General features: G+C 60.2%; 56 protein-coding genes, 1 pseudogene and 1 riboswitch (2 of these 58 running past the window's edge). Of the genes and pseudogenes, 29 read left to right on the top strand and 28 right to left on the bottom strand.

The features are described from left to right. Positions 1-759, bottom strand: partial view of a tetratricopeptide repeat protein gene (locus AC1Z24_RS26525; protein ID WP_483743358.1) — the start only. 966 nt of this gene lie to the left of the window's left edge; only the first 759 of its 1725 coding nucleotides appear in the window; it begins with the start codon at positions 757-759; its stop codon lies off the left edge, out of view. A 225-nt stretch (positions 760-984) separates the two neighbouring features. Between AC1Z24_RS26525 and hemA the strand changes: the two genes are divergently transcribed. The 6 genes from hemA (at position 985) to AC1Z24_RS26495 (ending at position 6374) form a co-directional block, all read left to right on the top strand. After that, on the top strand, positions 985-2262 hold the full coding sequence (hemA, locus tag AC1Z24_RS26520; protein ID WP_483743357.1) for a glutamyl-tRNA reductase: 1278 nt from the start codon (positions 985-987) through the stop codon (positions 2260-2262). Further along, complete coding sequence (prfA, locus tag AC1Z24_RS26515) at positions 2259-3341, top strand: peptide chain release factor 1 (RefSeq protein ID WP_259107103.1); 1083 nt, start codon at positions 2259-2261, stop codon at positions 3339-3341. The genes hemA and prfA overlap by 4 nt, the downstream gene beginning before the upstream one ends. Then, positions 3342-4175 (top strand): peptide chain release factor N(5)-glutamine methyltransferase, encoded by an 834-nt coding sequence (gene prmC, locus AC1Z24_RS26510; RefSeq protein WP_483743356.1) that lies wholly within the window; start codon positions 3342-3344, stop codon positions 4173-4175. Then, positions 4169-4948 (top strand): molybdopterin-synthase adenylyltransferase MoeB, encoded by a 780-nt coding sequence (locus tag AC1Z24_RS26505; protein ID WP_483743355.1) that lies wholly within the window; start codon positions 4169-4171, stop codon positions 4946-4948. Before prmC ends, AC1Z24_RS26505 begins: the two co-directional genes overlap by 7 nt. Further along, complete coding sequence (gene murI, locus AC1Z24_RS26500) at positions 4932-5732, top strand: glutamate racemase (protein WP_483743354.1); 801 nt, start codon at positions 4932-4934, stop codon at positions 5730-5732. Before AC1Z24_RS26505 ends, murI begins: the two co-directional genes overlap by 17 nt. 123 nt (positions 5733-5855) lie before the next feature. Then, the gene (locus AC1Z24_RS26495; protein WP_259107111.1) at positions 5856-6374 is read left to right on the top strand and encodes an acyloxyacyl hydrolase; all 519 of its coding nucleotides are present in this window, start codon (positions 5856-5858) and stop codon (positions 6372-6374) included. A gap of 113 nt (positions 6375-6487) precedes the next feature. On the opposite strand, the gene AC1Z24_RS26490 is transcribed toward AC1Z24_RS26495, so the two are convergent. The 12 genes from AC1Z24_RS26490 to AC1Z24_RS26435 form a co-directional block, all read right to left on the bottom strand. After that, positions 6488-6802 carry a YkgJ family cysteine cluster protein gene (locus AC1Z24_RS26490; protein ID WP_483743353.1) on the bottom strand — a complete coding sequence of 105 codons (315 nt, stop codon included), beginning with the start codon at positions 6800-6802 and terminating at the stop codon, positions 6488-6490. Positions 6803-6828: 26 nt separating this feature from the next. Further along, entirely contained in the window at positions 6829-7362 is a 534-nt protein-coding gene (locus AC1Z24_RS26485; RefSeq protein WP_483743352.1) for a DUF2878 domain-containing protein, read from the bottom strand. Further along, positions 7355-8623, bottom strand: coding sequence for a class I SAM-dependent methyltransferase (locus tag AC1Z24_RS26480; RefSeq protein ID WP_483743351.1), 1269 nt, complete (start codon positions 8621-8623; stop codon positions 7355-7357). Before AC1Z24_RS26480 ends, AC1Z24_RS26485 begins: the two co-directional genes overlap by 8 nt. Continuing rightward, positions 8610-9410, bottom strand: a complete 801-nt coding sequence (locus AC1Z24_RS26475; RefSeq protein ID WP_483743350.1) for a DUF1365 domain-containing protein — start codon at positions 9408-9410, stop codon at positions 8610-8612. The genes AC1Z24_RS26480 and AC1Z24_RS26475 overlap by 14 nt, the downstream gene beginning before the upstream one ends. Next, positions 9407-10654 carry an NAD(P)/FAD-dependent oxidoreductase gene (locus tag AC1Z24_RS26470; protein ID WP_483743349.1) on the bottom strand — a complete coding sequence of 416 codons (1248 nt, stop codon included), beginning with the start codon at positions 10652-10654 and terminating at the stop codon, positions 9407-9409. The genes AC1Z24_RS26475 and AC1Z24_RS26470 overlap by 4 nt, the downstream gene beginning before the upstream one ends. Beyond that, positions 10651-11439, bottom strand: coding sequence for an SDR family NAD(P)-dependent oxidoreductase (locus AC1Z24_RS26465; protein WP_483743348.1), 789 nt, complete (start codon positions 11437-11439; stop codon positions 10651-10653). Before AC1Z24_RS26465 ends, AC1Z24_RS26470 begins: the two co-directional genes overlap by 4 nt. After that, a complete protein-coding gene (locus AC1Z24_RS26460; protein ID WP_483743347.1) occupies positions 11436-11858 on the bottom strand; it encodes a nuclear transport factor 2 family protein in 423 nt (140 codons plus the stop codon). The genes AC1Z24_RS26465 and AC1Z24_RS26460 overlap by 4 nt, the downstream gene beginning before the upstream one ends. Continuing rightward, a complete protein-coding gene (phrB, locus tag AC1Z24_RS26455) occupies positions 11851-13299 on the bottom strand; it encodes a deoxyribodipyrimidine photo-lyase (protein ID WP_483743346.1) in 1449 nt (482 codons plus the stop codon). The genes AC1Z24_RS26460 and phrB overlap by 8 nt, the downstream gene beginning before the upstream one ends. Positions 13300-13315: 16 nt before the next feature. Beyond that, entirely contained in the window at positions 13316-14230 is a 915-nt protein-coding gene (locus AC1Z24_RS26450) for a MerR family transcriptional regulator (protein WP_483743345.1), read from the bottom strand. Positions 14231-14233: 3 nt separating this feature from the next. Beyond that, positions 14234-15193 (bottom strand): YbgA family protein, encoded by a 960-nt coding sequence (locus AC1Z24_RS26445; protein WP_483746721.1) that lies wholly within the window; start codon positions 15191-15193, stop codon positions 14234-14236. A 167-nt stretch (positions 15194-15360) separates the two neighbouring features. Continuing rightward, complete coding sequence (locus AC1Z24_RS26440; RefSeq protein ID WP_483743344.1) at positions 15361-15576, bottom strand: TIGR02450 family Trp-rich protein; 216 nt, start codon at positions 15574-15576, stop codon at positions 15361-15363. Next, the gene (locus AC1Z24_RS26435; RefSeq protein WP_483743343.1) at positions 15573-16559 is read right to left on the bottom strand and encodes an NAD(P)/FAD-dependent oxidoreductase; all 987 of its coding nucleotides are present in this window, start codon (positions 16557-16559) and stop codon (positions 15573-15575) included. The genes AC1Z24_RS26440 and AC1Z24_RS26435 overlap by 4 nt, the downstream gene beginning before the upstream one ends. A gap of 301 nt (positions 16560-16860) precedes the next feature. Between AC1Z24_RS26435 and AC1Z24_RS26430 the strand changes: the two genes are divergently transcribed. Then, entirely contained in the window at positions 16861-17763 is a 903-nt protein-coding gene (locus AC1Z24_RS26430) for a TIGR01777 family oxidoreductase (RefSeq protein ID WP_483743342.1), read from the top strand. Positions 17764-17776: 13 nt separating this feature from the next. Continuing rightward, positions 17777-18802, top strand: a complete 1026-nt coding sequence (hemH, locus tag AC1Z24_RS26425) for a ferrochelatase (protein ID WP_483743341.1) — start codon at positions 17777-17779, stop codon at positions 18800-18802. A gap of 131 nt (positions 18803-18933) precedes the next feature. On the opposite strand, the gene upp is transcribed toward hemH, so the two are convergent. Next, positions 18934-19569, bottom strand: coding sequence for a uracil phosphoribosyltransferase (gene upp, locus AC1Z24_RS26420; RefSeq protein WP_259107155.1), 636 nt, complete (start codon positions 19567-19569; stop codon positions 18934-18936). A gap of 204 nt (positions 19570-19773) precedes the next feature. Between upp and AC1Z24_RS26415 the strand changes: the two genes are divergently transcribed. The 3 genes from AC1Z24_RS26415 to AC1Z24_RS26405 all read left to right on the top strand — a co-directional run bounded on the left by AC1Z24_RS26415 (position 19774) and on the right by AC1Z24_RS26405 (position 21232). Next, complete coding sequence (locus AC1Z24_RS26415) at positions 19774-20331, top strand: hypoxanthine-guanine phosphoribosyltransferase (RefSeq protein WP_259107157.1); 558 nt, start codon at positions 19774-19776, stop codon at positions 20329-20331. Between the two features lie 52 nt (positions 20332-20383). Beyond that, complete coding sequence (locus AC1Z24_RS26410) at positions 20384-20878, top strand: hypothetical protein (RefSeq protein ID WP_483743340.1); 495 nt, start codon at positions 20384-20386, stop codon at positions 20876-20878. 66 nt (positions 20879-20944) lie between these two features. Beyond that, on the top strand, positions 20945-21232 hold the full coding sequence (locus AC1Z24_RS26405) for a PA4642 family protein (RefSeq protein WP_483743339.1): 288 nt from the start codon (positions 20945-20947) through the stop codon (positions 21230-21232). Between the two features lie 162 nt (positions 21233-21394). On the opposite strand, the gene mqo is transcribed toward AC1Z24_RS26405, so the two are convergent. Next, positions 21395-22903: a malate dehydrogenase (quinone) gene (gene mqo / locus AC1Z24_RS26400; RefSeq protein ID WP_483743338.1), complete on the bottom strand. Its 1509-nt coding sequence runs from the start codon at positions 22901-22903 to the stop codon at positions 21395-21397. A gap of 116 nt (positions 22904-23019) precedes the next feature. On the opposite strand from mqo, the gene AC1Z24_RS26395 reads away from it, so the two are divergent. Next, positions 23020-23232 (top strand): hypothetical protein, encoded by a 213-nt coding sequence (locus AC1Z24_RS26395; RefSeq protein ID WP_483743337.1) that lies wholly within the window; start codon positions 23020-23022, stop codon positions 23230-23232. A 400-nt stretch (positions 23233-23632) separates the two neighbouring features. Here the strand turns inward: AC1Z24_RS26395 and AC1Z24_RS26390 are convergent, their stop codons facing one another. Next, positions 23633-23863 (bottom strand): hypothetical protein, encoded by a 231-nt coding sequence (locus AC1Z24_RS26390; RefSeq protein ID WP_483743336.1) that lies wholly within the window; start codon positions 23861-23863, stop codon positions 23633-23635. 188 nt (positions 23864-24051) lie between these two features. Here AC1Z24_RS26390 and AC1Z24_RS26385 point away from each other — a divergent pair, with 188 nt between their 5' ends. Further along, positions 24052-24636 (top strand): YajG family lipoprotein, encoded by a 585-nt coding sequence (locus AC1Z24_RS26385; RefSeq protein WP_259107172.1) that lies wholly within the window; start codon positions 24052-24054, stop codon positions 24634-24636. Positions 24637-24789: 153 nt separating this feature from the next. Here AC1Z24_RS26385 and AC1Z24_RS26380 read toward each other — a convergent pair whose 3' ends face one another. Continuing rightward, positions 24790-24996: a hypothetical protein gene (locus AC1Z24_RS26380; RefSeq protein ID WP_259107175.1), complete on the bottom strand. Its 207-nt coding sequence runs from the start codon at positions 24994-24996 to the stop codon at positions 24790-24792. A 143-nt stretch (positions 24997-25139) separates the two neighbouring features. Between AC1Z24_RS26380 and AC1Z24_RS26375 the strand changes: the two genes are divergently transcribed. Continuing rightward, the gene (locus tag AC1Z24_RS26375) at positions 25140-25415 is read left to right on the top strand and encodes a hypothetical protein (RefSeq protein WP_483743335.1); all 276 of its coding nucleotides are present in this window, start codon (positions 25140-25142) and stop codon (positions 25413-25415) included. 82 nt (positions 25416-25497) lie between these two features. Here AC1Z24_RS26375 and AC1Z24_RS26370 read toward each other — a convergent pair whose 3' ends face one another. Continuing rightward, positions 25498-26664, bottom strand: coding sequence for a 1-acyl-sn-glycerol-3-phosphate acyltransferase (locus AC1Z24_RS26370; protein WP_483743334.1), 1167 nt, complete (start codon positions 26662-26664; stop codon positions 25498-25500). Positions 26665-26786: 122 nt separating this feature from the next. Here AC1Z24_RS26370 and AC1Z24_RS26365 point away from each other — a divergent pair, with 122 nt between their 5' ends. From AC1Z24_RS26365 to AC1Z24_RS26350, 4 genes are all read left to right on the top strand, one after another. Then, positions 26787-26969, top strand: a complete 183-nt coding sequence (locus tag AC1Z24_RS26365; protein WP_259107184.1) for a CPXCG motif-containing cysteine-rich protein — start codon at positions 26787-26789, stop codon at positions 26967-26969. Further along, positions 26969-27229 (top strand): putative signal transducing protein, encoded by a 261-nt coding sequence (locus AC1Z24_RS26360; RefSeq protein WP_483743333.1) that lies wholly within the window; start codon positions 26969-26971, stop codon positions 27227-27229. The genes AC1Z24_RS26365 and AC1Z24_RS26360 overlap by 1 nt, the downstream gene beginning before the upstream one ends. A 30-nt stretch (positions 27230-27259) precedes the next feature. Further along, positions 27260-27895: an SOS response-associated peptidase gene (locus AC1Z24_RS26355; RefSeq protein WP_483743332.1), complete on the top strand. Its 636-nt coding sequence runs from the start codon at positions 27260-27262 to the stop codon at positions 27893-27895. A gap of 67 nt (positions 27896-27962) precedes the next feature. Next, complete coding sequence (locus AC1Z24_RS26350; protein WP_483743331.1) at positions 27963-28781, top strand: M48 family metallopeptidase; 819 nt, start codon at positions 27963-27965, stop codon at positions 28779-28781. A 45-nt stretch (positions 28782-28826) separates the two neighbouring features. Here AC1Z24_RS26350 and AC1Z24_RS26345 read toward each other — a convergent pair whose 3' ends face one another. From AC1Z24_RS26345 to AC1Z24_RS26335, 3 genes are all read right to left on the bottom strand, one after another. Next, positions 28827-29414, bottom strand: coding sequence for a TMEM165/GDT1 family protein (locus AC1Z24_RS26345; RefSeq protein ID WP_259107194.1), 588 nt, complete (start codon positions 29412-29414; stop codon positions 28827-28829). Between the two features lie 87 nt (positions 29415-29501). Beyond that, positions 29502-29622: riboswitch (yybP-ykoY riboswitch) on the bottom strand. Positions 29623-29660: 38 nt separating this feature from the next. Continuing rightward, the gene (locus AC1Z24_RS26340) at positions 29661-30659 is read right to left on the bottom strand and encodes a methyltransferase (RefSeq protein ID WP_483743330.1); all 999 of its coding nucleotides are present in this window, start codon (positions 30657-30659) and stop codon (positions 29661-29663) included. Positions 30660-30848: 189 nt separating this feature from the next. Continuing rightward, complete coding sequence (locus AC1Z24_RS26335) at positions 30849-31814, bottom strand: 2-hydroxyacid dehydrogenase (protein WP_483743329.1); 966 nt, start codon at positions 31812-31814, stop codon at positions 30849-30851. A 77-nt stretch (positions 31815-31891) separates the two neighbouring features. On the opposite strand from AC1Z24_RS26335, the gene AC1Z24_RS26330 reads away from it, so the two are divergent. From AC1Z24_RS26330 to AC1Z24_RS26305, 6 genes are all read left to right on the top strand, one after another. Then, the gene (locus tag AC1Z24_RS26330; protein WP_483743328.1) at positions 31892-32521 is read left to right on the top strand and encodes a LysE family translocator; all 630 of its coding nucleotides are present in this window, start codon (positions 31892-31894) and stop codon (positions 32519-32521) included. Between the two features lie 241 nt (positions 32522-32762). Then, positions 32763-34445, top strand: coding sequence for a fatty acid--CoA ligase (locus AC1Z24_RS26325; RefSeq protein WP_483743327.1), 1683 nt, complete (start codon positions 32763-32765; stop codon positions 34443-34445). A 345-nt stretch (positions 34446-34790) separates the two neighbouring features. After that, on the top strand, positions 34791-36728 hold the full coding sequence (locus AC1Z24_RS26320) for a DUF1302 domain-containing protein (RefSeq protein WP_483743326.1): 1938 nt from the start codon (positions 34791-34793) through the stop codon (positions 36726-36728). 31 nt (positions 36729-36759) lie between these two features. Continuing rightward, the gene (locus AC1Z24_RS26315; RefSeq protein WP_483743325.1) at positions 36760-38124 is read left to right on the top strand and encodes a DUF1329 domain-containing protein; all 1365 of its coding nucleotides are present in this window, start codon (positions 36760-36762) and stop codon (positions 38122-38124) included. A gap of 245 nt (positions 38125-38369) precedes the next feature. After that, positions 38370-41102 (top strand): winged helix-turn-helix domain-containing protein, encoded by a 2733-nt coding sequence (locus tag AC1Z24_RS26310; protein ID WP_483743324.1) that lies wholly within the window; start codon positions 38370-38372, stop codon positions 41100-41102. Between the two features lie 166 nt (positions 41103-41268). Next, entirely contained in the window at positions 41269-42408 is a 1140-nt protein-coding gene (locus AC1Z24_RS26305) for a transporter substrate-binding protein (RefSeq protein ID WP_483743323.1), read from the top strand. A 71-nt stretch (positions 42409-42479) separates the two neighbouring features. Here the strand turns inward: AC1Z24_RS26305 and AC1Z24_RS26300 are convergent, their stop codons facing one another. Continuing rightward, the gene (locus AC1Z24_RS26300; protein WP_483743322.1) at positions 42480-43676 is read right to left on the bottom strand and encodes a cyclic di-GMP phosphodiesterase; all 1197 of its coding nucleotides are present in this window, start codon (positions 43674-43676) and stop codon (positions 42480-42482) included. 411 nt (positions 43677-44087) lie between these two features. Further along, positions 44088-44681, bottom strand: a complete 594-nt coding sequence (locus tag AC1Z24_RS26295) for a GDP-mannose pyrophosphatase (protein WP_483743321.1) — start codon at positions 44679-44681, stop codon at positions 44088-44090. Between the two features lie 118 nt (positions 44682-44799). On the opposite strand from AC1Z24_RS26295, the gene AC1Z24_RS26290 reads away from it, so the two are divergent. Continuing rightward, positions 44800-45444: an MBL fold metallo-hydrolase gene (locus AC1Z24_RS26290; protein ID WP_483743320.1), complete on the top strand. Its 645-nt coding sequence runs from the start codon at positions 44800-44802 to the stop codon at positions 45442-45444. A 98-nt stretch (positions 45445-45542) separates the two neighbouring features. After that, positions 45543-46244, top strand: coding sequence for a YiaD family glycine zipper/OmpA-like lipoprotein (locus AC1Z24_RS26285; protein WP_483743319.1), 702 nt, complete (start codon positions 45543-45545; stop codon positions 46242-46244). A gap of 126 nt (positions 46245-46370) precedes the next feature. On the opposite strand, the gene AC1Z24_RS26280 is transcribed toward AC1Z24_RS26285, so the two are convergent. From AC1Z24_RS26280 to AC1Z24_RS26270, 3 genes and pseudogenes are all read right to left on the bottom strand, one after another. Then, complete coding sequence (locus tag AC1Z24_RS26280) at positions 46371-47276, bottom strand: acyltransferase (protein ID WP_483743318.1); 906 nt, start codon at positions 47274-47276, stop codon at positions 46371-46373. A gap of 78 nt (positions 47277-47354) precedes the next feature. Next, the gene (gene pta / locus AC1Z24_RS26275; RefSeq protein WP_483743317.1) at positions 47355-49445 is read right to left on the bottom strand and encodes a phosphate acetyltransferase; all 2091 of its coding nucleotides are present in this window, start codon (positions 49443-49445) and stop codon (positions 47355-47357) included. A 96-nt stretch (positions 49446-49541) separates the two neighbouring features. After that, positions 49542-49900, bottom strand: a pseudogene (locus tag AC1Z24_RS26270) (DUF3565 domain-containing protein). Between AC1Z24_RS26270 and AC1Z24_RS26265 the strand changes: the two are divergent. From AC1Z24_RS26265 to AC1Z24_RS26255, 3 genes are all read left to right on the top strand, one after another. Beyond that, a complete protein-coding gene (locus tag AC1Z24_RS26265) occupies positions 49869-50354 on the top strand; it encodes an FKBP-type peptidyl-prolyl cis-trans isomerase (RefSeq protein WP_413299764.1) in 486 nt (161 codons plus the stop codon). The pseudogene AC1Z24_RS26270 and the gene AC1Z24_RS26265 sit on opposite strands and share 32 nt — an antisense overlap. Positions 50355-50475: 121 nt before the next feature. Beyond that, the gene (locus tag AC1Z24_RS26260) at positions 50476-50958 is read left to right on the top strand and encodes a glutathione peroxidase (RefSeq protein WP_483743316.1); all 483 of its coding nucleotides are present in this window, start codon (positions 50476-50478) and stop codon (positions 50956-50958) included. Positions 50959-51212: 254 nt separating this feature from the next. Next, a complete protein-coding gene (locus tag AC1Z24_RS26255; protein ID WP_483743315.1) occupies positions 51213-52316 on the top strand; it encodes an NADH:flavin oxidoreductase in 1104 nt (367 codons plus the stop codon). A gap of 15 nt (positions 52317-52331) precedes the next feature. Here AC1Z24_RS26255 and AC1Z24_RS26250 read toward each other — a convergent pair whose 3' ends face one another. Further along, positions 52332-53537, bottom strand: a complete 1206-nt coding sequence (locus tag AC1Z24_RS26250) for a glycosyltransferase family 4 protein (RefSeq protein WP_483746720.1) — start codon at positions 53535-53537, stop codon at positions 52332-52334. 418 nt (positions 53538-53955) lie between these two features. Continuing rightward, on the bottom strand, positions 53956-54080 hold the 3' end of the coding sequence (cysZ, locus tag AC1Z24_RS26245; protein ID WP_483743314.1) for a sulfate transporter CysZ. Its footprint extends 625 nt past the window's final position; the window shows 125 of its 750 coding nt (coding positions 626-750); the start codon falls outside the window, past its right edge; the stop codon is at positions 53956-53958.

Below are 54080 nucleotides of genomic sequence, written 5' to 3'. Positions count from 1 at the left end.
CTTGTCGTCCGGGTATTTCTTGATGCTTTTTTCCAGCAGCGGCAGCGCTTCCTTGCCGCGGTCCAGGCCTTGCAGCAGGCGGGCGTGGAGCAGGATCGGCGCAACTTCACCCGGCTTGGGCGGGTTGTCTTCGAGCAGCTTGAGGGCTTTGTCGGCATCGCCGTTCTGTTGCAGCAACAGCGCCTTGCCGAAGATCAACTGGCCGTTTTTCGGGTATTTGCCCAACAGGCGATCGAAACTGGTGAGCAGGCCGTTGCGGGTATTGGAATCGGTTTCCGCCGCCGACAGGGCGAGGAAGTCGAAATGGGTGTCGCCCTGACCTTGCAGGACCCTTTCCATATACAGCATCGAGTCGTCGTAGCGACCGGCGCGGGCCAGTTGAATGGCGGCCACGCGCTGGGCTTCGAGGTTGTCCGGGTCATTGCGCGACCAGATCAGCGCGGTATCCAGGGCGGCCTGATCGGCTCCCAGGTATTCGGCGATACGGTAGGCGCGCTCGGAAACACCAGGGTCCTGAGTCTTGATTGCCTGGGTGACGTAGTTGTCCAGGGCCAGGTCGAAGCGATTGCGCTGGCCTGCCAGCTCCGCGCTCAACAGGCTGACCAGAGTCTCCTGGGTGAACGAGCCATACACCTGCGGCTTGGCGGCGGGCGCAGGCGGCGCGTCTTGCTGCGCCGGAACGGATGGCGAATCGGCGGCCATGTTCTGGCAGCCGCCAAGAAGGGCAAGGGCGAGGAATAACGCGGAGGATCTATTCATATATAAGAAGGGACGACTTACCTGCGGTTTGAGCATCATGACACAAGGCTGGGAGCAAACCCACAGCCGCTTGGAAAACTACGGGATAGCCATTTGTAGCCCATCTGCAGGGCAAAATGATGGCATTTCCCGGTCCGTTCTATAGGGACAATAGTCAGCGGTAGTTGTTCTGAACCTTTTGAAGTAGGACAATTGTCGGCTTCACGTCACCATCAGCGACCTTGAATGGCCTTCCTTGCACTTGGTATCAACCATAAGACTGCCTCGGTAGACGTCCGCGAGCGCGTGGCATTTACGCCAGAGCAGCTGGTTGAAGCGTTGCAGCAGCTCTGCCGGATCACCGACAGCCGCGAAGCCGCGATCCTTTCGACCTGCAATCGCAGCGAGCTGTACATCGAACATGATCAGCTCGAAGCCGACGCTATCCTCGCGTGGCTGGCCCATTATCACCATTTGAACCTTGAAGAACTGCGCGCCAGTGCTTATGTGCACGAGAACGATGCGGCAGTTCGTCACATGATGCGCGTGGCCTCGGGGCTCGATTCTCTGGTGCTGGGCGAGCCGCAGATTCTCGGCCAGATGAAATCGGCCTACGCTGTGGCGCGGGAGGCCGGCACGGTCGGCCCGCTGCTGGGGCGGCTGTTTCAGGCGACATTCAATGCGGCCAAGCAGGTGCGCACCGATACGGCCATCGGTGAAAACCCGGTGTCCGTGGCGTTTGCCGCCGTCAGTCTGGCCAAGCAGATTTTCAGCGACCTGCAACGCAGCCAGGCGCTGTTGATTGGCGCCGGCGAGACCATCACCCTGGTCGCGCGCCACTTGCATGACCTGGGGGTCAAGCGCATCGTGGTGGCCAACCGGACCCTGGAGCGTGCCAGTCTGCTGGCTGCCGAGTTTGGTGCCCACGCCGTGTTGCTCTCGGATATCCCGGCCGAACTGGTCAACAGCGACATCGTGATCAGCTCCACCGCCAGTCAGTTGCCGATCCTGGGCAAGGGTGCGGTGGAAAGTGCGCTCAAACTGCGCAAACACAAACCGATCTTCATGGTCGATATTGCCGTGCCCCGGGACATTGAACCGGAAGTCGGCGAGCTCGATGACGTCTACCTTTACAGCGTCGATGACCTGCATGAGGTGGTCGCCGAAAACCTCAAGAGCCGCCAGGGCGCGGCTCAGGCCGCCGAAGAGATGGTCAGCATCGGCGCCGACGAGTTCATGTCGCGCTTGCGTGAACTGGCCGCCGTCGACGTACTGCGCGCCTATCGCCAGCAAAGCGAACGCCTGCGCGACGAGGAGCTGGCCAAGGCCCAACGCTCCCTGGCCAACGGCGGCAATGCTGAAGAAGTACTGGCGCAACTGGCCCGTGGCCTGACCAATAAACTGCTGCATGCCCCCAGCGTACAGTTGAAGAAACTGTCTGCCGAAGGTCGCTTCGACGCGCTGGCCATGGCCCAGGAATTATTTGCCCTCAATGAGGGCTCGACGGATAAAACCCCGCAATGAAAGCTTCACTGCTCAATAAGCTGGATGTGCTCAGCGACCGTTTCGAGGAACTGACCGCGTTGCTCGGCGACGGCGAAGTCATTTCCGACCAGACCAGGTTCCGCGCCTATTCCCGTGAATACGCCGAAGTCGAGCCGGTTATCGAGGCTTACCGTCAGCTGCTCAAGGTGCAGTCGGACCTCGAAGGCGCCCAGGCGCTGCTCAAGGACAACGACCCCGACATGCGCGAAATGGCGGTCGAGGAAGTGCGCGAGGCCAAGGAACAACTGGTCGAACTGGAAAGCAATCTGCAACGCATGCTGCTGCCCAAGGACCCTAACGACGGACGCAACGTGTTCCTCGAAATCCGTGCCGGTACCGGCGGTGACGAGGCGGCGATTTTCTCCGGCGACCTGTTCCGCATGTACTCGCGTTATGCCGAGCGGCGTGGCTGGCGGGTGGAAGTGCTGTCGGAAAACGAAGGCGAGCATGGCGGCTTCAAGGAAGTCATTGCCCGGGTCGAAGGCGAGAATGTCTACGGCAAGCTCAAGTTCGAATCCGGCGCCCACCGTGTGCAGCGCGTGCCGGAAACCGAATCCCAGGGCCGTATCCATACCTCGGCCTGTACCGTGGCCGTGTTGCCCGAGCCCGATGAACAGCAGGCCATCGAGATCAACCCGGCGGATTTGCGCGTCGATACCTATCGTTCGTCCGGTGCCGGCGGTCAGCACGTCAACAAAACCGACTCGGCGATCCGCATTACCCACTTGCCGTCGGGTATTGTCGTCGAGTGCCAGGAAGAGCGTTCCCAGCACAAGAACCGTGCGCGGGCCATGTCCTGGCTGTCGGCCAAGCTCAACGATCAGCAGACCAGCGCCGCTGCCAACGCCATTGCCAGCGAGCGCAAGCTGCTGGTCGGCTCGGGGGATCGCTCCGAGCGCATTCGTACCTATAACTTCCCTCAAGGGCGAGTCACGGATCACCGCGTCAACCTCACTTTGTATTCGCTGGATGAAGTTCTGGCCGGTGGGGTCGATGCAGTGATAGAACCGTTGCTCGCTGAATATCAGGCTGACCAACTTGCGGCTCTGGGTGAGTAAATGACCATCATTGCCAGTTTGTTAAGAAATGCCGAACTCCCCGATTCGCCGACCGCGCGTCTGGATGCCGAACTGTTGCTGGCCGCTGCCCTGGGCAAGCCGCGCAGCTTCCTGCACACATGGCCTGAGCGCATCGTCAGCACCGAGGCGGCGCAGACCTTCGCCGATTACCTCAAGCGCCGCCTGACCGGCGAGCCGGTGGCTTATATCCTCGGCCAGCAGGGCTTCTGGAAGCTGGATCTGGATGTGGCACCCCACACCCTGATCCCGCGTCCCGAGACCGAAATGCTGGTCGAAGCCGCGCTGGAACTGGTGCCGGGTTTCGCTACGGTGTCCTTGCTCGACCTGGGCACCGGCAGCGGCGCCATTGCCCTGGCCCTGGCCAACGAGCGGCCGGTGTGGAACGTCACGGCGGTGGACCGCGTGCCCGAAGCTGTGGCCTTGGCCGAACGCAACCGCAAGCGCCTGCATCTGGATAACGTCGCGGTGCTGGAAAGCCAGTGGTTCAGTGCCCTGGAAGGCCAGCGCTTCGACCTGATCATCAGCAACCCGCCGTATATCGCCAGCAGCGATCCGCATCTGGCCGAAGGCGATGTGCGTTTCGAGCCGAGCAGCGCTTTGGTTGCGGGCACTGATGGCCTTGACGACCTGCGGCAAATCATCGCCCAGGCGCCGCAGCACCTGAACAGCGATGGCTGGCTGTTGCTCGAGCATGGTTACGATCAGGGCGCCGCCGTGCGCGAGCTGTTGGTCCAGCATGGTTTCGAGCGGGTCAAAACCCGACGTGACCTGGGCGATCACGAGCGTATTACCTTCGGGCACCTGCCGTGCTGACAGACGCCGAACTGCTGCGCTACAGCCGCCAGATTCTGCTGCAACACATCGATATCGACGGTCAGTTGCGTCTCAAGCAGGGGCGCGCGCTGATCATCGGCATGGGCGGCCTGGGTTCGCCCGTGGCGCTGTACCTGGCCGCAGCCGGAGTGGGTGAGCTGCACCTGGCCGACTTCGATACGGTGGACCTGACCAATCTGCAACGACAGATCCTCCACGACAGCCATAGCGTCGGCCAGGCCAAGGTCGATTCGGCCATGGTCCGGCTCAGTGCGATCAATCCAGACATCACCCTGGTGCCCCATCGCACGGCGCTGGATGCCGACTCCCTGGCCGCTGCAGTGGCTGCGGTAGATGTGGTGCTCGATTGCTCGGACAACTTCGGCACTCGCGAAGCGGTGAATGCCGCCTGCGTCGCAGCGTGCAAACCACTGGTCAGTGGCGCGGCGATTCGCCTGGAAGGGCAATTGTCGGTATTCGACCCGCGCCGCGAAGACAGCCCCTGCTATCACTGCCTGTATGGGCATGGCAGCGAAGCCGAGCTGACCTGCAGCGAGGCTGGCGTGGTCGGCCCGCTGGTGGGGCTGGTCGGCAGCCTGCAAGCGCTCGAAGCCCTGAAACTGTTGGCGGGCTTCGGTGAAACCCTGGTCGGGCGGCTGCTGCTGATTGATGCCCTGACCACCCGTTTCCGTGAACTGAAAGTGCGCCGCGACCCGCAATGCAGCGTCTGCCAGGCCATTCATCATCAGGGCAGCCATGACCAAAACCAGTGATGCCCCGGTCGCCGTGTTCGATTCCGGTGTCGGCGGCCTGTCGGTACTGGGTGAGATCAACCGCCTGCTGCCCAATGAATCACTGCTGTACGTTGCCGATTGCGGACACATTCCCTACGGCGAAAAAAGCCCCGAGTTCATTCGCCAGCGTTGCGCGCTCATCGCCGAATTCTTCCATCAGCAACGCGCCAAGGCGTTGGTCATCGCCTGCAATACCGCGACCGTGGCCGCTGCCGCCGAATTGCGCCTGCGTTATCCCGATTGGCCGTTGGTGGCGATGGAGCCTGCGGTCAAGCCGGCCGCAGCGGCGACCCGCAGTGGCGTGGTCGGCGTGCTGGCCACTACCGGCACTCTGAAAAGTGCCAGGTTCGCCGCCTTGCTCGACCGTTTCGCCACCGATGTAAAGGTAGTGACCCAGCCCTGCCCCGGTCTGGTCGAACTGATCGAGACGGGCGATGTACAGAGCCCGCCCATTCGCCAGTTGTTGCAAAGCTACGTAGAACCATTACTGGCCGAGGGTTGCGACACCATCATTCTCGGTTGTACCCATTACCCCTTCCTCAAACCACTTTTGCGACAAATGGTGCCGGACTCGATCAGCCTGATCGACACTGGCGGCGCCGTCGCCCGACAACTTCAGCGCCTGCTGCAACAGCAGGATTTACTTGCCCAGGGCCCGGCACGTGAAACACTATTCTGGAGCAGCGGCGATACCGACGCATTCAGAAAAATTCTTCCGGCGCTATGGAAAAGCACCGACTCTGTGCGAAGCTTTGATCTGTAAGTAATCTGTTACAAATCCGTTTACCGATTGAACTATTCGGTGACAGCGGATTTCTACAGTCGTCTGCAAGACTGTTTCAAAAAAATAATCGTGATAGTGCGTTCAGAACATAGGATGTTTCCGATGAAGCGACTGTTTTGTTTGGCTGCGATTGCGGCTGCGTGTGTGGGACAAAGTGCACTGGCATTGGCCGATGGGGTGGAGTTTTCCGTAGGCGCCACCGGCCAGTCGGACATGACTTATCGGCTGGGTGTGCAGCTCGATTGGGACAAGAGCTGGATGCAGAGCGACGTAGGGCGCCTGACCGGCTACTGGAGTGGCGCCTATACCTATTGGGATGGCGACAAACGCTCCAGTGTCAGCAGTCTGTCGTTCTCTCCGGTACTGGTCTACGAGTTCGCCGGTGACCGGATCAAACCGTATATCGAGGCAGGCATCGGGGTCGCTGTATTCTCCAATGACCGTATCGAAGACAAGGAACTGGGCACGGCTTTCAACTTCGAAGACCGCATTGGTTTCGGCCTGCGTTTCGCCGGGGGTCATGAAGTCGGCATTCGCGCCACGCATTATTCCAACGCCGGTATCAAAGAGCCTAATGACGGTATCGAAAGCTATGCCGTGCACTACACCATGCCGTTCTGATGTTTACTGTAAGGAACAGAGAGTGGCTGTCTGTTAGCTGTCTGTAATCAATGCTTCATGAATATGTGTGTCCGGACTGTTGGGTGAGTCCGGGCAAGCATGTTCATGAGCAACTAAACATATGCCGAGGCGATGCCCTGGCGTTCATTCATACACTCATCTGACCCCGTCTCGAACTCGCGGCAGATCAATGGCCGCCGGTCATAGATCGTGCACAGCATGCTGTCGCGATCCAGCGCCGCACACCAGCCGTCGTCCAGACGCAGCATCACTTCGCCGCCCCAGTCATCGACATCGATAAAGCGTTCGGGCACGCCGGTGTCGGTGATCAGCATCACTTCAAGCTGGCAGCAGCAGGCCGCACAGGTCGAGCAGGTGACGGCAGGCTCTGTGGCAACGGGCAAAAGGGGGATGAGGGTCGTGGTCATAGCGGCGCAGTGTAGGGCATGACGGCTCAGCCGTGGTGACGATCGAATGACTGCGCCGACGGGGTGTTGCGCAAGTACCGGGCCAGCCAGTGCAACGCTGGAAATACGCAGGCCCAGATCAGCCCCAGCAGGATCAGGCTCGGCCACAGCCCCAGCGGCAACTGCACCCCTGCCAGGCGGGCGCCGGCAAAATAAGACAGCGGGCCGCCGATGGCGCCGCACAGACTCGCCCGCCACCAGGGCATGGCACTCCAGGCCAGGCAATGATTTAGGGTGATCGCCAGCAAAGCCCACATCAGCATCAGCCAGAGCGGGATCAGTGGTCCGCCGGGCGGAAATTGAAAGACGTCGAGCATGGTCAGGCTGCTGTCGAGCAGGGTACCGAGAGCGGTGACCCAAATCAGCAGCTTGCCTTCCCTTGCCCACGAGCCGACCCACACCAGGTGCAGCAACACGATGGCCCCGGCCAGCAACAGCCAGTAGCTGTCGCCGCCCAAGGCACAGGTGAACCAACCCGCCTGGAACAAGGCAGCGTTGACCAGCACCGGCTGTCTACGCATCAAAGCGCCCCAGCAGCGGTTGCGGCACGGCAGCCGGTTTGGCCAGCAAGAGTTGCGCGGTGCCGATGGTGCGTTCCAGAAACCCGCCTTCGCAGTAGCACAGGTAGAACTCCCACAGACGCAGGAAGTAGTCGTCGTAGCCCAACTCGGTCAGCGAGCCGTGGGCGCGGCGGAAGTTGTCGTGCCACAGGCGCAGGGTGCGGGCGTAGTGCAGGCCGAAATCTTCCATGTGCAGCAGGTTCATGTCGGTGTCGCGGCCAACGATTTCCAGCATCTTCTGCACCGAAGGCAAGGCGCCGCCGGGGAAGATATAACGCTGGATGAAATCGACACTGCGCCGCGCCTGTTCATAGCGCTGCTCGCGAATGGTGATGGCCTGTAACAGCATCAGGCCGTCGCTCTTGAGCAGGCGGGCGCATTGCTGGAAGTAGGTGGGCAGGAACTGATGGCCCACGGCTTCGATCATTTCGATGGACACCAGCTTGTCGTACTGGCCCTGCAGGTCGCGGTAATCCTCCAGCAACAGGGTGACCCGGTCGGTCAGGCCCAGGGTTTCCAGGCGCTGGGCGGTGTAGGCGAATTGTTCCTTGGACAGGGTGGTGGTGGTCACCCGACAGCCATAGTGCTGCGCCGCATAGATCGCCATGCTGCCCCAACCGGTGCCGATTTCCAGCAAGTGGTCGCTGTGGGTCAGGGCCAGCTTCTGGCAGATACGCTCCAGCTTGTTCAACTGGGCCTGTTCCAGGGTGTCGTCCTTGCCCTGGAACTGAGCGGCGGAGTACATCATGGTCGGGTCGAGGAACTGCTCGAACAGGTCGTTGCCCAGGTCGTAGTGCGCCGAAATGTTCTTCTGCGAACCCTTGCGGGTATTGCGATTGAGCCAGTGCAGGGCCTGGATGAAGGGGCGACCCAGGCGGGCCAGGCCACCTTCCAGAGCATCCAGCACATCCAGATTGCTGACGAACACACGAACCACCGCCGTCAGGTCCGGCGAGGTCCAGTAGCCATGAATAAAGGCTTCCCCCGCGCCAATCGAACCGTTGCCCGCGACCATGCCCCACAGCGCCGGGTCAACAATGGTGATTTCACCCTGCACCGTCGCACCGGCCTGGCCGAAGACGTAACGCTCTTCGCCTTCGTTGATCACCAATAATCCACTGCGCAGGTTGGCCAGTTGGCGCAGGACCCCACGGCGCAGGAGGTTGGCAGTGAGGCCGTTGGCGCTCAGGCTGCTCGAAAAACTGCTGCTAGGGTTTTTCATGGCGTCGATCCTTGGGTTGCACGTGCGCAATACGAAAGGCGCCGTCGGCGGCCTGATGGGAAAAAATCGGTATGCGCTTGAGCAGCAGGCGCAGGGCCTGCCAGTAGATGGCCAGTGCGGTCTTGGCGGTCATCCACGGGTAGGCGAACAGATAGCGGTGCAGCGTGGTTCGAGTCAGCGGCTGGCGTTCGAGATTGAGCGTGGCATCGAACATCTTCAGCTCGCCCTGCCAGTCAGCCATATGCACGCCCAGACGCGCGGCGGGCTGGCTGAAGCTCATGCGGTATTCCAGGTCCCGGGGCAGGAACGGCGAGACATGAAAAGCCTTGGCCACCGCGAAGTGTTGATGACCGTCGCCGTTGGCGGGCAATACGTAGTGATAGCGCTCGCGCCACGGCGTATTGGTGACTTCGCAAAGCACTGCAGCCAGTTCGCCATCGGCGTCAAAGCAGTAGAAGAAACTCACCGGATTGAACGACAGACCCCAGCTGCGCACCTGGGTCAGCAGACAGACCTTGCCCTGTGGCGTATGGCCCAAGGCCGTGGCGACACGGGCACGCACGGCATCGAGCAGGCTCGCGCCGCTCTTGGTCAGCTCGGGCAGATAGTCGCTTTCGCGAAAGGAAAAGGGCGCAAAGCGGCGGCTGCCAGCCAGGGGCGACAGGCCGAGCACGCTGTCCTGTTCGCTCAGATCCAGGTACAGCATGCCGATGCGGTAGGTGAATTGATGGGCCTTGGGCGAGAAGCGCCGATGGCTGATCCAGCCATGGTACAGGGCGCTGTTCACAGGTGTTCCCCGAAGGCACTGGCAACGCGCAAGGCACTGACGACGCCATCTTCATGAAAGCCGTTGGCCCAGTAGGCACCGCAAAAATAGCTGTGCTGCATACCATGCAGCTCTTCCCAGCGTGCCTGTGCGGCAACGGCGGCCAGGCTGTATTGCGGATGGGCGTAGCGGTAGCGGGCGAGAATCTTCTGCGGGTCAATGGCGGCGGTCTGGTTCAGGCTGACGCAGAACGTGGTGTCGCTGGCGATGCCCTGCAGGATGTTCATGTCATAGGTCACGGCGGCCAGTTGTTGGCCGCTGCCGCCCAGGCGATAGTTCCAGCTCGCCCAGGCCAACGGGCGTTTGGGCAGCAGGCGGGTGTCGGTGTGCAGGACGACGTCGTTGTCGGCGTAGGGCAGGGCACCGAGAATCTCGCGCTCGGTCGTCGACGGCTCGGTGAGCATCGCCAGGGCCTGGTCGCTGTGACAGGCAAATACCACTTTGTCGAAGCGCTCACTGCCATGGGCGCTATGGATCAGCACGCCAGCGGCATCGCGCTCGACCCGTTGAACCGGGCAGTTCAGACGGATGTGCTCGGCGAACTCGCGGGTCAGTGGCTCGATATAACGGCTTGAACCACCGCTGATGACCTGCCACTGCGGCCGATGATTGACCGACAGCAGGCCGTGATTTTTGAAGAAACGCACGAAGAACTGCAATGGGAAACCGAGCATGTCGGCCAGGGACATGGACCAGATCGCCGCTCCCATGGGCACGATGTAGTGCTCGATGAAACGCCTGCCGTAGCCGCCGTTGTCCAGGTATTGGCCCAAGGTTGTGTCGTCGGCGATACGCTGGTTTTGCAGGTCGTCGATGGCTTCACGGTTGAAGCGCATGATGTCGCGCAGCATGCCCCAGAAACGCGGCGACAGCAGGTTGCTGCGCTGAGCGAACAGGCTGTTGAGGTTATTGCCGTTGTACTCGGTGCCGGTCGCCGGGTCGCTCACCGAAAAACTCATCTCGGTGGCTTTGAAATCGACCTTCAATTGTTTCAGCAGGCGGATGAAGTTGGGGTAGGTCCAGTCGTTGAACACGATGAAACCCGTGTCGATCGAGTAAGTCCGATCAGCCACCGTCACGTCGACGGTATGGGTATGGCCGCCCACCCAGTCGGCCGCCTCGAACACCGTGATGTCGTGTTTGCGCGCCAGCAGGTAGGCAGTGGTCAGGCCGGCGATACCACTGCCGATGATGGCGACCTTCATTGCGCGTCCTTGTGGCTGTGTTCGTTACGCGCCATGCGTTTGCCCAAGGCCAGTTGCAGGCGCAGCGGTAGCAGGGCCAACAGACGCATGGCCATGATAAACGGGCCGGGGAAGGCGATTTCCAGCGGACGACGCGGGCGTTGAATACGCGAGGCGATATAGCGCGCAGCCCTGAGCGCCGGCCAGCGCATGGGCATGGCGAAATCGTTCTGTTCGGTCAGGGGCGTGTCGACGAAGCCGGGCGTGACCACGGTGACGTCGATGCCTTCTTCGGCGATATCGATGCGCAGCGAATCGAACAGGTAACGCAAGCCCGCTTTCGAGGCACCATAGGCTTCGGAGCGGGGCAGGGGCAGGAGAGTGACGGCACTGACCACGCCGACCAGATGCGGACGATGGCCCAGGCGCAGCAGGGGCAAGGCTTCCTGGATGCAGTAGCTGGTGGCGATCAGGTTGGTGCGTACCACACGCTCGACCATGGCGGCATCGAACTGCCGGGCGTCGATGTATTCACAGGTGCCGGCATTGAGGATCGCCATGTCCAGCGCGCCCCAGACGGCGGCAATACGATCGCAGATTGCACAGATTTGCGTGGCGTCGTTGATATCGCCTGCGGCGACCATGACCTGCTTGGGAAAGCGTTTGTACAAGGCCTCCAGCGGCGCAACCTTGCGCGCGGTGACGGCGACGTGATGACCGGCAAGCAGCAACTCTTCGGCCAGGGCCAGGCCGATGCCACTGCTGGCACCGGTCAGCCAGATACGCAGATGATCGGGATGGCTCATGACAATCTCCTTTTCAACCAGCCGATGGCCTGCCCCATCACTGGCAGGTGTTCGTAGAGCAAGGCCCCGGCATCGAAGTAGTCGCGGTGCCGATAAACCTTGTCGCGCCACGCCAGGTACGAGCAGCCTTCAACGTGCAGGATGCGGCCCTTGTTCAGGCGTGGATGGGCGTAATGCATGGTCCAGCGCAGATAGCCTTCGCCTTCGCGGACCTGATCGAAACCGTGAAAGTCGAAACGCAGCTCGCTGACCTGGCTGTACAGCTCGGCGAAATAGCGGCGCATCGCCGCAAGTCCCTGGACTTCATGGAGCGGATCGGTGAAACGCACGTCGTCGCTGTACAGCTCACCGAGGCGGTCAAGATGGTCCTTGTCCAGGGCGGCGAAGCCTTGGGCGAAACGCTGCAGAAAGTCACTCATAAGCGGGCTCGAGGGCCGATTGGCGACCGGGTAACGCCTTGAATGCAGCCAGGGCGCGGGCGCGGCTGGCACCCAGGTCGACAATGGGCGCCGGGTAGCCGTTGGGGGCGAACAAGCCGCCCGCAGCGTTCGGGTTGTGCACTTCTTTTTTGTTCAAGTCGGCCAGTTCAGGCAGCCAGTACTTGATGAAGCGTCCGTCCGGGTCGAACTTCTGTGACTGCGCCAGCGGATTGAAGATGCGGAAATACGGCGCCGAATCGGTGCCGGTGGATGAACTCCACTGCCAACCGCCGTTATTGGCTGCCAGGTCGCCATCAATCAGGTGACGCATGAAAAAGCGTTCGCCTTCGCGCCAGTCCAGCAGCAGGTTCTTGGTCACGAACATGGCCACGACCATGCGCAGACGGTTATGCATCCACCCGGTGTCGAGCAATTGGCGCATGGCCGCGTCGATGATCGGAAGGCCCGTGCGGGCCTCTTGCCAGGCGGCGAGGTCGTCGGCAGATTTGCGCCACTTCAACGCCTCGGTTTCCGGGCGGAAAGCGCGATGGCGCGAGACGCGTGGGTAGCCGACCAGAATGTGTTTGTAGAACTCGCGCCAGAGCAGCTCGTTGATCCAGGTCACGCTGCCGGTGTTGCCGGTTTCGAACTCGCCGTTGTTGCTGCTCAAGGCCGCATGCAGGCACTGGCGCGGCGACAGCACACCGCTGGCCAGGTAGGGCGATAGCTGGCTGGTGCCGGGTTTGGCCGGGAAGTCGCGTTGCAGTTGATAGTCCTGAATGCGCTCATCGCTGAAACGCTCCAGACGCTGCCGCGCTTCTTCTTCCCCCGCTGGCCAGAGTGCTTGCAGGCTGGCCGACGGAGTGGCAAAGCCTTCGACCCGGGTCGGTGGCACATCGCTCTTGATCGACAGCGGCGCCTGCGCCTTGGGCGTGCGTACCGGCCGGGGCATGCTTTCGTAGAGACGCGAATAGCAGACCTTGCGGAACTGGCTGAAGACCTGGAAGTAACTGTCGTTGCGGGTCAGTACGCTGCCAGGCTGGAACAGCAGTTGGTCCAGATAGTGATGAAAGCCGACGCCAGCGTTTTCCAGTGCGCGGGCCATGGCCTGATCACGTCGGGTTTCGTTGATACCGTACTCGTCGTTGGCATGCACGGCTTCGATGCGGTGCTCACGGCACACTTGCAGCAACATTTCGGGCGCCAGGTCCCAGGTATCGGCATGACGGATCAGCAAGGGAACGTTCAGTGCAGCCAGGTCTTTCTCCAGCGCCAACAGATTGCGCAGCCAGAAATCCACCTTGCTGGCGGCGTCATCGTGTTGCAGCCATTGGCCGGGACTGAGCAGATACAGAGCCACGGTCGGGCCGTGTTCCATGGCCGCCGTCAGGGCTGTGTTGTCGTGAGTGCGCAGGTCGCTGCGTAACCAGAGCAATTGCATATTCAGTCCTTGGCTTTCAAATAAGGCCGAGCCGCTGGAGAGCGGACTGGGCGGTCAAGGGGTCTTCGGCGAGCGTCAAACCCTCGATCTCGTTAGCTGATACGGATAAGTCAGCCGAATGGATGCAGACCGTTGGTCCGGCCAGCAATCGCGGGCAGGAAATCGTGGCCAGTAGCCTGGGGAGCTGAGCCAGATTTACCGGCTTGCGCGAATACAGCAGTACCCCGCGCGCCTTCAGGCGTTCGACGGCCATGGCCAGCTCGCCCACGGCCAGAGGCCAGTCGAAGACTTCCACCGGGCAGTCGGCCGAGCTGACCAGCCAGGCGGTGAGCCACAGATGCGGCTCCATGGCCAGGTCGGAGTGGTTGACCAGCAGCAGGGGCGCGCCGCTGATCTGGCGATTGTTGTGATAGATCCGGGCGCCGAGCTTGCTGCGCAGCCAGGAATAGAAGAACACCTGCTCCAGTTGCGCGCCGAGCTGACCCTGCCAGCGTTGTTCCAGCTCGCTGAGCAGTGGCTGAAGCAATTGCTCGCAGAGGGTACGGGGCGGGTACAGCGACATGGCCTGGTTGAAGATATTGTCCAGATGCCGTTCGGCCAGGTCATGAATGGCGGCCATCAGGTTCTGACGCAAGGCTTGCCAGTCGTTGCCGGGGACCGCACTGACCGGCTGGCGGCTGTCGAGCAGATGCTTGACCTGGCTGACCGGCACGCCGCGATTGAGCCAGGTGAGGATGTTCAGCACGCGCTGCACATGCTCTTGCGAGTACAGGCGATGGCCCTTGGGCGTGCGGTGCGGAACGATCAGGCCATAGCGCCGTTCCCAGGCCCGCAGCGTGACGGCGTTGACGCCGGTCTGTCGGGCGATTTCACGAATCGGCAACCAATCGGGCTGCGCGCCTTCGAGCGCGCTGTCGGGTAATTCATTCATGATTTAGATCGCATTGCGCAGGCTGAGGTTTTCCGGGTGCGGCTGCATGTAAACCTGGAGCGCGACGTACGGATCGGGGTGTTGGCGAAAATGATGCTTGAGCAGGGTCAGGGGCACGATGAGGGGCACGATGCCCAGGTGATACTGGCTGATCAGTTGCTGGAGCTCCTGCTTGTCGGCGCTGCTCAAGGTCTGCTTGAGATAGCCGCTCAGGTGTTGCAGAACATTGGTATGGGTGCCGCGGGTGGCGCATTTTTTCAGTGCGGCCATCAGTTCGCTGAAATAGCGCGGGGCCAGTTCATCGATATCATCGTGCTTGCCCATGCTGCCCAGCAGGGCGCCGAGCACCTTGTATTGCACCGGGTTGCTGGCCATCAACTGGTATTTGTAGCGGGCGTGGAAGTCGGTCAGGCTTCGACGGTTGATGCCTGCCGCGCAAAGCGCTTGCCAGGCGGCGTAGGCAAAAACCCGGGTGATGAAGTTCTCGCGCAGGACCGGGTCATTGAGTCGACCGTCTTCCTCTACCGGTAGGTTGGGGTGGCGGGCGCAGAACGCCTTGGCGTAGATCCCCGTACCGCCGCCATCCACCGGCGCGCCGTTTTCCCGGTAAACCTTGACCCGCTCCAGCCCACACGACGGCGATTTCTGCATGAAGATGTAACCGCAGATGTCGCCGAGCTCGACGGCCATCTGCTCGCCGTAAGCGGCCAGTTCCTTCGTAACATTCAGGTCGGTGCTGACCGTGCCCACCGCCTGCGGCTGCTCGGCATCGCCGACCAGGCGAATGGTTTCGCGGGGGATGCCCAGGCCGATGGCAACTTCCGGGCAGGCGGTAACGAATTCAAAGTATTCGCTCAGGACTTGGGTACACAGCTGGGATTGTTTGTGCCCGCCGTTATAGCGCACCTCGGCGCCCATAAGGCAGGCGCTGATACCGAGCTTTGGCTTGTTGACGACGGGCACGAACATGGCAGCCTCTAGACAATACTTGTACGCAGGACTTCCCGTGTACAACTTCTGCTCATCATAGGGCTGAAGTTATACAAGTCAAATTTTATGTATAGGTATTGGTCAGCGGCGTCGGTTATGAGCACCACATTTCAATGCGGATAATTAATAGGGAGGGAATGTTACTGCCAGCCCATCCGCCAACACCCGGCATCCTGCAAGGACTGCCAGGGCAGGCGTTCGCTGCGGTGGGTGAGCACGGCCTGGAGTTCGATCTCCAGTACCGTGCCTTCTTCGTCGCGGAACAGTTCGGTGACCAGAAAATGTTTTTCCCGGTTGCGCGGTTGTGCTGCCGTCCACTTGGACAGCAGCAATTTGCGCGGATTGATTTGATTCATTGCAAATGCTCGAGCAGGCGTCGCGCCGCTTCCTGGCCGCTGAGCCAGGCGCCTTCGACCCGGCCTGACAGGCACCAGTCGCCACAGACATAAATGCCCAGATCGGCGTCGGACAATGCGCCCCACTCGTGGGCGCCAGCCGGGCGGGCGTACAGCCAGCGGTGGGCCAGGCTGAATGCCGGGGCGGGCATGGCGCAGCCGATCAGCTCGGCGAAGGCGCCATGCAGGTGCTCGATCACCTCTTCCCGGGACATGTCTAGATGCTCGCGGCTCCATTGGCTGGTGGCATGCAGCACCCAGGTGTCGACGCTTTCATTGCGCTCCGGCTTGCTGCGGTTGCGCGCCAGCCAGTCGATCGGGCTGTCCCGAACGAAGCAGCCTTCCAGCGGTGTTTGCAGCGGGGTGTCGAAGGCCAGGGCGACGGCCCAGGTCGGTTCCATCTTCACGCCGGCGACCACGCCGGCCAGCTTGGGGGCTGCGGCCAGCAGCGTGGTGGCCTGAGGTGCGGGCGTGGCAACCACGACATGACTGAAAGGACCATGGCTTTTGCCTTCGCTGTCGGTCAGGTGCCAGTGTTCTTCGCCGCGAAAGACTTCGCTGATACGGCAGGAGAAGGTCACCGGCAGATCGCCAAGCATGGCGCGGGTAATGGCGCTCATGCGCGGTTTGCCGACCCACCGCACCTGCTCGTCGGGCGAAGGGCTGAGCTGGCCGTTATGGGCGTTATAGAGTTGCGGCGCCCACTCGGCGACGAAGCCGTTGGCTCGCCATTGGTTGACGACATTGACGAAACGGCGGTCGCGGGCGGTGAAGTATTGCGCGCCCATGTCCAGCGCACCGGCTTCACTGCGCTTGCTCGACATGCGCCCGCCGCTGCCGCGGCTTTTGTCGAAAAGATGAACGGCATGCCCGGCAGCGTGCAGCGCCTGGGCAGCGGAGAGTCCGGCGATGCCGGTACCGATGATTGCGATAGGTACAGTCATAGGGGCCTCGTTACCTTGTCTGCACAGAGTACGCCGTAGTTAAAACCTGTACAAATCTGTTTTTTGGTATAAGTTGTCGCGTATTCAAAAAGCACAGAATCCTGGCTTTGGGCTCGTACGGCGCGAGCGCTATTCTGATCCCTGGGTGCAAACGGTCAACTCTGCGAACGGATAGTCAACCGTCGATGTCTTTGATTCATGGCTCGGGGTCGTTGATGATCGGCTGCATTTTGCGCTCATCAGCGCTACCTTGAAAAATAGACTACCGAAGTGCCATGAACGCCACGCAAGGACACCTGCCATGCATATATTGCTGACCGGCGGTACGGGATTGATAGGACGCGAACTGTGTCGTCACTGGCACGCCCAAGGGCATCAACTGACCGTGTTGAGCCGTAGCCCCCATGAGGTCGCCGCGTTGTGCGGGCCACAGGTGCTCGGTGTTGCGCGACTGGAAGACATTGGCGAGCAACCGGTGGATGCTGTGATCAACCTGGCGGGCGCGCCGGTGGCTGCCCGGCCCTGGACGAGCAAGCGCAAGACCTTTGTCTGGGACAGCCGCATCGGCCTGACCGAGCGTCTGCTGGCCTGGCTACAGGCGCGCGAGCAAAAGCCCCGGGTGCTGATCTCAGGTTCCGCAGTGGGCTATTACGGCGACTGCGGCGAGCGGGAAATCGATGAGCAATCCCTGCCGGTCATCCCGGACTACGCCAGCCAGTTATGCGGCGCCTGGGAAGAAACCGCCCTGCGTGCCGAAGCCATGGGTATCCGCGTGATTTGTTTGCGCACAGGCCTGGTGATGTCGTCCAAGGGCGGCTTTCTGCAACAGATGCTGCCGCCGTTCAAGGTCGGCCTGGGCGCGCGCCTGGGCAATGGTCGGCAGTGGATGCCATGGATTCATATCGCCGATCAAATCGCGGCGATTGATTTTCTGTTAAACCTGCCGGATGCCCGAGGTCCGTATAATGTCTGCGCGCCATCACCGGTGCGCAATCAGATGTTTACCAAGACCCTGGCCAAGGTGTTGCGCCGTCCGACCTTCATGATCATGCCGGCGGCGGTGCTGAAAGTGCTGCTGGGCGAGATGTCGGTGCTGTTGCTGGGTGGCCAGCGCGCACGACCGGCACGCCTGCAGGCGGCGGGCTTTACCTTTCGTTATCTCGATTTGACTGCGGCCTTGAGTGATGTGACAGGCCGCCACTGAAATAGGACGTTGCATGACCGATCACGCGCTGTTGCTGGTCAACCTGGGTTCGCCGGCTTCCACCAACGTGGCCGATGTGCGCCGCTATCTCAATCAGTTCCTGATGGACCCTTATGTCATCGATCTGCCATGGCCGGTGCGGCGTCTGCTGGTTTCGCTGATCCTGATCAAGCGGCCGGAGCAGTCGGCTCACGCCTATGCCTCGATCTGGTGGGACGAGGGCTCGCCGCTGGTGGTGCTCAGCCAGCGCTTGCAGGAGCAGATGCGCAAGCAGTGGAGCCACGGCCCGGTAGAACTGGCGATGCGCTACGGCGAGCCGTCCATTGCAACCGTGCTGACCCGCCTGGCTGCCCAAGGCATCAAGAAAGTCACTCTGGCGCCGCTCTATCCGCAGTTCGCCGATAGCACCGTGACCACTGTGGTTGAAGAAGCCAGGCGGGTGGTCAAGGCCCAGGGTCTGAACATGCAGTTCTCGCTGTTGCAGCCGTTCTACGATCAACCCGAATACCTCGACGCCCTGGTAGAGAGCGCCCGCGCTCATCTGCAGCAACCCCACGACCATTTGCTGTTGAGTTTTCACGGTCTGCCGGAGCGGCATCTGCATAAGCTCGACCCTACTGGTCAGCACTGTTTCAAGGGCAGTGAATGCTGTCAGAACGCACCTGCCGAAGTGCTCGCGACCTGCTACCGCGCCCAATGCCTGCGCTCGGCGGCGGAATTCGCCAAGCGCCTGGGCCTGGCTGACGGGGCCTGGTCGGTGTCGTTCCAGTCGCGGCTGGGGCGGGCCAAATGGATCGAACCCTACACCGAGGCACGTCTGGAAGAGTTGGCCCGGCAGGGCGTAAAGAAGATTCTGGTGATGTGTCCGGCGTTCGTCGCCGACTGCATCGAGACGCTGGAAGAAATCGGCGACCGTGGCGCGCAAACTTTCCGCGAGGCCGGGGGCGAGGAGTTGGTGCTGATTCCATGCCTCAACGACGACCCGAACTGGGCAGCGGCGTTGAACCGGATGTGTGAGCGGGCGCCGGTGATGCTCTAAGGGCGTCGCAACTCTTCTTGTGGGACCGGCTTTAGCCGGGAAGACGCATGTACAAGCGATACGTTTCTATCGCCTGATCTAACGTCTTCCCGGCTAAAGCCGGTCCCACGCTCGCTCTTGACCGGAACTTATCAATCCTTTTGCTTGGTCCCGAAAATCTTGTCCCCGGCATCGCCCAGGCCCGGCATGATGTAGCCCTGTTCGTTGAGGCGATCATCGATGGAAGCGGTGTAGATCATCACGTCCGGGTGTGCCTTCTCCACGGTGGCGATGCCTTCCGGGGCGGCGACCAGGACCATGGCGCGGATTTCCTTGCAACCGGCTTTCTTCAGCAGGTCGATGGCCGAGACCATGGAGTTGCCGGTGGCCAGCATCGGGTCGATGATCATCGCCAGGCGCTCGTTGATCTCGGGCACCAGTTTTTCCAGGTAGGTATGGGCCTGCAGGGTTTCTTCGTTGCGGGCCAGGCCCACGGCGCTGACCTTGGCGCCCGGAATCAGGCTGAGCACGCCGTCGAGCATGCCGATACCGGCGCGCAGGATCGGCACTACGGTAATCTTCTTGCCGGCGATCTTCTCGACCTGCACGGTCCCGGCCCAGCCCTGGATTTCGTAGCTTTCCAGGGGCAGATCGGCGGTGGCTTCATACGTCAGCAAGGCGCCGACCTCTTGCGCCAATTCACGAAAATTCTTGGTGCTGATATCGGCACGGCGCATGAGGCCGAGCTTGTGGCGGATCAGCGGGTGGCGGATCTCACGGATGGGCATAGGAAAAGCTCCGGCGTCAGGCAAAAAACGGCCTAGATTAATCTATTCGCTTGTTACTGTCTTACTACAGATAGGGCGATGTCTTACTGCAAGGAAGGCTGTGTACTACTTCTGAAGCAACGTTAGTCCATAATCACTTGCCCTGGCCCGAGCGGATGCGTACCTTTGCCCGCTTTTCTTACACTGCCCCCTCTGGAGAGCCTCATGTCTGCCGATCTCGAGCATATCCGTCAAATCATGCGCGAGGCTGACTGCCTGTATAACGAAGCCGAAGTCGAAGCGGCCATTGCCCGTGTCGGCGCTCAGATCAATGCCGAACTGGCCGAACGCAACCCGGTGGTGTTCTGTGTGATGAACGGCGGTCTGATTTTCGCAGGCAAGCTGCTGACTCATCTGAACTTCCCCCTGGAAGCGTCTTACCTGCACGCCACCCGCTATCGCAACGAAACCAGCGGCGGCGAGCTGTTCTGGAAGGCCAAGCCGGAAGTGTCGTTTATCGACCGCGACGTGCTGATCATCGATGACATTCTCGACGAAGGGCACACCCTGGGCGCGATCATCGACTTCTGCCGCCATGCCGGTGCCCGCGCCGTGCACACCGCCGTGCTGATCGACAAGGACCATGACCGCAAGGCGCGTCCGGACCTGAAAGCCGATTTCGTCGGCCTGCCGTGCATCGACCGCTACATCTTCGGTTACGGCATGGACTACAAGGGCTACTGGCGCAACGCGGCGGGTATCTACGCCGTCAAGGGCCTCTAAGTCCCCCGACATCCCGTGCTAAAGTGCCAGCCACTTTTCACGGGATGCCGACATGAAGTCATTGCTTTGTCGCCGTACCGCAGCCCTCTTGCTGTTGTGCAGCCTGCCTCTGGTTACACCTGCCTTTGCCGAACCCATGCACGCGCAATACCTGCCGCCCGATGACCTGGCGGTCCGCGAAGGCGAGCCCGAGCAACAGCAACTGTTGCAGATCACCGAGTATTCGGTGGTAGTGGGCAGTCAGCGGCAATCCAATCAGCAGCCGATTCCGGTCACGTCGCCTCTGGTGCTGCGCCTAAAGGGCAAGCCGATGAACAAGGGCGCGACCATCAGCGAGGTGCTGATCCACTTCGATGGCGAAAGCAAAAGCCTGAAAAAGCCCACCTTTGATCCGGCGACCCGCGTCCTGACCCTCTATTACCCGCCCACGCAATACCGGGTGTTGGTGGACCTGTTGCGCAACGAGAAGGTCTATTGCCAGTTCCTCAGCTACGCCAATGGCCATGTCTGGGCCGATATCCATACCACGGCCTTACGTGCGCGTTGAGCCGCAGGACGGGCCGGGGGTAAACTGCCCGGCCGTGAAAGTGTCTGCGACCAGTTGGAGTCTGCAATGCGTAAAGATAAGAAGCAGTTGATTGGGGACGAGATCGGCGACGCGCAGATCAAATTGTTCCTCGATTTCGAGCCGGCCGATGCCACATCGCCGTCGCTGCACAAGTTGATCAAGGCTTACCGTGGCCTGCGCGTCGGTGACTTCGAGCGTTTCCTGGTGTTCTTCAAGGAAGCTGGTTTCGACCTGGACGGCACCGATGAGCACGGCAATACCTTCGTTGCCTTGATCAAGGATCAGCGTAACGCCGAGGAATACATCGAGTTGATCGATCAGGCACGCGGCTGATAATCCGGTGCTATAAAAAAACGCCCCGCCTGTTACCAGTCGGGGCGTTTTTTATGTTGAGTCAAATGCAACGCAGCTATTTGAATCGGTGCAAGAACCGTGGGACCGGCTTTAGCCGGGAAGGCGCCTTCCCGGCTAAAGCCGGTCCCACAGAGTTACGCGTCAGGCGATGTTTTCCGCCGCAGGGCTTTTCTCGACCAGTTCCAGCAGCTCGTTGTTCTCGGTATTGATGCGGTTGTACAACTGCGCATCGGTTTCCAGGATCTTTTCCCGAGCCGGGAAGATCTCGTTGAGCTTGGCAGCCCATTCACCGCGAGCCTTCTCAGGGAAGCAGCGCTCGATCAGTTCCAGCATGATCGACACGGTCACCGAAGCACCCGGCGAAGCGCCGAGCAGAGCGGCGAGGCTGCCGTCCTTGGCCGAAACCAGCTCGGTGCCGAACTGCAGCACGCCGCCTTTCTTCGCGTCTTTCTTGATGATCTGCACGCGTTGGCCGGCCACTTCCAGGCGCCAGTCTTCGGCCTTGGCTTCAGGGTAGAAGCGGCGCAGGGATTCCAGACGCTGCTCCATGGACTGCATCACTTCGCTGACCAGGTATTTGGTCAGGTCCATGTTGTCCCGGGCCACGGCCAGCATCGGGCCGATGTTCGCGGCGCGTACCGACAGTGGCAGGTCGAGGAACGAGCCGTGCTTGAGGAACTTGGTGGTAAAACCGGCGTATGGCCCGAACAGCAGGGATTTCTTGCCGTCGACCACGCGGGTGTCCAGGTGCGGCACGGACATCGGCGGCGAACCCACGGCAGCCTGGCTGTAAACCTTGGCCTGATGGCGCTTGACCACTTCCGGGTTATCGCAACGCAGCCACTGGCCGCTGACCGGGAAGCCGCCGAAGCCCTTGCTCTCTTCGATACCGGACATCTGCAGCAGCGGCAGGGCCGCGCCACCGGCGCCGAGGAAGACGAATTTGGCGTCGATTTCGCGCGTACCGCCGCTGTTGACGTCCTTGATGCTGACGCTCCAGCCGTCGCCTTTACGGCTCAGGCCGGTCACGCGCTTGCTGTACTTGACCTGGGCATCCGGGGTGCTGACCAAGTGCTTGAGCAACTGATTGGTCAGGTTGCCGAAGTTGACATCGGTGCCGTGCTCCACGCGAGTGGCGGCCAAGGCTTGATTCGGGTCGCGCCCCGGCATCATCAACGGCATCCATTCGGCCATCTTGCTCTTGTCTTCGGTGTATTCCATCGAAGAGAAGGCGTGATGCTTGTGCAGGGCTTCGAAGCGCGCCTTGAGGAAGGCCACGCCTTTGTCGCCCTCGACGTAGCTCAGGTGCGGCACCGGGCTGATGAAGGACTTCGACGAGCCGAAGGTGCTCTTGCGAGTCAGGTACGCCCAGAACTGTTTCGACACTTCGAACTGGGTATTGATGTGGATCGCTTTCTTGATGTCGATGGAACCGTCGGCGGCCTGGGGCGTGTAGTTCAGCTCACACAGCCCGGCATGCCCGGTCCCGGCGTTGTTCCACGGGTTGGAACTCTCCGCCGCACCCGAATCCATCAGCTCAACGACTTCCAGCTTGAGGCTGGGGTCGAGCTCTTTGAGCAGCACCGCGAGGGTAGCACTCATGATGCCGGCCCCGACCAGTACCACGTCGACTGCTTCGTTATGCGCCATTAACGTGTCTCCAAAATCTGCAACCCAATTGACGGCAAGCGATCCCTAGGTCAGTGGCCGGGGAGGGCGGGGCGTTGTTCATAGTGGGCCCCAGGTGCACCCTGGCCAGGATCAGCATGTCCGATTCTTCGCAATTCTTTGCATCGCCACCGCAGGCCGCTACCAGGCTCGAACAGGCATCAAATCAGGTCGGCATGAACGCATTTTTCCGACCCGCAAGCCATTCGACCATGGTCAAGGCATCCGGTTGTGCAATCCATCTCGTTACCGTTTCAGGCCTCGCTGATGGAGACTGCGCAGTGAGCAATCCTCAAGGTGGTTGGTTCTGATGTTAATGGTGCTTTGACACACGCATACCTATTCATTGCTTGCCACACTCTTGTGAAGTTGTGAAAACCCGTTTTTTCACGCTCTTTTGGAAACGTGAACCTCAAACCTCAAAAAGGGCTGCGCGATGGCAGCTCTGGCAGCTCAGTGTTCAGTCTGGTGTGAGGGCGGCAGGTGGGAAAAGGTTCGAAGAAATTCGAGCGATTGCACACCGAACAGCGACTACACCGGCCTGGACATGACCTGTGTGGGCGGCTCTCTGTGGGCGATACGGAGGTGCTAATACCGGGATTAGCGGTGCTGCGAGGCCCGATCAGGAGACGTCCTTATAATCGGGGGGAGATTATAGCGATGAAACGCCTGAAATTGATCGAAATAAAATGACTTTTGTTCGCTGATCGGTCAGGCCGTGAGCAAAGGACGCCGGCGGGACCGCGCGGGTGCTCGAACGACGCGGGCTGTAGCGGGCAGTGGCTGGTTCAGCCAGCACAGGCGCAACTCGTTTATTTCCACCCAGTCATGGCCAGCGGGCGGCTTGATGCAATGCTTGAATGCTCGGCAGATACCGTCCTGATCTACCCGTGCATAGTGGCGATGCTGGCGAAAACTGAACAAAGACCAGAGGAAGTCCATGGTCCGGCTCCTTTTGTGTGAGTACATCAAGCATCTCAGGCGCAAGTGACATGGCAGTGACGTGCCCATGACATCTGTGTGGCTGAACCATTGCGCTCGCATAACGGTCCCATTTTCAACTGGTGAGTCGCGGTTTGACGCCGCTATACTGCGGCACATTCGGAGTTACCCCCATGGAGAAATTGAGCATGCTGCGTCGCTTTTTGTTTGGTTTGCTTGCTGTAGGCACCTTGACCTTGGTCGGTTGCGCCAACAGCCCGCAACAACTCAGCCCGCAACCCAAACTGAACAGCCAGTTGGCCCCTGTCGGCCGCGGCCAGCCGGTTGTGGTGCGCGTGGTCGACGGTCGTCCGAGCCCGACCCTGGGCACGCGTGGCGGCCTCTACCCGGAGACCAGTGCGGTGACCGTCCAGGCCAACGACCTGCTGCCCAAGCTGCAGGCCCAGGCCGAAGCCGCCGTGCGCCTGTTGGGCTTCACCCCGACCGGCAGCGCCGGTAACGCGCCACAGCTGACAGTGACCCTGGCCGACCTGAAATATCAGTCGCCCAAGGAAGGCATGTACGTGACCGAGGCCACCATCAGCTCGACCTTCCGTGCCGATATCCAGAACAACGGTCGCAGCTACAGCGGGCGCTACGCGGCGTCCCTGAACCAGCGCTTCGGCATGGCGCCGAACCAGGACACCAATACCAAGCTGGTCAGCGATGTGTTGAGCGATGCCCTGACCCGCCTGTTCCAGGACCCGAGCGTCGGCCAGAACCTGGCTAACTGACAGCCGTTACAAAGAAGCCCGGTCCTCACTATGAGGGCCGGGCTTTTTTTGTGGGACCGGCTTTAGCCGGGAAGGCGTCATTCCCTGTTAAGGAAATTTGGCGGATGTACCGATCCTTTCCCGGCTAAAGCCGGTCCCACCCTGGATTCACATTCAGGCGGCTTGCTGATAGAAATCGAGAAAACTGAATCCAGTCTCTTGATCCATCTCCGGCAGGTCGTGATGCTGATGGCCGCCGATGGCGCAGTACACCAGCCAATGACGATCCTGAATATTGAAGGAGAGGGCGTCGACCAGCGCCTGCTGTTCATCGCTGGGGGCGATCAGGTAGAGGCGGTCCTGGTTGGTTGCATGCAGCATCGGGAACTCCGGAAAGTCAGGTGCATCCTTGAGGATCGATACCGTGCCCGATTCAGGTTACGTTAAGGTGACGAACGTTAAATTGGCCGGGTAGATCAATCTGAATTCCGGCGTCTGTGCAAAGCGGCGCCACCGAGGCCCGCATGTCGTCCCTTCCTTTCACCCCCGCCATCATTCTCAATCTGCTCGCCCTGGTGGCTGCTGCGCCGGGCATCTGGTTGCTGCTGGTTACCCGAAACAGGGAGCAGCGCGAACTGGACCATCTTGCGGCCCTGACTGAGCAGGCGCCATTCGACGAGCCGATGTATCTGATGGATGTGGCGAGCCTGCGGATGAACCGCTTGTGCTACCGCGTCGGTTTTGCCTGCCTGGGGTTGGCATTGTTGACGTCGTGGCTGAGTACGCAGTTGCATGGTTGATCTGTAGGACCGGCTTTAGTCGGGAGAGCGTCCTCGCGACTAAAGCCTCTCCTGCGAGAGGCGCGGCAGTCTGCAAGGCGTACTAAAGCGCCAACCCCGCCTTGATCCGATACTGATTACGTACAGGCGTCGCGTATTGCAGGATCAGGTAAGGGCGATGTTCCACCGGGCAGCCCTCAAGACGGCGTTGCCATTCTTCCCTGGCCTTGGCCAGTTCATCAGCGGCGAACACCTCATCGGCCTGCGGCACGTTCAGGCTCGCGTCGGCATCCGCCCACTGCGCATAGGCCAGGTAATGCACGGGGAACAAGCGATAGCCGCCGAGAATCTGCCGATCCATTTCAATGGCCAGCTGTTTGGTGTCTTCAAACACTTCGCTGATCGGCGGGGCAAAATTGATATGGACCCGGCCTTTATAGCCGGTAATGCCCAAGGCAATGCTGACGTCATCTTCGCCCGGTGCCTTGGTGTAGCTGCCGGTGGTAGCGCGGATGTATAGCTCCCGGGCCTTGGCCTGGTCGCAGGGATCATATTCGTAGCTGATCGAAACGGGCGTCAGGTTCAGCGAGCGAATCACCTCGCCAAACGGCTCGTCCTTGCGGCTCATATGGAACATCTTGAGGATTGCCGACTCGGTACGGTCGTCGCCGTCCTTGGCCCGGCCTTCGGCCTGGGCGATCCAGATCGAGGCGCAATCGTTGCGGATCGAGTGGTTGATATAAGCCGAGAGCAGCTGATAAGCCGCCATCTTTTCCCGCCGCCCGGCAATCGAACGGTGCACGATAAAGCTCTTGTTCAGGCGCATCAGATCGCTGACGAAGGGCTTTTGCAGCAGGTTGTCGCCGATGGCGATGCGCGGCGTCGGCAGTCCGGCGTGATACACGGCGTAATTGACGAACGCCGGGTCCATGACGATATCGCGGTGGTTGGCCAGAAACAGGTAGGCCACCCCGGACTTGAACTGCTCGACGCCGGTGTAGGTCACACCGTCAGTTGCCCGTTCGATGGTGTGATCGACGTAGGCCTCGACCTTGTCCTGCAGGGCGGCGACCGAGTCGATCCCGGCGAATTCGCGACGCAGGCGATGGGCGATGACCGGTTGCAGCAGCCAGCCCAGACTTCCCGACAGGCGCGGGAAGCGGAAATGCGTGAGGATAGCGAGAAATGCTTTGTCACCGAGCAAGCGCGCCAGGACAGCGGCTACTTCGGTGTCGTCGTACGGTCGGATGGCATCAAATTCGCCCATCATGTTCTCTTGTTGGAAATGGCTGAATGGAAAACCGGGGCTTTAAAGATATTGTCGTCTTAAATTGAAACAAATGACCCCTGAACAGCCCGCGATTATACGCACAACTCACCCCGGAGGCCCCGATGCAGGAAATACAGGCTTATGACTGCCCTTATTGCGGCGAACCGGTAGAAGCGGTGCTGGATCTGTCCGGCGGCGACCAGCAGTACATCGAGGATTGCCCGGTGTGCTGCCGACCTATCGTGTTCGACCTGCAAACCGATGGCGAGGACTGGAATCTGGACGTACGCAGCGAGAACGAGTGATGCAGAAAATCTACGAGCCGGAAAACCTCATGGAAGGCGAGTTGCTACAGGCGATGCTGGCCAGCGAGGGCGTCGAGGCCCATCTGACCGGCCGTCACCTGCTGGGCGGGATCGGCGAGCTGCCGGTGTTCGGCCTGCTGGGTATCAGCGTCGACAACGATCAGGCCGAGCGGGCACGGGCGCTGATCACTGCGTACAATGGTGCGTCGCCATTTAACGGCGACGAGCCGGATGTCTTTCCCGACGTATTGGTCTGTTAACCCACCCGCAAGAACGAGTCCGATTGCCCCATGTGTGGACGTTATGCCCTGTTTCGATGGACGCCCGCCTTTGCGGCCTTGCCCGGCTTTCCTGGCGATCAGCGAGCGCAGTGGAATATCTCCCCCGCCGACAGCGTGCTGATGATGCGCGCCAACCCCGAGGCACCCGGTGATGTCGAGCTGGCGCGGGCGCGTTGGGGGCTGACTCCGGCCTGGCTGACCGACCTGTCCCGCACCCCGGCCCATGCCCGCGCCGAAACCCTGGCCGAGCAGCCGATGTTTCGCGATGCCTTTCGTCAGCGCCGTTGCCTGCTGCCGGCCAATGGCTTTTATGAGTGGCGTGGCAGCGTGCGCAAACGACCGTTCTGGCTGACGCCAGGGGAGGGCTCGGCGCTGTTCTTTGCGGCGATCTGGGAGGCGTATCCGGTGCAGGAACATGTTTATCTGAGTGTTGCGGTGGTGACTCAGGCGGCAGCGACCCAGCGCCGTCCTCTTATTCTCGACAGCGCCGGGCAAAAGACCTGGCTTGATGCAGAGGCCTCGCAACCTGCGTTGCTCAGTCTGCTCGCCAGCCCACAAATAGCCTTGCGTGAGCGGCCGTTGGCCAATCTGGTCAACGATCCTAAATTGAATGCACCAGAATGTTTGACGCCGTTGGGGTCTTGAAGCACGCCGGGCGAGAACGTATTGGTAAAACAGCAGACTAATGAACATGTTTCCAGGGAGCATCACCATGCGTCAGCTATTTATCTTGAGTGCGCTCAGCGCGGGGTTGCTGCTCGGCGGTTGCCAGGCAGTCAATACCACCCAGGGCGATGCCGTGGGTGTCGAGCGCAAGCAATACATGTTCAGCATGCTCTCGACCCAGGAGGTCAACGAGATGTATGCCAAGTCCTACACCGAAACGGTGAGTGAGGCGGGCACCAAAGGTGTGCTGGACAAGAACAGTGCCGAAGCCAAGCGTGTACAGACCATTGCCAATCGCTTGATCGCCCAGGCGCCGAAGCTGAGGCCGGATGCGGCGCAGTGGCAGTGGGAAGTGAACCTGATCAAGAGTGACGAGCTGAACGCCAACTGCGGGCCGGGCGGCAAGATCATTGTCTACAGCGGCCTGATCGATACCTTGCAACTGACCGACGATGAAATCGCTGCGGTGATGGGTCATGAAATCGCCCACGCCCTGCGTGAGCATGGTCGTGAAGCCATGTCCAAGGCCTACGGTGTGGCCATGGCCCGGCAGGGTGCCGGGGCGCTGCTGGGTATGGGCGAGGACAGCCTGAAATTGGCCGATACCGTGGTCAATTACAGCCTGACCCTGCCCAACAGTCGCAGCAATGAAAACGAAGCCGACCTGATCGGCCTTGAACTGTCGGCGCGGGCCGGTTATGACCCTAACGCCGCCATCACCCTGTGGCAGAAAATGACCCAGAAGTCCGGCGGTTCACCGCCTGAGTTCATGAGTACGCACCCGGCTTCACAAAATCGTATTGCTTCGTTGCAGGCAGCCATTCCCAAGGTCATGCCGTTGTATCAACAGGCACCGAAGTCCTGACCCCCGCAAAGGCGGATCGCGTCGCAACGACGCGATCCGTCGTCGTTACACCCAGCCACTGACCTGCATGGCGTTGTACACCGCGACTATGGCCAGGACGAAGAACGAACAGGCAGCCAGGCGGCGAATCAGCGTCAGCGGAAGTTTCTCGGCGGCGAAATTACCGGCCAGCACCACTGGAACGTTGGCCAGTAACATACCCAGGGTCGTGCCCATGATCACCATGAACAGGTGGCCGGTGTACTGAGCTGCGAGCATGACCGTGGCGATCTGCGTCTTGTCGCCGATTTCCGCGATGAAGAAGGTGATCAGGGTGGTCATGAACGGGCCGAACTGACGTTTGGTACTGGCTTCGTCGTCGTCCATTTTGTCCGGCACCAGGGTCCACAGCGCTGTCGCGGTGAAGCTGGCGGCGAGGATCCAGTGCAATGCGGCGTCGGAAACGAATCCACTGAACCAGGCGCCCACGGCGCCGGCGGCAGCGTGATTGGCCAGGGTCGCGGCAATAATGCCGGCGATGATTGGCCAGGGCTTGCGGAAGCGAGCGGCAAGAATGAGAGCAAGCAGTTGGGTTTTGTCACCGATCTCGGCAAGCGCAACAATACCGGTGGGGACCAACAGGGATTCCAGCATCAGGGTTCCTAAGGGGCGGGTCGACACGGCTATGACACGTACAGCCTTCCCGCCCCGGGTAAGGTGTGCGTGTCATAGGTCTTGTCAAACCTCGGATCTATCTAAGTAGATTCCGGGTCGTACGCACCATGGTCTGAGGACCAAGTATGTTGATGCGTACCGGACGAGCGCTGGGCTCGTGGGAGACTACTCCCCTAGGACGGAGCGGATTTTGCCTACCTCAATGCCATTGAGCAAGCACTTATTTCACTTGCGTTTGGCATTGTAAACGCGAAAACCATTGCCTTCAGCCTTGGTCACGCAGGGGCCCAGATGCTCCTCGATCAGCGGTTGGTAGCGCAGGAAACTATTGGCTACTAGCCGAAGAACGCCGCCATTTTTCAGATGTTGGCGGGCTTTTCGCAGCAAGTTTTCCGTCGCCTGATAATCCGTGTGCACCCCGACATGGAACGGCGGATTGGTCAGGATAGTGTCCAGGCCCATCGGCGCGGCGTCGATGCCATCACCGGTAATCACCTCGGCTTCGAGACCATTTGCCGCCAGGGTCAGGCGACTGCTGGCAGTGGCGAAGGCGTCGACATCGAGCATGGTCACGCTGTTATGCGGGTAACGCCGCTTGATTGCCGCGCCCAGGACACCCGCACCACAGCCGAAATCCAGCAGGTGGCCGCTTGGCAGCTTGTCGAGGTTTTGCAGGAGCAACGCCGAACCACGATCCAGGCGGCCATGGCTGAAGACGCCGGGCAGGCTGATCACGGTCAGGGGGCCGTCTTCCATCTCGATGGGGTAGCGCTGTGCCAGGCTTTCCAGTTCCACGGCCTGGGGCGCGTCTTCCACGGTGACTTGCCAGAGCTGGCAATGGCGGGCGCTGTCGAGCTTGCGGGCACGGCCGAAGGGGCTTAACTGGCGGGCTGCGGCTTCGATGCCGGAGCGCTTTTCGCCGACCAGGAACAGCTCGCGACCGGCCAGGCGTGAGGCGAGGGCGTTGAGCAGGTAGTCGGTCAGGTCCCGAGCCTTGGGCAGGAACAGCACTGCGGCGTCGAAGCTGTGCTCAGGCGCGTTGACGCCAAAGTGCGTGCGTTCCGGGAAGCGCGCATCAAGCGCTGCTTGATCGCCAGCATGCCAGCACCAGCCACGGGCATTCGGCAGCTTGCCCAACAGATCGTCGGCGGGCAGCCCGGTCAGCAGCAGCGAGCCCTGAAACAGCTCGGCCTGACGGAGTAACACTTCACTGCGCGGGTCCATGACGGGCTCCTGGAAAAAGGGGCGCAGTTTAGCAGGGTTGTCGGTGTCCGCGGATTTCAGACGGGCGCTGTAGGAGCGAGGCTTGCCCGCGAAGGCTATCTCTCAGGCCCTACAGCTCTATCGGATGTACCGGCCTCTTCGCGGGCAAGCCTCGCTCCCACAGGTTTTGTGTTTGTCGCGATAGCGTTGTCAGCTGACCACTCGCAGCTCCTTGCCAGCAAAAAACGCCTGGGTATTCTCGGTCACCTGGCTGACGATGCGCTGTCTTGCCTCGCGGGCGCCCCAGGCGCTGTGAGGAGTGATGATCAGGCGTGGAATATCGTCGGCCAGTAGTGGATTGCCGGCCACTGGCGGTTCGACTGTCAGCACGTCGGAGGCCGCGCCACCCAGGTGTCCGCTGCGCAGGGCGTCGGCCAGGGCCTGTTCATTGATCAGCCCGCCTCGAGCGGTATTGACGATAAAGGCGCCGGGCTTGAGCAGGCTCAGGGCGTGGGCATCGATCATGTCGCGGGTGTGCTCGTTCAACGGGCAGTGCAGGGTCAGGGCGTCGATCTGTGGCAGCAGCTCGGCCAAAGGCAGGCGATCCGGGCGGGCAGGGCGGCCGGGAATCTGCCCGAGCAGCACGCGCATGCCGAAGGCTTCGGCGAGTTTCGCCACCGCGCCGCCCAGTTCGCCATGACCGAGCAGGCCAAGGGTTTTGCCTTCCAGTTCGACGATGGGGAAGTCCAGCAGGCAGAACTGCTTCGATTTCTGCCACTGACCTTGCTGCACGGCGCGCTGATAGTCCGGCAGGGACGTGGCCAGTGCCAGTAACAGCAACAGGGTGTGCTGGGCTACCGACGGTGTGCCATAGCCCTGGCAGTTACAGACGGTAACGCCATGTTCCCGGGCGGCAGCCAGGTCGACATTGTTAGTACCGGTGGCGGTGATCAGCACCAGTTTCAGGTCCGGGCACGCGGCAAAGGTCGCGGCGTTGATCATGATCTTGTTACTGATCACTACCTGCACGCCTTGCAGGCGTTCGATCACCTGATCCGACGTGGTACTGGCATAGAGTTGCAGGTCGCTGAAACAGGCACGCAGCGCGCCCAGATCAAGGTCGCCCAGGTCCAGGGAGGTGTAGTCGAGGAAAACTGCTTTTGCTTGATTACTCATCAGCTGTACCTTTTTCAAAGAAAGGGGAAGGCGTAGATTGTTTCAACTTTTGTAATCGCCATGACCCTGGAGGCCTTATGTACTGGGCGGAGTTTCTCACTGTTGCCTTGATTCACCTGCTTGCTGTCGCCAGCCCCGGCCCCGATTTTGCCGTAGTCGTGCGCGAAAGCGTTACTCATGGGCGTAAAGCAGGCACCTGGACCGCCATGGGCGTCGGCACCGCGATCTTCCTGCATGTCGGCTATTCGCTGCTGGGGATCGGCCTGATCGTTTCGCAATCTATCGTGCTGTTCAACGCCTTGAAATGGGCGGCTGCCGCATATCTGTTGTACATCGGCATAAAAGCCCTGCGCGCCAAACCCGCCAGTGCTTCTGACGCACCGGTCGATATCGCCACCGGCGTACGCACTGCCCGGGGCGCCTTCACCAGCGGCTTCATCACCAACGGCCTGAACCCCAAGGCGACGCTGTTCTTCCTGTCGCTGTTCACCGTAGTCATCAACCCGCACACACCACTGGTGGTGCAGGCCGGTTATGGCGTCTATCTGGCCCTGGCCACCGCCCTGTGGTTCTGTCTGGTGGCGCGGCTGTTCAGCCAGGAGCGCGTACGCGCCGGGTTTGCCCGCATGGGGCACTGGTTCGATCGGGCCATGGGCGGGGTGTTGATTGTCATTGGCGTGAAATTGGCGTTGACCGAGGCGCATTAAATCTCACGAAACCGTGGGGCCGGCTTCAGCCGGGAGAGCGCTCTCGCGGCTAAAGCCGGTCCTACAGGTTTCAATGTTACTGCCCTTCACGCCATTTCCGCCCTTTCGAGCGGCCCTGACGCCAGAATTCCTACGTACGTTTGTCCAACAAATCATCCCTTCGGCTGATTTGGCTGGCGGGCGAGGGCTCTAGAGTGCATATTTTTTCGGCCAAGCCTGTGCACCACGAAAAGGGATTCTTATGTTGCAGACTCGCGTTATTCCGCCCGCTGATGGCGCCTACCAATACCCTCTGTTGATCAAACGGCTATTGATGTCCGGCAGTCGCTACGAAAAGACACGCGAAATCGTCTACAGGGATCAATTGCGCTACACCTATCCGACCCTGGTCGAGCGCGTTGCGCGTCTGGCCAATGTGTTGACCAATGCCGGGGTCAAGGCCGGGGATACCGTGGCGGTCATGGATTGGGACAGCCACCGTTACCTGGAATGCATGTTTGCCATCCCGATGATTGGCGCGGTGGTGCACAAGGTCAACGTGCGCCTGTCTGCGGAGCAGATCCTCTACACCATGAATCACGCTGAAGACCGCTTTGTATTGGTCAACAGCGATTTCGTCGGGCTGTATCAAGCGATTGCCGCGAATCTGACCACGGTGGAGAAGACCTTGCTGCTGACCGATTTGCCGGAGAAGACCGCCGAGCTGCCCAATCTGGTCGGCGAGTACGAGACCCTGCTGGCGGCGGCGAGCCCGGAATACGACTTCGAGGATTTCGACGAGAACTCCGTCGCCACGACGTTCTACACCACCGGTACCACGGGCAATCCCAAGGGCGTGTACTTCAGCCATCGGCAGCTGGTGCTGCACACCATGGGCGTGGCGGCGATCATGGGCTGTATCGACAGCGTGCGCCTGCTCGGCACCAACGACGTCTACATGCCGATCACGCCGATGTTCCATGTGCATGCCTGGGGCGTGCCGTATGCGGCGACCATGCTCGGTCTCAAGCAGGTCTATCCCGGCCGTTATGACCCGGAACTGTTGGTGGAATTGTGGCGCAAGGAGAAGGTGACCTTCTCCCATTGCGTGCCGACCATCATGCAGATGGTGCTCAATGCCAAGGCCGCCAAGGACGTCGATTTTGGCGGCTGGAAGATCATTATCGGCGGCAGTTCCCTCAATCGTTCGTTGTACGAAGCGGCCAAGGCCAAGGGTATCCAGTTGACGGCGGCTTATGGCATGTCGGAAACCGGGCCGCTGGTGTCGGTGGCGCACTTGAACGACGAGTTGATGGCGGGCACCGAAGACGAGCGCATCAGTTACCGCATCAAGGCAGGCGTGCCGGGCATGCTGGTCGAAGCGGCGGTGGTCGACGAGCAGGGCAACTTCCTCCCGGCCGACGGCGAGTCCCAGGGCGAACTGGTCCTGCGCGCCCCGTGGCTGACCGAAGGTTATTACCGCGAGCCGGAAAAGGGCGCCGAACTCTGGAAAGGTGGCTGGCTGCACACTGGAGACGTCGCAACCTTGGATAGCATGGGCTTTATCGATATCCGCGACCGCATCAAGGATGTGATCAAGACCGGCGGTGAATGGATTTCTTCCCTGGCCCTGGAAGACCTGTGCAGTCGCCATCCGGCGGTGCGCGAGGTGGCCGTGGTGGGTATTGCCGATCCGCAATGGGGCGAGCGACCTTTTGCGCTGCTGGTCGCCCATGAGGGACAGACTATCGATGCCCGGGACTTGAAGGAGCACCTCAAGCCTTTCGTTGAGTTGGGGCATATCAATAAATGGGCGATCCCCCACCAGATTGCCCTTGTTACTGAAATTCCCAAGACCAGCGTAGGCAAGCTCGACAAGAAGCGCATCCGCCTGGACATCATCGAATGGCAAAGCACTAACAGCGCCTTTCTCTCCACGCTCTAAGCCCTGGCCCGCCGAGCTCCTGCCGTACGGCGGGCCGCTCTGGCGGGCGCTTCCCTTGCCAAATCAGAAAATTAAGCCATCCTCCCTGCACCTGTTGGAAATACAGGGCAAATAGCCATTCCAGACGGTTTTCACGCTGCAAATCACACTTTAGAGGGATCAAGCAGTTCAGCCTGCTGGCTATAGTCGGCACAGGACAACCAGAACGTTAAACGACCCGCGCTTGTATGGCGGCCTCCTTAGGCTGCGAGACGCGGGACGTACCCGGCAGGAGCAGAAATTGAAAGCCGGGGCGCTCTGCAAGTACTGACTGCCATAAAAATAAAAGCACATGGAGTAGCGTCGATGACATCAACAAACCAGTTCTGGCGCCGGGCGAAACTGCCTTTGGCCGTCAGCCTCGCTTCCACGCTCGCAGGTCCCGCGTTCGGCATCTCATTCAACATCGGGGAAATCGAGGGTAATTTTGACTCGTCGCTGTCGCTGGGCGCCAGTTGGTCCACGCAAAGCCCGAACAAAAACCTCATCGGTTCCAACAACGGCGGCCACGGCCTGTCGCAGACTTCCGATGACGGCCACCTGAACTTCAAGAGCGGCGAAACCTTCTCGAAGATCTTCAAGGGCATTCACGATCTCGAGCTGAAGTACGGTGATACCGGCGTGTTTATCCGGGGCAAGTACTGGTATGACTTCGAGCTCCAGGACGAGAGCCGCGAATTCAAGGACATCAGCAATTCCAACCGCAAAGAGGGCGCCAAGTCGTCTGGCGGGCAGATCCTCGACGCCTTCGTCTACCACAACTACTCCATCGGCGACGAGCCGGGGTCGGTACGTTTTGGTAAGCAGGTCGTCAGCTGGGGTGAAAGTACCTTCATCCAGGGCGGTATCAACAGCATCAACCCGGTCGACGTGGCTGCGTTCCGTCGCCCTGGCGCGGAAATCAAGGAAGGCTTGATTCCGGTCAACATGTTCTACCTGTCGCAAAGCCTGACCCAGAACCTCTCCGCTGAAGGTTTCTACCAGCTGGAGTGGGACCAGACCGTTACCGACAACTGCGGTACGTTCTTCTCGCAGCCTGACGTGATCTCCGACGGTTGCAAGAACAATCTGGCGGTACTGCGCAGCCGCAGCGGCCTGAACAGCTCCCTGACGGCAGCCGGCCTGCCTGCCACGGCGCGTGGTGCCGTGCTCAATTCCCTGGGCCAGCAAGGCGTGAATTTTGGCAACCCGGACGAGGGCGCTATCGTCAAGCGCGGCCCGGATCGCGATGCCCGCGACAGCGGCCAGTTCGGCGTCGCGTTCCACTACAACTTCGAGCCGCTGGACACCGAATTCGGTGCCTATGCCATGAACTACCATAGCCGTGCGCCGATTTTCAGCGGCAAAGGCGGCCCGGCCAGTGCCTACAGCGCTTCCGGTCTGGTCGGTTCGCTGGTGCGCAACGGCATTCCACAGGGAACCGCGACGGCCCTGGCGCCGACCCTGCTGCCAGTCGTGGTAGCGGCCAACTCCAGCTACTACGTCGAATACCCTGAAGACATCCATCTGTATGGCCTGAGCTTCTCCACCACCCTGCCTACCGGTACGGCGTGGAGCGGTGAGTTCAGCTACCGTCCGAACGCACCGGTACAGCTCAATACCACGGACATCCTCTATTCCGGCCTGAGCCCGCTGAACCCTAGCGTTTCACTGCTGCAAGGCCGTCCAGGCGAGGATCAGAAAGGCTATCGCCGCAAAGAAGTCAGCCAGATGCAAACCACCTTCACCCACTTCTTTGATCAGGTGATGGGTGCCGAGCGTCTGACCATGGTGGGCGAGGTGGGCTGGACCCACGTCGGGGGCCTGGAAAGCACTTCGAAGTTGCGGTACGGCCGTGATCCGAGCTACGGCCCTGGCCCATTGCCGAATGGTCAGTGCACCACGCTCAACGCCAGCACCCTGACAGGCGCGGCGCAGAACAACCTCAGCCGCTACTGCGAAAACGACGGCTTCACCACCACCGATTCCTGGGGTTATCGCGCCCGGGCGATCTGGGACTACAACAGCGTCTTCGCCGGTGTAAACCTTAAGCCAAGCGTGGCCTGGTCCCATGATGTGAAGGGTTACTCGCCAGGTCCTGGCGGCAACTTCGAGGAAGGTCGCAAGGCGATCAGCCTGGGTCTGGATGCCGAATACCAGAACACCTATACCGCGAGCCTTTCCTACACCAACTTCTTCGATGGCAAATACACCACCGTGGATGACCGCGACTTCGTTGCGCTCAGCGTTGGCATGAACTTCTAAGAACACGGCTTTTTCAGGACGACATATGAAAATGAAAACAACAAAGAGCCTGTTACAAGTAGGCGTATTGAGTCTGTCTCTGCTGGCGACAGGTGTGATGGCGGCAGTCTCTGCCAGTGACGCAGCAAAACTGGGTACCACTCTGACCCCGATGGGCGCGGAAATGGCCGGCAACGCCGACAAGTCGATCCCGGCCTGGAGCCCGATGCCGGCCAACGCCGGTGCGGTGGACAGCAAAGGCTTCCTCGCCAATCCGTACGCCAGTGAGCAACCGCTGTTCATCATCACTGCGCAGAACGTCGACAAGTACAAGGACAAGCTGGCACCGGGCCAATACGCGATGTTCAAGCGTTATCCGGACACCTTCAAGATGCCGGTCTATCCGTCCCATCGCGGCGCCACCGTGCCTGCCGATGTGTTCGCGGCGATCAAGCGCAACGCCACCAACACCAACCTGGTGGGCGGTGGCAACGGTCTGGAAAACTTCGAAACTGCCGTACCCTTCCCGATCCCGAAGGACGGTACCGAAGTCATCTGGAACCACATCACCCGTTATCGTGGCGGTAGCGTCAGCCGCCTGGTAACCCAGGCTACGCCACAGACCAACGGTTCGTTCAACCCTGTGTATTTCAGTGACTCGTTCGTCTTCCGTGACAAGATGAAAGACTTCGATCCGAAAAACCCCGGCAACATCCTGTTCTACTTCAAGCAGGAAGTGACCGCACCGTCGCGTCTGGCTGGCAGCGTGCTGCTGGTGCACGAAACCCTCGACCAGGTGAAAGAGCCACGGGCTGCGTGGGTCTACAACGCCGGTCAGCGCCGCGTACGCCGCGCCCCGCAAGTGTCCTATGACGGGCCGGGTACTGCGGCGGATGGCCTGCGGACCTCCGACAACCTGGACATGTACAACGGTGCCCCGGATCGCTACGACTGGAAACTGATCGGCAAGCAAGAGATGTACATTGCCTCCAACAGCTACAAGCTCGACGATCCGAAACTGAAGTACACCGATATCATCAAGGCCGGTCACCTCAATCAGGACCTGGCGCGCTATGAGTTGCGTCGTGTCTGGCACGTGACTGCGACCCTGAAGGAAGGTCAGCGTCATATCTACGCCAAGCGTGACTTCTTCATCGACGAAGACACCTGGCAGGCAGCGGTGATCGATCAGTACGACGGTCGCAACCAGCTGTGGCGTGTATCCGAGGCCTACGCCGAGAACTACTACGACAAGCAAGTCCCGTGGTACGCCCTGGAAGCCATCTACGACCTGCAGTCTGGCCGTTACCTGGCACTGGGCATGAAGAACGAAGAGAAGCGCGCTTATGACTTCGGTTTTACCGCCACCATCAGCGACTTCCAGCCCAACTCCCTGCGTCAGGAGGGGGTGCGCTGACAGTTGATACATCGTTGAAAGTGCGCCGTTGATCACAGCTACTGCGCGTTGAACTCCACACAAACGCCCCGACTCGTCGGGGCGTTTGTGTATGCGCTCGGCTATGGCCGTATATTCTTTTCGATGATTGTGGGGATTTTGTTACAGACTTTTAGGAAACCGCCTACAAAACCCCTTGCTTAACCGCTAGTCTCGGGACATCCGCAACGCCGATAAATAGCACTTTCGAATAACAAGAGCCGGCTATGAGTGATTTGTCCCGTTTGCAAGGATTCGCAGACAGCGTGATACCCGCGTTGGAAGGGCGATTCTTTCGACCCCCGCTGCCGGACGGCTATGTTGCCCGTGCCCGGTTGTGCGAACGGCTGCACGCCGGATTGTCCGGGCGCCTGCTGCTGGTCAGTGCTCCGGCGGGATTTGGCAAAAGTTCGCTGGCCGTGGAGTTCTGCGAAAACCTGCCGCGACAATGGCAGAGCCTGTGGCTGGGTTTGAGTCAACGCGACAGTGATCCGGGCCGTTTCCTCGAACGCCTGCTGGCCGGTCTGCAACAATTCTTTCCGCAATTGGGTGGCCAGGCCCTGGGCCTGTTGAAAATGCGTCAGCGTCATCAGCCCTTCGCCTTCGAAGAATGGCTCGACGGTTTGCTGGACGAACTGGCGCTGCACCTGATTCCCGGCAGCCCGGTTTTATTGGTGCTTGATGACTACCATCTGGCGCAAGGCCCGGTGCTGGACCGCTGCCTGCAATTCTTCCTCAATCATTTGCCGAGTGGACTGGTGGTGATGGTCACCAGCCGCCAGCGACCGGACTGGCACCTGGCACGCTTGCGCCTGTCCCGGCAATTGCTCGAACTCAATGAGCAAGACCTGCGCCTGACCCACGCCGAATCCCTGGCGGTGCTCGATCAACAGGGCAGCGCCCTCAACGGCGAAGCGCTACACACCCTGATCCAGCGCAGCGAAGGTTGGGTGGCCGGGCTGCGCTTCTGGTTATTGGCCGCATCCGAGGCGGGGGACAACACCTTGCCCCAGGCGCTGCATGGTGGCGAGGCGCTGATCCGCGACTATCTGCTTGAAGAAGTCATCGATTGCCTGCCCACCGATGTGCAGGCCTTCCTTTATGAAACCGCGTGCCTCGAACGCTTTTGCGCCGAACTGTGCAACGCCGCCCGGGACAGCCACGATAGTGTGTCGATGCTCGGCTATTTGCAGGCCCATCAAGTGTTTCTCGTGCCACTGGATGAGCACGGTCGCTGGTTCCGCTATCACCATTTGTTCTCCGACCTGCTGCGGGCGCGGGCGACTCAGACGGTAGGGCCACAGCAACGCCGCCTGCATCTGAACGCCTGTCGCTGGTTCAGTGAACAAGGATTGCTCGACGAGGCAGTGGAGCAGGCCTTGCGTGCCGGACATGTGGATGTTGCGGCGAATCTGGTGCAGAACCTGTCGGAAGAAAAACTGCTGGCTGAGCAGAATATCGGCCTGCTGCTGCGCTGGAAGATGGACTTGCCTGACAGCCTGCTGATCAGCACACCACGGCTGATCGTGCTCTATTCCTGGGCCCTGGGTCTGGCCTGCCAGCTCGATGCTGCTGAAGAGCTGAGCGCACACTTGAGCCGCTTCCTGCCCGCGCCATCGGCTACCGCGCAGAAGTCCATGCTGGCGCAGTGGCTGGCCCTGAGCGGGATCATTGCCCGTGGACGTGGCGAGCGGGACAAGGCGCAGCGTTATTGCAGTGAAGCCCTGTCCAGTCTGCCCAACCTGCGTTACGGCCAACGCTTGATGTGCCTGTCGACCCTGGCCAATCTGGCGGTAACCGAAGGCGATCTGTGGCGGGCGAGGGCGTTGAACCGCGATGCTCTGGAACTGGCCCAGCGCGTGGCCAATCCGCTGTTTGAAGCCCTGGCCCACTACGACCGTGCCCGGGTGTTGCAGGCCAGGGGCGAGACGCTGCGTGCCCTTGAGGAAGTCCGCCAGGGGCTGCAACGTCTCAAAGGCTTGTCGGCGCAACGCCTGTACGCCATTCGCGCGCGGCTGAACTGTTACGAAGGCTATCTGCTGACCACGCGCCTGCAAACCGAAGCCGGTCGCGAGCGCCTGTTGGCGGGGCTGAGTGAAGCCCGGGCCTGTCGCGATATCAGCGTGTTGATTGCCCATTGTGTGATCGCCGGGCTCGAAGGCCGGGCCGGGCGCTTTGCTGCGGCCTTTGCCGAGCTGGGTGAAGCCGAGCGCCTGATGCATATCTGGGATGTGCCGCCGATCTACTACCTGGCGATGATCACACTGGTCAAATGCGAGCTATGGCTGGCCCAGGATCGCATCGACCTGGCCGAGGCGTGGCTGGTACGTCTGGCGCAGACCTACAGCGGCGAACAGGCGGCCACCGCGCCCGAATGCTTGCCGCATCTGCCGTATCTCATTGACGTGCAGCGCGCCGTGCTTGAGCGTATTCAAGGTAAAAACCAGGCCTCGGTCGAACGCCTGCAAGCCTTGGAACTGTGCGCGCAAAAGGCCGACAGCCAACTGATGCGCCTGATCGTCCTGAATCAGCAGATCCTTTCGCTGATGGGCACTCCCGACGAAGGCCTGGCCCGGGATCTGTTCAGCCAATGCCTGCAGGCCGCCATGGGCGGAACCTTGTCACCCTTCGAGGAACTGATCGAGCGCCATCCCCTGTGGGTGAAAGAAATGCTGCTGGTGCGGGCGCCTTGTCCGGTGCGCGATGCCCTGATGCAACGGTTGCCGGTTACCCTGGCGGCAACCCGGGAAATCGGTGACCAGGCGGATAACCTCAGTGCCCGGGAGCTGTCAGTGCTGCAACTGATTGCCCAGGGTTGCTCGAATCAGGAGATCAGCGAACAGCTGTTTATTTCTCTGCATACCGTTAAAACCCACGCCAGTCACATCAACAGCAAGCTTGGCGTCGAGCGACGTACCCAGGCCGTGGCGCGCGCCCAGGAAATGGGTTTGCTGGGCTGACAGAGCGATCGCAATTTTCCTACGCGAACAGGCAAATTTTCCACGCCAACCTTTAGCGCATGAGCTAGTGTCTCTGGGGTAAGCGAATGATTTTCCTGCACGGATTGCCATCGTTAAGCAAAACCTGACCGGGCTGCAATCGTCAGGTTTTTCTGGAGTCGATCATATGCGCTGCACCTTCGACGTAGGCTTACTGTTTTCCACTGATGGCGGCTACAAGCGCCTTGGGCTCGCGGCTCTGTCCGGCGCTCAGCAGGCCTTGGCCGAAATCAACAATGATCCGCAACTTGACTTCTCCCTGCGTGCCCACGCATTCAATCCCCAGGGTTTTCTGCATCGCTATCGCCAGGGCGCCCAGGCGTTACTGCAGGATGGTGTGCGGCATATCTTCGGTGGCACGACTTCGGCCGGGCGCAAGGAAATCATGGGCGCCCTTGAGCGTCGTGATGGCCTGCTCTGGTACGGCAGCCCCTACGAGGGCTTTGAGAGCAGCGAGCGAGTGATCTATCTCGGTGCCTGCCCGAACCAGACTCTGTTGCCGTTGCTGCGCTATGCCCTGGAGCACTTCGGCAAACGGGGAGTATTGCTGGGCGCCAACTCCATCTGGGGATGGGAATACAATCGCATTGCCGTCGAGGCAATGAATGCTGCCTGCGCCGAGGTGGTGTTCGAACAATGCGCCAGCCTGGGCGCGACCCAATTCGGCGACGTCGTGGCAAAAATCATCGCTGAACGCCCTTCGTTCATCCTCAACAATTTACTCGGTGATTCAGCCAGCGCTTTTCTGCGGCAGCTGGATCAGGCCTGTCAGGCGAATGGCCTGAGTTTTCCGGTACTCAGTTGCAGCCTGAGCGAAGCCGAAGCGGATGCCATTGGCGAGCTGCGCTGCCTGCGCTTATTGTCTTCCGGGACTTTTTTCGAGGACGTCGACCTGGCTTTCTGCGTGCATCAACAACAATTGCACGGCGCGGTCGCCTGCTCCCATTACTACGTCAGCAGCTACGTCGCGATGCATCTGTTAGCGCGTGCCCTGCAGCATTTGGGCAGCGATGAGCCGGTGGGCCTTCGTCGTTATCTCTGTGAACACGCCGAGGACACCGTGCTGGGGCAACTGAAATTTTCCCTGCGCAATGGTCACAGCCCGTTGCCGTGCCATATTGCGGAATTGCATCAGGGGCGCTTCTTGCGTCTGCATAGCGAAGCACAGCCGCTTGCCCCCAGCCCCTACTTGACCAGTAACGACCTGAGCGAGTTTTATCGACTGCGTGATCCGGCCCGGGAACCGCATTGGTTGCGGGTCAAGTGATACCGAACTGCAAGTGGATGGCCTATGGGGAGGGGGTAAAGCATCCTTGCCTTGCGATCATTCCATGAGGATCAAAGCTTTTTCTTGCACCAGATCTCGTCGATGTTGCTGATACCCCAATCATCAGGAGACTCGATGCGCACAATCGGATCGCGATCGTACTGGCTGGCCAGGTTGATCACCTTGGGTTCCAGTTGCTTGCGGGTCAGCGCCGACATGAATACTTTGACCTTGGGCAGCAACAGCGAGGTGTCATTCTGCTCGACCACCACGCCCAGGCGACCGCTTTCCAGCCGCACCAGTGCGCCGACCGGGTAGATCCCCACCGTTTTGACGAAGCTCTGGAAGACCTTCTCATCGAAGTGACCTTTCCAGGTCGCCATCTCACGAATCGAATGCGCCGCGCCCCAGCCCTTTTTATAGGGGCGCTCGGAGGTCACCGCGTCGTACACGTCGCAGACCGCGCCCATGCGTGACAGCAGGCTGATTTCTTCCCCTGCAAGCCCGTGGGGGTAACCGGAACCGTCGACTTTTTCGTGATGGTGCAGGCAGACGTCCATCACTGACGGGATGACATGGCGATTTTCCTGAAGGATTTTCAGGCCCTCTTCGGGATGTTTCTTCATCGCCACGAATTCCTCCCGGGTCAGGCTACCCGGCTTGTTGAGGATTTCTATCGGAATCATCATTTTGCCGACGTCATGCAGCAGCCCGGCGGCACCTGCTTCGCGTACCTGATTCTCACTCATGCCCATGCGTCTGGCCAGGGCAATCATCAGGGCGCATACCGCGACTGAATGCATGTAGGTGTACTCGTCGGAGTTCTTCAGGCGCGACAGACTGATCAAGGCGTGGGGATGGCGCATGATCGAGTTGGAAATTTCCCCAACCAGGAAGGCCACATCTTCCATGTCCATTGCCCTGCCCATGCGCGCGTCAGTGAACATGCCCATGACCGCCGTCTTGGCCTTGTTGCAGATCTCCTGAGCGCGGTTGATTTCTTCGTCCAGCGTGGTCGGTTCGGTATCAACTACGTCATCGCCCTGCAGTCCGTCCTGCGAGCCGCAGCACTCATCAGGGCGTTTGCCCCGGGCGGTATCAATCCATACTTCTGTGGTAGTGGATTGTTGAATAAGCTTAAGTACTTCAATATCTTGCAGTTCAACTTCAACGTGCTTTATCCAGAACGGATCATTTCCCCATGGGCGGCAAAATTCGTGGATATACATACCCAGAGCAAGTTCGGAGACGCGGATTTTTTTTAGCATGACTGCATGCTCGCTGAACGTGTTGACTGACTGGCAACCAGTACTGCAATCATTGGGCTATGCACTGAGTGATAAGCGATGTGAAAATGTCCTATCGCCATATGGTTCCACCTTGAAAGCCAAGCCCGCGGCACTGGTTGCGTAGTGCCAGTATAAGCGGCGGTATGTGAAAAAAACACGAAGTTTTATAGCGATAAGTGAAGCGATGTAGGTATTTATTTTTTATCAAAATCAAGTGTTTAATAATGTATCTGTTTTGACGTCAAATTATTGATGTTATAGCTGTCCGGCAATAGCGATGTTTTCAGTTTAAATAAGACGCGGTCTTGATCGCGTTGCCGCTACGGTTGAGGTTACAACAAACTCCGTAGCGGCCTGGTGAACTGTTTGGCTCAAGAGCAAGTTGAGGCTTCAGCCTCCATGAGCGTGATTGATCAGCCGTAGTTGCAGATATTGCAGCAGCATGATGGTCTTGCCATCGACAATATCGCCCCTGCCAATCATGGCGATGGCTTCGTCGAAACCCAACTCCAGCACTTCGATATCCTCGCCTTCCTCGGCCAGACCGCCACCGCTATTGATGCGATCGCCCGGTTGGTACTGGCCGATGAAGAAGTGGATGCGCTCGGTGACGGAGCCCGGGCTCATGAACGCCTCGAAAATCTTCTCGATGGCGCCGATCCGGTAACCGGTTTCCTCTTCGGCCTCAAGGCGGATGCGTTCTTCTGGGCTGGCGTTGTCCAGCAGTCCTGCGGCGGACTCGATCAGATAGCCGCTGTGGCCGTTGACGAATGTCGGCATGCGAAACTGCCGGATCAGCAGTACCGTGCGCTGCTCCAGGTTATACAGCAGGATCGTCGCGCCGTTGCCACGGTCATACACCTCCCGCGTCTGCGCTTGCCAACTGCCATCGCGGCGGCGCAGGTCGAAGCTGTATTTCTTCAGCAGGTACCAGTTGTCCGAGAGGGTTTCTTCGGCGGTGATACGGATCGGGCTGTCTTGCATGGCGGGTCCTTTGGCGGGCAGTGAACAGTGTTTTGATCATACTGCGCCTTGAAAGGTCAGGGCAGTTGGCGTCAATCTTCGCTTCTGAATCGCAAAAAAAGTTGCCCCAGGACATCTGATGAACCCTATAAAGCCCACCCTGATCCGCGAAACCTTCCCCGTCGGCCCTTTGCAGTGCAACTGCACCATCATCGGCGACCCCGTTACCAAACAGGCCATTGTGGTCGATCCGGGCGGCAATCATGAGTTGATCCTCGCGCGGCTGGAGGCGTTGGGGTTGAAGGTAGTGAGCATCATTCATACCCATGCGCACCTGGATCACTTCCTGGCATCGGGGCAACTGAAGGAGAAGACCGGGGCGACGCTGCATCTGCACAAGGAGGATCAATTCCTGTGGGACAACCTCGAAATGCAATGTCAGATGTTTCGCGTGCCTTATGTCCCCGTGCCGTCCCCGGACCGCTGGCTGGCCGATGACGAAGAGCTGGCCTGTGGTTGCGGCGTGGCGATTCATACACCGGGGCATACGCCAGGGTCGATGAGTTTCTGGTTTGCCGAGGCCAAATTGTTGATTGCCGGGGACACGCTGTTTCGTCGCGGGGTCGGGCGGACCGATTTGTGGGGCGGGGATCAGGCGACCATTGTGCGCTCGATTAAGCAGCGCCTGTATACCCTTGATGAAGATGCGACCGTGGTGGCAGGGCATGGTCCTGACACGCGATTGGGCGACGAGATGCGTGAAAATCCTTTCATCCGCGCGTAGGGAATCGTTCAGGTGGTGTTAAGGAATTTTTGACGGCTTCAATGCTCTAATTCCGGTATTGGGCGCTAGCCCTGTGCCAGTAGAGTCAGGAGCCGTACATGTTTTTTACTTCGCGTCATTTGATTGTTGTTGCTACCGCTGTTGCCCTGCTATCCGGCTGCGCATCGCCTAATCCTTACGACAATCAGGGCCAGGCGCAAAACTCCCCAGGCATGAGCAAAACCGCCAAGTATGGTGGTCTGGGTGCGCTGGCGGGTGCCATTGCCGGTGCCGCGATCGACCACAACAACCGCGGCAAGGGCGCCCTGATCGGCGCTGCAGTGGTGGGTGCCGGTGCTGCCGGTTACGGCTATTACGCTGACAAGCAGGAAGCTGCATTGCGTGCCAGCATGGCCAATACCGGCGTCGAAGTGCAGCGTCAGGGCGACCAGATCAAACTGATCATGCCCGGCAATATCACCTTTGCCACCGACTCCTCGGCCATTGCCAGCAGCTTCTATTCGCCGCTGAATAACCTCGCGGGATCGCTGCGCCAGTTCAATCAGAACAACATTGAAATCGTCGGTTACACCGATAGCACCGGCAGCCGTCAGCACAACATGGATCTGTCGGTTCAGCGCGCCCAGAGCGTTGCAACTTACCTGACCTCCCAGGGCGTCGACGGCACTCACCTGTCAGTGCGCGGCGCCGGCCCCGATCAGCCGATTGCCAGTAACGCCGACGTCAACGGCCGGGCGCAGAATCGTCGGGTAGAGGTCAATCTGAAGCCGATTCCAGGGCAGCAATACCAACAGCAATAATGCCTGCAGGCCTCATGCAGCTTGATGTGGGAGCGGATTTATCCGCGAAAGGGGCGGGTACATTTCATGGGTATGCTGCCTATTCGCGAATGAATTCTCCCACATATTCGCCCCCGCAGCTTTGCATCAACCCTTCTTTGGATACTGTTGGTGCAACTGCCCCAGCAATTGGTCCTTCTCTTCCCACAGCCGGTTGATCCACTGCTGGAATTCCAGGCGGTAGGCCTCGTCCTGGTCGTAGCTCTTGCCGATGAATTGCGCAGGAATCTGCACTTCTTCGAAATGCACGACCACTTCATTGACCTTGCCGCACAGCAGGTCCCAGTAACCGGAGCGTCCATTTGGATAGTGGATGGTGACGTTGATGATCGACTCCAGCTGATCGCCCATGGCATCCAGTACGAACGCAATGCCGCCGGCTTTGGGCTTGAGCAAGTAGCGGAACGTTGATTTCTGCTGCGCATGCTTGCCGGGGGTAAAGCGCGTGCCCTCGGCGAAGTTGAAGATGCCTACCGGGTTATGACGGAACTTGTCGCAGGTGCGGCGAGTGGTTTCCAGGTCCTTGCCTTTCTTTTCCGGATGTTTTTCCAGATAGGCCTTGGAGTAACGCTTCATGAACGGAAAGCCCAGAGCCCACCACGCGAGACCGATCACCGGCACCCAGATCAGCTCTTGCTTGAGGAAGAATTTCAGCGGGCGGATGCGGCGATTGAGCACGTATTGCAGCACCATGATATCGACCCAGCTCTGGTGGTTGCTGGTCACCAGGTAAGAGTGCTGATAGTCAAGCCCCCGCAGGCCGCTGAGGTGCCAGCGTGTGCCGCCGAGCAGGTTCATCCAGCCTTTGTTATTGCTGATCCAGGCCTCATGAATGTGACTCATCAGCCAGTCGGTGAAGCGCTGGGCGGCGGGGAAGGGCAGGCACAGCTTGAAGATCGCGACGATAAACAGCGGGGTACAGCACACCACTGTATTGAGCGCCAAAAGCAGCGAGGCGAGGACGCCGCGCAAAGGTGCTGGCAAGAAATCCATGGCGGATCGAACTCCGGATAAAAGACATGTGCCGTCGGTGTCGAGCCGACGGCATTGTTATTGTGGGTGAGAAGTGTGTCAGGAAAGCTTGTCTGCCTGAATCGCTGTCAATGCGATGGTGTAGACGATGTCATCGACCTGGGCGCCCCGAGGCAGATCGTTCACCGGCTTGCGCAGGCCTTGCAGCATCGGGCCGAGGCTGACGCAATCGGCGCTGCGTTGCACGGCCTTGTAGGTGGTGTTGCCGGTATTCAGGTCGGGGAACACGAATACCGTGGCGCGACCGGCTACCTGGCTGTCCGGCGCCAGTTGCCGGGCGACGTTCTCGTTGTGGGCGGCATCGTATTGCAGTGGCCCATCGATCAGCAGGTCACGCTGGGCTTCCTTGGCCAGCAAAGTGGCTTCGCGGACCTTCTCCACTTCTTCACCGCTGGCCGAGTTGCCACTGGAATAACTGATCATCGCCACCCGTGGCGCAATGCCGAACGCAATGGCCGAGTCGGCGCTCTGCTGGGCGATTTCCGCAAGTTCCGCAGCGCTTGGGTGCGGGTTCATGATGCAGTCGCCATAGACCAGCACCTGCTCCGGAAACAGCATGAAAAACACCGAAGACACCAGGGTGCAGCCCGGCGCGGTCTTGATCAGTTGCAGGGCCGGGCGGATGGTGTTGGCGGTGGAGTGAACCAGGCCCGAGACCAGGCCATCGACTTCGTCCAGCGCCAGCATCATGGTGCCGATCACCACCGGGTCTTCCAGTTGCTGCTCGGCCATGGGGGCGTTGAGGCTCTTGCTCTTGCGCAGCTCGACCATCGGCGCGACATAACGCTCACGAATCAGCTCCGGATCAAGAATCTCCAGCCCCGGCGGCAGCTCGATGCCCTGGGCCTGGGCCACGGCGTAGACTTCTTCCGGCTTGGCCAGCAGCACGCAACGGGCGATACCTCGGGCCTGGCAGATGGCCGCCGCCTGGACCATGAACGGCTCGGCGCCTTCGGGCAGCACGATGCGTTTTTTGGCCGCCTGGGCGCGCTGGATCAGTTGATAGCGGAATACCGCTGGCGACAAGCGCAGTTCCCTTGGTGTGCCGCAACGCTGGTGCAGCCAGTTGGCGTCCAGGTGGCTGGCGACGAAATCGGTGATGACCTCGGCGCGCTCGCGGTCATCGATGGGGATTTCCTTGTTCAGCTGATTGAGCTGGTTGGCGGTGTCGTAGGAACCGGTGCTCACCGACAGCACCGGCAACCCGGCCTGCAACGCTCCACGGCACAGGTCCATGATGCGCGGGTCGAGCATGGTGTCACTGGTCAGCAGCAGGCCCGCCAGGGGCACGCCGTTGAGGGTCGCCAGGCTGACGGCGAGGATAATGTCGTCGCGATCGGCCGGGGTTACCACCAGCACGCCCGGCTTGAGCAGTTGCAGGGTATTGAGCACGGTGCGGGCGCACAGAATGATTTTGGACATGCGCCGTGTTTCGTAGTCCCCGGCGTTGATCACCTGGGCGCCGAGCAACTCGGCCACGTCGCGGGTGCGCGGCGCGTTGAGATCGGCCTGGAACGGAATGCAGCCGAGCAGACGGAAATCACCGTTACGCAGCAGCGGCGAATGCTCCTTCAGGCGCGTGGCGAAGGCCTCCATGCTTTCATCGGTACGCACTTTGTTGAGGATCACGCCGAGGACTTTCGGGTCCTTGGGGCCGCCAAACAATTGCGCCTGCAACTCGACCCGTCCGGACAGTTCGGTCAGTACTTCGTTTTCCGGCGCCGACACCAGGATCACCTCGGCATCCAGGGCCTTGGCCAGGTGCAGGTTGACCCGCGCGGCATAGCTGGCGTGACGGGTCGGGACCATGCCTTCGACGATCAGCACGTCCTTGCCCACTGCGGCCTCTTGATAGAGGTTGATGATCTCCTCCAGCAGCTCGTCCAGCTGACCATCGCCGAGCATCCGTTCGACATGGGCCAGGCCCAGGGGCTTGGGCGGTTTCAGGCCATGGGTACGGGCGACCAGTTCGGTGGAGCGTTCCGGGCCGAGATCACCGGGATGCGGCTGGGCGATGGGCTTGAAAAAACCGACTTGCAGGCCGGCGCGCTCCAGGGTGCGTACCAGGCCGAGGCTGATGGAAGTCAAACCCACACCAAAGTCGGTCGGGGCGATAAAGAAAGTCTGCATGCGGGCTTCTCGGTATGAGCAGTGCAAGGGGCTGACCGGCAAGTCGCCAGCCAAGGCCAATCGAAAAAGACTCTGACGTCGTCGAGTTGCGGCGCCTTATGAACCTAGGTTATCCCGATCCTGCTCCTGAGCGCACCAACCGCAGTCAAAGCGTCGGCCGATTTTTTTTGCCCGTTCGCCAGGATCGAGCACCCAGGCCCGGGATTGCCAGGGCGGCTGGTGGCGCAGATGCTGGGTGTGGCCGCAGGACAACACGGCAACCCAGTGGCCGTCTTCGTCCTGGCGAAAACCCAGGATGGTCGGGGCTTGCAGGGTGCTCATGGGGTATCCGTCGGGGCCGTCTGTCAGAGTTGCGTTCGCTTTCGCGCGAGGGCTTGGTTAAACTGACTCGCTATCCATCAACAAGCAAAAGGTCTTGCCCTCATGTCGATCGCCGCAAACAAGGCTGTCTCCATTGACTATACCCTGACCAACGACGCCGGTGAGGTCATCGACAGTTCTGCTGGCGGTGCGCCGCTGGTTTACCTGCAAGGTGCAGGTAACATCATTCCAGGCCTGGAAAAGGCTCTGGAAGGCAAGAACGTTGGTGATGAACTGGACGTTGCCATCGAGCCTGAAGAGGCTTACGGCGAGTACTCCGCCGAATTGGTCAGCACGCTGAGCCGCAGTATGTTCGAAGGTGTCGACGAGCTGGAAGTCGGCATGCAGTTCCACGCTTCTGCGCCCGATGGCCAGATGCAGATCGTCACCATCCGCGATCTGGATGGCGATGACGTCACCGTTGACGGTAACCACCCCCTGGCTGGTCAGCGCCTGAACTTCAAGGTCAAGGTCATCTCGATTCGTGATGCCAGCCAAGAAGAAATGGCACATGGTCACGTGCATGGCGAAGGCGGTCACCACCACTGATTTGTGCTGCTAAGCTCAGTTAGCTGGCGAGGCGCCCAGACAGGTTTTGTTACAACGCCTCGCGTTGGCATAGCCTGATTGCGGCGCCTTTTTCGTCTGCTGGTTTTTTCGGGAGTTCGCCATGAGTGCTTTTCACGACCTCAAACTAGAAGCTCTGGATGGCAAGGAACTGCCGCTCACGCCCCTCAAGGGCAAAGTGGTACTGGTGGTCAACGTCGCTTCCAAATGCGGCCTGACGCCTCAGTATGCCGCGCTGGAAGTGCTTTATCAGACCTACAAGGACAAAGGCTTCAGCGTCCTTGGCCTGCCATGCAACCAGTTTGCCGGGCAAGAGCCGGGCACCGAGGCCGAGATTCAGGAGTTTTGCAGCCTCAACTACGGCGTAAGCTTTCCGTTGGGCGGCAAGCTCGAGGTCAATGGCCCGCATCGTCATCAGCTCTATCGCTTGCTGGCGGGTGAAGGTGCCGAGTTTCCAGGGGATATCACCTGGAACTTCGAAAAATTTCTGGTCGGCAAGGACGGTCGGGTACTGGCGCGCTTTTCGCCACGTACGGCGCCTGATGATCCGAGCGTGATCCAGGCTATCGAGAAAGCTCTGCACTGATTCCCCGGCTGCCTGCAATCATCTGAATTCTGTAGGAGCTGCCGAAGGCTGCGAATGGTTCAATCTGATGGACCGCCTTCGCAGCCTTCGGCAGCTCCTACCTGAATGGTGTTTGCGTCGAGAGCTCCCAACACCGGCTTCTACAGCACAATCACGCTAATCAATAGTGCTGTCCCACTCAATTGTCCGGTCTTATCCTGCTCCTCTATGTTGGCGCCATGCGCCTGTCGAATCGACCTTTCGAGGAGCGTCCCATGCCTGTAAAAGCCCTGTTCCAGCCATTCCGACTGGGCAGCCTGGAGTTGTCTTCCCGTGTGGTCATGGCGCCCATGACGCGCTCGTTTTCCCCTGGCCATGTGCCTAATTCCAAGGTCATCGAGTACTACCGTCGTCGCGCGGCGGCGGGCGTTGGCCTGATCGTCACCGAAGGCACCACGGTTGGTCACAAGGCTTCCAACGGTTATCCGAATGTCCCGCAATTCTTCGGCGAAGCGCCGTTGGCCGGCTGGAAGAAAGTGGTAGATGCGGTGCATGGCGAAGGCGGCAAGATTGTCCCGCAGCTCTGGCATGTGGGCGCGGTGCGCCGTCTGGGCACCGAGCCGGATGGCGAAGTCCCGGCCTATGGCCCGATGGAGAAGCTCAAGGACGGCAAGGTGCTGGTCCATGGCATGACCCAGCAGGATATCGATGAGGTCATCGCCTCATTCGCCCAGGCTGCCAGCGACGCCAAGGCCATCGGTATGGATGGCGTGGAGATCCATGGCGCCCACGGTTATCTGGTTGACCAGTTCTTCTGGGAAGGCTCCAACCAGCGCACCGACGGTTACGGTGGCAGCCTGGCCAATCGCTCGCGCTTTGCCATCGAACTGATCCACGCCGTACGCGCGGCGGTAGGGCCGGACTATCCGATCATCTTCCGCTTCTCCCAGTGGAAGCAGCAGGATTACAGCGCACGCCTGGTACAGACTCCGGAAGCCCTTGGCGAATTCCTCAAGCCACTGTCTGACGCTGGCGTGGACATTTTCCACTGCTCGACACGCCGTTTCTGGGAGCCTGAGTTCGAAGGTTCCGACCTCAACCTGGCCGGCTGGACCCGCCAGTTGACCGGTAAGCCGACCATCACCGTGGGCAGCGTCGGCCTGGATGGCGAGTTCCTGCAATTCATGGTCAACACCGACAAGGTCGCGCAACCGGCCAGCCTGGAAAACCTGCTGGAGCGCCTGGGCAAGAACGAATTCGATCTGGTGGCGGTAGGCCGTGCGCTGCTGGTTGATCCGGATTGGGCGGTGAAGGTCCGTGACGGTCGTGAGCAGGACATCCTGCCGTTCAGCCGTGAAGCGCTGACCACCCTGGTCTGACGTCGGCAGACACGATCACGGCTTGCCGCTGGCAGCCGTGGTCGACCCGCCGATCATCCTTTCTGCGCCGAACGCTTCATTGGCCGGGCAGACATTGTGCAAATGCCGCTCGAACATATCGATCACCGCGCCCCAACCCTGACGGCTGGCATGGCGCCGTGCGTTCAGGCGCACGGTGCGAAGGGTCTCGCTGTTATCCAGCATCCAGCACGCCGCATCGATAAAGGCTTCCTCGTCCCCTGGCATCGCCAGCGCGCCGTTGTGCCCGTGGCGGATATGCTGGGCTGCGGCTGCTTCATCATAGGCCACCACGGCCAGGCCAGAGGCCAGCGCTTCGAGCACGACGTTACCGAAGGTCTCGGTCAGGCTCGGAAAGATAAACAGATCCCCTGACGCATAATGCGTGGCCAAGGCTTCGCCACGTTGCGTGCCACAGAAAATAGCCTCGGGCATCTGCTGTTCAAGCAAGCCACGTTGCGGCCCGTCACCGATGATCACCAGTTTCAGGCAGCGCTCAGGGTGGGTGGTTTGCAGGGCCTCGAAACTGGATTTGAGCAGGCCGAGATTCTTTTCCTGAGCCAGCCTGCCGACATGCAGCACGACAATATCATCTGCCGTCAGCCCCCAACTTTCACGCAGGCTTTGCGAGCGTTTGGCCGGATGAAACAGTTGGCTGTCGACACCCCGGGCCAGTAACTCGATCCGTTCGAAACCGCGCCGCTCCAGTTCCATCTTCTGACTGACGCTAGGCACCAGGGTCACCCGCGAGCGGTTATGGAACCAGCGCAGGTAATGGGTCAGCAGCCGCGTGATAAAGCCCATGCCGTAGGGGCGCGTGTATTGCTGGAAGTTGGTGTGAAAACCACTGATCACTGCAATCCCCAGCCGCCGTGCCGCCCGCAGCGCCGACAGCCCCAGCGGTCCTTCAGTGGCGATATACAGCACATCCGGGCGCTGCCGTTGCCAGCGCCGCAACAATTTGTGCATCGACGACTGGCCCCATTGCAGCCCCGGATAACCCGGAATCGGCCAGCCTCGACACAACATCAGATCATCCGCCGCGACAAACCCCGTCTCCGCGCTCTGTCGCGGCCGGATCAACTCGACCCGATGCCCGCGCAAACGCAACCCGTCACACAGCCGTCCCAGGGTATTGGCGACGCCATTGATTTCCGGGCTGAAGGTTTCGGTGATGAGGGTGACGTGCAGGATTTTACTCATGACCTCAGTGTCGACTTGTTGCATTTCGTTTCTGTGGCTTGTGGATGATGGATTTGTGACGGATTTGCGAAAGGGCTGTGATGCTCTGATCCAGGTATCTGAGAGCCTTCCGGTAGCGCCTGACACTCCGCTGTAGTGCAGCGAACACAGAACTCGTGGGATCGGCTTGTCGGATCGCCGCACCGTGGCGATCGAGTGCGAAGCGCATCGCAAAGATGCCACTGCCTGATCTCACGCCAAAAGTGCCAGGACCTGATAAATACCTTGCAATGTCTCGGCGATTTATTGCCTATCGTCGTCGTTATTTGCCGATATGTTATTTGTTCTTTCTAGTGCATAGGGTGTTTGTATTTGTTATGTAGGAATATTCCAGAACTAAAAAAGGCCCAATCAAGGGCCTTTATCGCTACACCGAAGTTTATTTGGCACCCAGCGCTTCAGCCCCATTCTCACGGACCCAGAACAAGGTGGCCCCAGCCACCGCCGCCGGCATCATCAGGATATTGACCACGGGAATCAGCAGCGCCAGGTAGACGATGCCGC

The organism is Pseudomonas sp. JL23, from assembly GCF_056933585.1.
The sequence above is the reverse complement of the archived record's forward strand: the minus strand, read 5'-3'. Positions and strand labels throughout refer to the sequence as shown.

What these genes read in the sequence shown, in the direction of transcription:
- AC1Z24_RS26435 (WP_483743343.1), bottom strand. Translation starts at nt 16,559, where the DNA reads ATGACTGTACCTATCGCAATCATCGGTACCGGCATCGCCGGACTCTCC.
- AC1Z24_RS26480 (WP_483743351.1), bottom strand. Translation starts at nt 8,623, where the DNA reads ATGAAAAACCCTAGCAGCAGTTTTTCGAGCAGCCTGAGCGCCAACGGC.
- AC1Z24_RS26470 (WP_483743349.1), bottom strand. Translation starts at nt 10,654, where the DNA reads ATGAAGGTCGCCATCATCGGCAGTGGTATCGCCGGCCTGACCACTGCC.
- AC1Z24_RS26365 (WP_259107184.1), top strand. Translation starts at nt 26,787, where the DNA reads ATGCAGGAAATACAGGCTTATGACTGCCCTTATTGCGGCGAACCGGTA.
- AC1Z24_RS26485 (WP_483743352.1), bottom strand. Translation starts at nt 7,362, where the DNA reads ATGCGTAGACAGCCGGTGCTGGTCAACGCTGCCTTGTTCCAGGCGGGT.
- AC1Z24_RS26450 (WP_483743345.1), bottom strand. Translation starts at nt 14,230, where the DNA reads ATGAATGAATTACCCGACAGCGCGCTCGAAGGCGCGCAGCCCGATTGG.
- AC1Z24_RS26465 (WP_483743348.1), bottom strand. Translation starts at nt 11,439, where the DNA reads ATGAGCCATCCCGATCATCTGCGTATCTGGCTGACCGGTGCCAGCAGT.
- AC1Z24_RS26280 (WP_483743318.1), bottom strand. Translation starts at nt 47,276, where the DNA reads ATGGATTTCTTGCCAGCACCTTTGCGCGGCGTCCTCGCCTCGCTGCTT.
- AC1Z24_RS26310 (WP_483743324.1), top strand. Translation starts at nt 38,370, where the DNA reads ATGAGTGATTTGTCCCGTTTGCAAGGATTCGCAGACAGCGTGATACCC.
- AC1Z24_RS26430 (WP_483743342.1), top strand. Translation starts at nt 16,861, where the DNA reads ATGCATATATTGCTGACCGGCGGTACGGGATTGATAGGACGCGAACTG.
- AC1Z24_RS26370 (WP_483743334.1), bottom strand. Translation starts at nt 26,664, where the DNA reads ATGATGGGCGAATTTGATGCCATCCGACCGTACGACGACACCGAAGTA.
- AC1Z24_RS26265 (WP_413299764.1), top strand. Translation starts at nt 49,869, where the DNA reads ATGTCGATCGCCGCAAACAAGGCTGTCTCCATTGACTATACCCTGACC.
- phrB (WP_483743346.1), bottom strand. Translation starts at nt 13,299, where the DNA reads ATGCAATTGCTCTGGTTACGCAGCGACCTGCGCACTCACGACAACACA.
- AC1Z24_RS26390 (WP_483743336.1), bottom strand. Translation starts at nt 23,863, where the DNA reads ATGGACTTCCTCTGGTCTTTGTTCAGTTTTCGCCAGCATCGCCACTAT.
- AC1Z24_RS26255 (WP_483743315.1), top strand. Translation starts at nt 51,213, where the DNA reads ATGCCTGTAAAAGCCCTGTTCCAGCCATTCCGACTGGGCAGCCTGGAG.
- pta (WP_483743317.1), bottom strand. Translation starts at nt 49,445, where the DNA reads ATGCAGACTTTCTTTATCGCCCCGACCGACTTTGGTGTGGGTTTGACT.
- AC1Z24_RS26290 (WP_483743320.1), top strand. Translation starts at nt 44,800, where the DNA reads ATGAACCCTATAAAGCCCACCCTGATCCGCGAAACCTTCCCCGTCGGC.
- AC1Z24_RS26440 (WP_483743344.1), bottom strand. Translation starts at nt 15,576, where the DNA reads ATGAATCAAATCAATCCGCGCAAATTGCTGCTGTCCAAGTGGACGGCA.
- upp (WP_259107155.1), bottom strand. Translation starts at nt 19,569, where the DNA reads ATGCCCATCCGTGAGATCCGCCACCCGCTGATCCGCCACAAGCTCGGC.
- AC1Z24_RS26385 (WP_259107172.1), top strand. Translation starts at nt 24,052, where the DNA reads ATGCTGCGTCGCTTTTTGTTTGGTTTGCTTGCTGTAGGCACCTTGACC.
- AC1Z24_RS26395 (WP_483743337.1), top strand. Translation starts at nt 23,020, where the DNA reads ATGTCCGATTCTTCGCAATTCTTTGCATCGCCACCGCAGGCCGCTACC.
- AC1Z24_RS26350 (WP_483743331.1), top strand. Translation starts at nt 27,963, where the DNA reads ATGCGTCAGCTATTTATCTTGAGTGCGCTCAGCGCGGGGTTGCTGCTC.
- AC1Z24_RS26330 (WP_483743328.1), top strand. Translation starts at nt 31,892, where the DNA reads ATGTACTGGGCGGAGTTTCTCACTGTTGCCTTGATTCACCTGCTTGCT.
- AC1Z24_RS26410 (WP_483743340.1), top strand. Translation starts at nt 20,384, where the DNA reads ATGAAGTCATTGCTTTGTCGCCGTACCGCAGCCCTCTTGCTGTTGTGC.
- AC1Z24_RS26460 (WP_483743347.1), bottom strand. Translation starts at nt 11,858, where the DNA reads ATGAGTGACTTTCTGCAGCGTTTCGCCCAAGGCTTCGCCGCCCTGGAC.
- AC1Z24_RS26380 (WP_259107175.1), bottom strand. Translation starts at nt 24,996, where the DNA reads ATGCTGCATGCAACCAACCAGGACCGCCTCTACCTGATCGCCCCCAGC.
- AC1Z24_RS26335 (WP_483743329.1), bottom strand. Translation starts at nt 31,814, where the DNA reads ATGAGTAATCAAGCAAAAGCAGTTTTCCTCGACTACACCTCCCTGGAC.
- murI (WP_483743354.1), top strand. Translation starts at nt 4,932, where the DNA reads ATGACCAAAACCAGTGATGCCCCGGTCGCCGTGTTCGATTCCGGTGTC.
- mqo (WP_483743338.1), bottom strand. Translation starts at nt 22,903, where the DNA reads ATGGCGCATAACGAAGCAGTCGACGTGGTACTGGTCGGGGCCGGCATC.
- AC1Z24_RS26305 (WP_483743323.1), top strand. Translation starts at nt 41,269, where the DNA reads ATGCGCTGCACCTTCGACGTAGGCTTACTGTTTTCCACTGATGGCGGC.
- AC1Z24_RS26360 (WP_483743333.1), top strand. Translation starts at nt 26,969, where the DNA reads ATGCAGAAAATCTACGAGCCGGAAAACCTCATGGAAGGCGAGTTGCTA.
- AC1Z24_RS26285 (WP_483743319.1), top strand. Translation starts at nt 45,543, where the DNA reads ATGTTTTTTACTTCGCGTCATTTGATTGTTGTTGCTACCGCTGTTGCC.
- AC1Z24_RS26315 (WP_483743325.1), top strand. Translation starts at nt 36,760, where the DNA reads ATGAAAACAACAAAGAGCCTGTTACAAGTAGGCGTATTGAGTCTGTCT.
- AC1Z24_RS26320 (WP_483743326.1), top strand. Translation starts at nt 34,791, where the DNA reads ATGACATCAACAAACCAGTTCTGGCGCCGGGCGAAACTGCCTTTGGCC.
- AC1Z24_RS26415 (WP_259107157.1), top strand. Translation starts at nt 19,774, where the DNA reads ATGTCTGCCGATCTCGAGCATATCCGTCAAATCATGCGCGAGGCTGAC.
- AC1Z24_RS26260 (WP_483743316.1), top strand. Translation starts at nt 50,476, where the DNA reads ATGAGTGCTTTTCACGACCTCAAACTAGAAGCTCTGGATGGCAAGGAA.
- AC1Z24_RS26340 (WP_483743330.1), bottom strand. Translation starts at nt 30,659, where the DNA reads ATGGACCCGCGCAGTGAAGTGTTACTCCGTCAGGCCGAGCTGTTTCAG.
- AC1Z24_RS26250 (WP_483746720.1), bottom strand. Translation starts at nt 53,537, where the DNA reads ATGAGTAAAATCCTGCACGTCACCCTCATCACCGAAACCTTCAGCCCG.
- prmC (WP_483743356.1), top strand. Translation starts at nt 3,342, where the DNA reads ATGACCATCATTGCCAGTTTGTTAAGAAATGCCGAACTCCCCGATTCG.
- prfA (WP_259107103.1), top strand. Translation starts at nt 2,259, where the DNA reads ATGAAAGCTTCACTGCTCAATAAGCTGGATGTGCTCAGCGACCGTTTC.
- AC1Z24_RS26405 (WP_483743339.1), top strand. Translation starts at nt 20,945, where the DNA reads ATGCGTAAAGATAAGAAGCAGTTGATTGGGGACGAGATCGGCGACGCG.
- AC1Z24_RS26490 (WP_483743353.1), bottom strand. Translation starts at nt 6,802, where the DNA reads ATGACCACGACCCTCATCCCCCTTTTGCCCGTTGCCACAGAGCCTGCC.
- AC1Z24_RS26355 (WP_483743332.1), top strand. Translation starts at nt 27,260, where the DNA reads ATGTGTGGACGTTATGCCCTGTTTCGATGGACGCCCGCCTTTGCGGCC.
- AC1Z24_RS26495 (WP_259107111.1), top strand. Translation starts at nt 5,856, where the DNA reads ATGAAGCGACTGTTTTGTTTGGCTGCGATTGCGGCTGCGTGTGTGGGA.
- AC1Z24_RS26345 (WP_259107194.1), bottom strand. Translation starts at nt 29,414, where the DNA reads ATGCTGGAATCCCTGTTGGTCCCCACCGGTATTGTTGCGCTTGCCGAG.
- AC1Z24_RS26325 (WP_483743327.1), top strand. Translation starts at nt 32,763, where the DNA reads ATGTTGCAGACTCGCGTTATTCCGCCCGCTGATGGCGCCTACCAATAC.
- hemA (WP_483743357.1), top strand. Translation starts at nt 985, where the DNA reads ATGGCCTTCCTTGCACTTGGTATCAACCATAAGACTGCCTCGGTAGAC.
- hemH (WP_483743341.1), top strand. Translation starts at nt 17,777, where the DNA reads ATGACCGATCACGCGCTGTTGCTGGTCAACCTGGGTTCGCCGGCTTCC.
- AC1Z24_RS26295 (WP_483743321.1), bottom strand. Translation starts at nt 44,681, where the DNA reads ATGCAAGACAGCCCGATCCGTATCACCGCCGAAGAAACCCTCTCGGAC.
- AC1Z24_RS26300 (WP_483743322.1), bottom strand. Translation starts at nt 43,676, where the DNA reads ATGCTAAAAAAAATCCGCGTCTCCGAACTTGCTCTGGGTATGTATATC.
- AC1Z24_RS26375 (WP_483743335.1), top strand. Translation starts at nt 25,140, where the DNA reads ATGTCGTCCCTTCCTTTCACCCCCGCCATCATTCTCAATCTGCTCGCC.